The 55,671-nt window shown below is 69.3% G+C and carries 61 protein-coding genes, 1 tRNA gene and 1 other RNA gene (2 of these 63 running past the window's edge); 26 read left to right on the top strand and 37 right to left on the bottom strand.

The window, feature by feature from the left end; all coding sequences use genetic code 11:
- A protein-coding gene (locus HYU53_10920; protein MBI2221705.1) for an ABC transporter ATP-binding protein crosses the window boundary here: on the top strand, positions 1-596 show its 3' end. The gene continues 1,255 nt to the left of window position 1, outside the view; the window shows 596 of its 1,851 coding nt (coding positions 1,256-1,851); its start codon lies off the left edge, out of view; its stop codon occupies positions 594-596.
- On the opposite strand, the gene HYU53_10915 is transcribed toward HYU53_10920, so the two are convergent.
- From HYU53_10915 to HYU53_10835, 17 genes are all read right to left on the bottom strand, one after another.
- Positions 597-1,217, bottom strand: a complete 621-nt coding sequence (locus HYU53_10915; protein MBI2221704.1) for a hypothetical protein — start codon at positions 1,215-1,217, stop codon at positions 597-599. It abuts the gene before it with no gap.
- Positions 1,218-1,345: 128 nt separating this feature from the next.
- Positions 1,346-1,843, bottom strand: a complete 498-nt coding sequence (locus HYU53_10910; GenBank protein ID MBI2221703.1) for a DUF2062 domain-containing protein — start codon at positions 1,841-1,843, stop codon at positions 1,346-1,348.
- Positions 1,844-1,846: 3 nt separating this feature from the next.
- Positions 1,847-2,854, bottom strand: a complete 1,008-nt coding sequence (gene thiL / locus HYU53_10905; GenBank protein MBI2221702.1) for a thiamine-phosphate kinase — start codon at positions 2,852-2,854, stop codon at positions 1,847-1,849.
- A 6-nt stretch (positions 2,855-2,860) separates the two neighbouring features.
- The gene (gene rny, locus HYU53_10900) at positions 2,861-4,438 is read right to left on the bottom strand and encodes a ribonuclease Y (GenBank protein MBI2221701.1); all 1,578 of its coding nucleotides are present in this window, start codon (positions 4,436-4,438) and stop codon (positions 2,861-2,863) included.
- Between the two features lie 54 nt (positions 4,439-4,492).
- A non-coding RNA gene (gene ssrS / locus HYU53_10895) (6S RNA) lies at positions 4,493-4,679 on the bottom strand.
- 54 nt (positions 4,680-4,733) lie between these two features.
- Positions 4,734-5,042, bottom strand: a complete 309-nt coding sequence (locus HYU53_10890) for a cell division protein ZapA (protein MBI2221700.1) — start codon at positions 5,040-5,042, stop codon at positions 4,734-4,736.
- Position 5,043: 1 nt separating this feature from the next.
- A complete protein-coding gene (locus tag HYU53_10885; GenBank protein MBI2221699.1) occupies positions 5,044-5,328 on the bottom strand; it encodes a hypothetical protein in 285 nt (94 codons plus the stop codon).
- Positions 5,329-5,361: 33 nt separating this feature from the next.
- Positions 5,362-7,395 (bottom strand): phenylalanine--tRNA ligase subunit beta, encoded by a 2,034-nt coding sequence (locus HYU53_10880; GenBank protein MBI2221698.1) that lies wholly within the window; start codon positions 7,393-7,395, stop codon positions 5,362-5,364.
- Positions 7,392-8,483 carry a phenylalanine--tRNA ligase subunit alpha gene (pheS, locus tag HYU53_10875; protein ID MBI2221697.1) on the bottom strand — a complete coding sequence of 364 codons (1,092 nt, stop codon included), beginning with the start codon at positions 8,481-8,483 and terminating at the stop codon, positions 7,392-7,394. The genes HYU53_10880 and pheS overlap by 4 nt, the downstream gene beginning before the upstream one ends.
- Position 8,484: 1 nt before the next feature.
- Entirely contained in the window at positions 8,485-8,841 is a 357-nt protein-coding gene (rplT, locus tag HYU53_10870; protein ID MBI2221696.1) for a 50S ribosomal protein L20, read from the bottom strand.
- 87 nt (positions 8,842-8,928) lie between these two features.
- Entirely contained in the window at positions 8,929-9,126 is a 198-nt protein-coding gene (gene rpmI, locus HYU53_10865; GenBank protein ID MBI2221695.1) for a 50S ribosomal protein L35, read from the bottom strand.
- 29 nt (positions 9,127-9,155) lie between these two features.
- The gene (locus HYU53_10860; protein MBI2221694.1) at positions 9,156-9,674 is read right to left on the bottom strand and encodes a translation initiation factor IF-3; all 519 of its coding nucleotides are present in this window, start codon (positions 9,672-9,674) and stop codon (positions 9,156-9,158) included.
- Positions 9,675-9,750: 76 nt separating this feature from the next.
- On the bottom strand, positions 9,751-11,715 hold the full coding sequence (gene thrS / locus HYU53_10855) for a threonine--tRNA ligase (GenBank protein MBI2221693.1): 1,965 nt from the start codon (positions 11,713-11,715) through the stop codon (positions 9,751-9,753).
- A 127-nt stretch (positions 11,716-11,842) separates the two neighbouring features.
- Positions 11,843-11,918, bottom strand: a tRNA-Val gene (locus tag HYU53_10850).
- 142 nt (positions 11,919-12,060) lie between these two features.
- The gene (locus HYU53_10845) at positions 12,061-13,224 is read right to left on the bottom strand and encodes a PDZ domain-containing protein (protein MBI2221692.1); all 1,164 of its coding nucleotides are present in this window, start codon (positions 13,222-13,224) and stop codon (positions 12,061-12,063) included.
- A gap of 7 nt (positions 13,225-13,231) precedes the next feature.
- Complete coding sequence (locus HYU53_10840; protein MBI2221691.1) at positions 13,232-14,359, bottom strand: peptidoglycan DD-metalloendopeptidase family protein; 1,128 nt, start codon at positions 14,357-14,359, stop codon at positions 13,232-13,234.
- A 55-nt stretch (positions 14,360-14,414) separates the two neighbouring features.
- The gene (locus HYU53_10835; protein MBI2221690.1) at positions 14,415-16,490 is read right to left on the bottom strand and encodes an alkaline phosphatase family protein; all 2,076 of its coding nucleotides are present in this window, start codon (positions 16,488-16,490) and stop codon (positions 14,415-14,417) included.
- A gap of 26 nt (positions 16,491-16,516) precedes the next feature.
- Between HYU53_10835 and ruvX the strand changes: the two genes are divergently transcribed.
- Both ruvX and mltG read left to right on the top strand, forming a co-directional pair.
- Entirely contained in the window at positions 16,517-16,939 is a 423-nt protein-coding gene (ruvX, locus tag HYU53_10830; GenBank protein MBI2221689.1) for a Holliday junction resolvase RuvX, read from the top strand.
- A 75-nt stretch (positions 16,940-17,014) separates the two neighbouring features.
- On the top strand, positions 17,015-18,070 hold the full coding sequence (mltG, locus tag HYU53_10825; protein MBI2221688.1) for an endolytic transglycosylase MltG: 1,056 nt from the start codon (positions 17,015-17,017) through the stop codon (positions 18,068-18,070).
- Positions 18,071-18,098: 28 nt separating this feature from the next.
- On the opposite strand, the gene HYU53_10820 is transcribed toward mltG, so the two are convergent.
- Genes HYU53_10820 through HYU53_10790 form a run of 7 tightly spaced genes read right to left on the bottom strand, consistent with a single transcriptional unit; the run spans position 18,099 to position 23,542 of the window.
- Positions 18,099-18,974 (bottom strand): NAD(+)/NADH kinase, encoded by an 876-nt coding sequence (locus HYU53_10820; GenBank protein MBI2221687.1) that lies wholly within the window; start codon positions 18,972-18,974, stop codon positions 18,099-18,101.
- Positions 18,971-19,714, bottom strand: coding sequence for a TlyA family RNA methyltransferase (locus HYU53_10815; GenBank protein MBI2221686.1), 744 nt, complete (start codon positions 19,712-19,714; stop codon positions 18,971-18,973). Before HYU53_10815 ends, HYU53_10820 begins: the two co-directional genes overlap by 4 nt.
- On the bottom strand, positions 19,708-20,658 hold the full coding sequence (locus tag HYU53_10810; GenBank protein ID MBI2221685.1) for a polyprenyl synthetase family protein: 951 nt from the start codon (positions 20,656-20,658) through the stop codon (positions 19,708-19,710). Before HYU53_10810 ends, HYU53_10815 begins: the two co-directional genes overlap by 7 nt.
- Positions 20,655-20,903 carry an exodeoxyribonuclease VII small subunit gene (xseB, locus tag HYU53_10805; protein ID MBI2221684.1) on the bottom strand — a complete coding sequence of 83 codons (249 nt, stop codon included), beginning with the start codon at positions 20,901-20,903 and terminating at the stop codon, positions 20,655-20,657. The genes HYU53_10810 and xseB overlap by 4 nt, the downstream gene beginning before the upstream one ends.
- Positions 20,887-22,269 (bottom strand): exodeoxyribonuclease VII large subunit, encoded by a 1,383-nt coding sequence (locus HYU53_10800; GenBank protein MBI2221683.1) that lies wholly within the window; start codon positions 22,267-22,269, stop codon positions 20,887-20,889. Before HYU53_10800 ends, xseB begins: the two co-directional genes overlap by 17 nt.
- 56 nt (positions 22,270-22,325) lie before the next feature.
- Positions 22,326-23,120 (bottom strand): TIGR00282 family metallophosphoesterase, encoded by a 795-nt coding sequence (locus tag HYU53_10795; GenBank protein MBI2221682.1) that lies wholly within the window; start codon positions 23,118-23,120, stop codon positions 22,326-22,328.
- Entirely contained in the window at positions 23,117-23,542 is a 426-nt protein-coding gene (locus tag HYU53_10790) for an Hsp20/alpha crystallin family protein (protein MBI2221681.1), read from the bottom strand. Before HYU53_10790 ends, HYU53_10795 begins: the two co-directional genes overlap by 4 nt.
- Positions 23,543-23,574: 32 nt before the next feature.
- On the opposite strand from HYU53_10790, the gene HYU53_10785 reads away from it, so the two are divergent.
- The 4 genes from HYU53_10785 (at position 23,575) to surE (ending at position 25,911) form a co-directional block, all read left to right on the top strand.
- Complete coding sequence (locus HYU53_10785; GenBank protein MBI2221680.1) at positions 23,575-24,420, top strand: hypothetical protein; 846 nt, start codon at positions 23,575-23,577, stop codon at positions 24,418-24,420.
- 9 nt (positions 24,421-24,429) lie between these two features.
- Positions 24,430-24,690: a DNA-directed RNA polymerase subunit omega gene (locus tag HYU53_10780; GenBank protein MBI2221679.1), complete on the top strand. Its 261-nt coding sequence runs from the start codon at positions 24,430-24,432 to the stop codon at positions 24,688-24,690.
- Positions 24,687-24,944: a hypothetical protein gene (locus tag HYU53_10775; GenBank protein MBI2221678.1), complete on the top strand. Its 258-nt coding sequence runs from the start codon at positions 24,687-24,689 to the stop codon at positions 24,942-24,944. The genes HYU53_10780 and HYU53_10775 overlap by 4 nt, the downstream gene beginning before the upstream one ends.
- A gap of 127 nt (positions 24,945-25,071) precedes the next feature.
- Positions 25,072-25,911 (top strand): 5'/3'-nucleotidase SurE, encoded by an 840-nt coding sequence (surE, locus tag HYU53_10770; protein MBI2221677.1) that lies wholly within the window; start codon positions 25,072-25,074, stop codon positions 25,909-25,911.
- Here surE and gatA read toward each other — a convergent pair.
- Together gatA and gatC are read right to left on the bottom strand one after the other, a co-directional pair.
- Positions 25,872-27,374, bottom strand: a complete 1,503-nt coding sequence (gatA, locus tag HYU53_10765) for an Asp-tRNA(Asn)/Glu-tRNA(Gln) amidotransferase subunit GatA (protein MBI2221676.1) — start codon at positions 27,372-27,374, stop codon at positions 25,872-25,874. The two genes, surE and gatA, sit on opposite strands and share 40 nt — an antisense overlap.
- On the bottom strand, positions 27,371-27,673 hold the full coding sequence (gatC, locus tag HYU53_10760) for an Asp-tRNA(Asn)/Glu-tRNA(Gln) amidotransferase subunit GatC (protein ID MBI2221675.1): 303 nt from the start codon (positions 27,671-27,673) through the stop codon (positions 27,371-27,373). The genes gatA and gatC overlap by 4 nt, the downstream gene beginning before the upstream one ends.
- 30 nt (positions 27,674-27,703) lie before the next feature.
- Here gatC and amrB point away from each other — a divergent pair, with 30 nt between their 5' ends.
- The 3 genes from amrB (at position 27,704) to HYU53_10745 (ending at position 30,172) form a co-directional block, all read left to right on the top strand.
- Positions 27,704-28,549, top strand: coding sequence for an AmmeMemoRadiSam system protein B (amrB, locus tag HYU53_10755; protein ID MBI2221674.1), 846 nt, complete (start codon positions 27,704-27,706; stop codon positions 28,547-28,549).
- Positions 28,549-29,130, top strand: a complete 582-nt coding sequence (gene amrA, locus HYU53_10750) for an AmmeMemoRadiSam system protein A (protein MBI2221673.1) — start codon at positions 28,549-28,551, stop codon at positions 29,128-29,130. Before amrB ends, amrA begins: the two co-directional genes overlap by 1 nt.
- A gap of 169 nt (positions 29,131-29,299) precedes the next feature.
- Positions 29,300-30,172 carry a zinc dependent phospholipase C family protein gene (locus HYU53_10745; GenBank protein MBI2221672.1) on the top strand — a complete coding sequence of 291 codons (873 nt, stop codon included), beginning with the start codon at positions 29,300-29,302 and terminating at the stop codon, positions 30,170-30,172.
- Between the two features lie 25 nt (positions 30,173-30,197).
- Here the strand turns inward: HYU53_10745 and HYU53_10740 are convergent, their stop codons facing one another.
- Complete coding sequence (locus tag HYU53_10740) at positions 30,198-30,656, bottom strand: MgtC/SapB family protein (protein MBI2221671.1); 459 nt, start codon at positions 30,654-30,656, stop codon at positions 30,198-30,200.
- Positions 30,657-30,683: 27 nt separating this feature from the next.
- On the opposite strand from HYU53_10740, the gene HYU53_10735 reads away from it, so the two are divergent.
- From HYU53_10735 to HYU53_10680, 12 genes are all read left to right on the top strand, one after another.
- On the top strand, positions 30,684-31,361 hold the full coding sequence (locus HYU53_10735; GenBank protein ID MBI2221670.1) for a hypothetical protein: 678 nt from the start codon (positions 30,684-30,686) through the stop codon (positions 31,359-31,361).
- 20 nt (positions 31,362-31,381) lie between these two features.
- On the top strand, positions 31,382-32,425 hold the full coding sequence (gene lpxD / locus HYU53_10730) for a UDP-3-O-(3-hydroxymyristoyl)glucosamine N-acyltransferase (protein MBI2221669.1): 1,044 nt from the start codon (positions 31,382-31,384) through the stop codon (positions 32,423-32,425).
- Positions 32,425-33,228, top strand: coding sequence for a hypothetical protein (locus HYU53_10725; protein ID MBI2221668.1), 804 nt, complete (start codon positions 32,425-32,427; stop codon positions 33,226-33,228). The genes lpxD and HYU53_10725 overlap by 1 nt, the downstream gene beginning before the upstream one ends.
- A gap of 30 nt (positions 33,229-33,258) precedes the next feature.
- Entirely contained in the window at positions 33,259-34,614 is a 1,356-nt protein-coding gene (locus tag HYU53_10720) for an insulinase family protein (GenBank protein ID MBI2221667.1), read from the top strand.
- 56 nt (positions 34,615-34,670) lie between these two features.
- Positions 34,671-36,830: an insulinase family protein gene (locus HYU53_10715; GenBank protein MBI2221666.1), complete on the top strand. Its 2,160-nt coding sequence runs from the start codon at positions 34,671-34,673 to the stop codon at positions 36,828-36,830.
- Positions 36,817-37,998 (top strand): lipid-A-disaccharide synthase, encoded by a 1,182-nt coding sequence (gene lpxB / locus HYU53_10710; protein MBI2221665.1) that lies wholly within the window; start codon positions 36,817-36,819, stop codon positions 37,996-37,998. The genes HYU53_10715 and lpxB overlap by 14 nt, the downstream gene beginning before the upstream one ends.
- Before the next feature lie 9 nt (positions 37,999-38,007).
- Positions 38,008-38,562 (top strand): hypothetical protein, encoded by a 555-nt coding sequence (locus HYU53_10705; GenBank protein ID MBI2221664.1) that lies wholly within the window; start codon positions 38,008-38,010, stop codon positions 38,560-38,562.
- Positions 38,559-39,566, top strand: a complete 1,008-nt coding sequence (locus HYU53_10700; protein MBI2221663.1) for a matrixin family metalloprotease — start codon at positions 38,559-38,561, stop codon at positions 39,564-39,566. The genes HYU53_10705 and HYU53_10700 overlap by 4 nt, the downstream gene beginning before the upstream one ends.
- On the top strand, positions 39,563-40,219 hold the full coding sequence (locus HYU53_10695) for a hypothetical protein (protein MBI2221662.1): 657 nt from the start codon (positions 39,563-39,565) through the stop codon (positions 40,217-40,219). Before HYU53_10700 ends, HYU53_10695 begins: the two co-directional genes overlap by 4 nt.
- Positions 40,220-40,303: 84 nt before the next feature.
- The gene (gene acnA, locus HYU53_10690; protein MBI2221661.1) at positions 40,304-43,051 is read left to right on the top strand and encodes an aconitate hydratase AcnA; all 2,748 of its coding nucleotides are present in this window, start codon (positions 40,304-40,306) and stop codon (positions 43,049-43,051) included.
- Between the two features lie 62 nt (positions 43,052-43,113).
- A complete protein-coding gene (gene queG, locus HYU53_10685) occupies positions 43,114-44,169 on the top strand; it encodes a tRNA epoxyqueuosine(34) reductase QueG (protein ID MBI2221660.1) in 1,056 nt (351 codons plus the stop codon).
- 9 nt (positions 44,170-44,178) lie between these two features.
- The gene (locus tag HYU53_10680) at positions 44,179-44,724 is read left to right on the top strand and encodes a YqgE/AlgH family protein (GenBank protein MBI2221659.1); all 546 of its coding nucleotides are present in this window, start codon (positions 44,179-44,181) and stop codon (positions 44,722-44,724) included.
- Positions 44,725-44,811: 87 nt separating this feature from the next.
- Here HYU53_10680 and HYU53_10675 read toward each other — a convergent pair whose 3' ends face one another.
- The gene (locus HYU53_10675; protein MBI2221658.1) at positions 44,812-45,027 is read right to left on the bottom strand and encodes a hypothetical protein; all 216 of its coding nucleotides are present in this window, start codon (positions 45,025-45,027) and stop codon (positions 44,812-44,814) included.
- Positions 45,028-45,094: 67 nt separating this feature from the next.
- A complete protein-coding gene (locus HYU53_10670) occupies positions 45,095-46,045 on the bottom strand; it encodes an NAD-dependent epimerase/dehydratase family protein (protein ID MBI2221657.1) in 951 nt (316 codons plus the stop codon).
- Positions 46,046-46,134: 89 nt separating this feature from the next.
- Between HYU53_10670 and HYU53_10665 the strand changes: the two genes are divergently transcribed.
- A complete protein-coding gene (locus HYU53_10665) occupies positions 46,135-46,971 on the top strand; it encodes a rhomboid family intramembrane serine protease (protein MBI2221656.1) in 837 nt (278 codons plus the stop codon).
- 2 nt (positions 46,972-46,973) lie between these two features.
- Here the strand turns inward: HYU53_10665 and HYU53_10660 are convergent, their stop codons facing one another.
- Entirely contained in the window at positions 46,974-47,447 is a 474-nt protein-coding gene (locus HYU53_10660) for a hypothetical protein (GenBank protein MBI2221655.1), read from the bottom strand.
- 22 nt (positions 47,448-47,469) lie between these two features.
- On the opposite strand from HYU53_10660, the gene HYU53_10655 reads away from it, so the two are divergent.
- The 3 genes from HYU53_10655 to HYU53_10645 all read left to right on the top strand — a co-directional run bounded on the left by HYU53_10655 (position 47,470) and on the right by HYU53_10645 (position 49,768).
- Entirely contained in the window at positions 47,470-48,489 is a 1,020-nt protein-coding gene (locus HYU53_10655) for an NAD-dependent epimerase/dehydratase family protein (GenBank protein MBI2221654.1), read from the top strand.
- A gap of 264 nt (positions 48,490-48,753) precedes the next feature.
- On the top strand, positions 48,754-49,392 hold the full coding sequence (locus tag HYU53_10650) for a hypothetical protein (protein MBI2221653.1): 639 nt from the start codon (positions 48,754-48,756) through the stop codon (positions 49,390-49,392).
- Position 49,393: 1 nt separating this feature from the next.
- The gene (locus HYU53_10645) at positions 49,394-49,768 is read left to right on the top strand and encodes a hypothetical protein (GenBank protein ID MBI2221652.1); all 375 of its coding nucleotides are present in this window, start codon (positions 49,394-49,396) and stop codon (positions 49,766-49,768) included.
- Between the two features lie 229 nt (positions 49,769-49,997).
- Here the strand turns inward: HYU53_10645 and HYU53_10640 are convergent, their stop codons facing one another.
- The 7 genes from HYU53_10640 to hyfB form a co-directional block, all read right to left on the bottom strand.
- Positions 49,998-50,354 (bottom strand): (2Fe-2S)-binding protein, encoded by a 357-nt coding sequence (locus HYU53_10640; GenBank protein ID MBI2221651.1) that lies wholly within the window; start codon positions 50,352-50,354, stop codon positions 49,998-50,000.
- Positions 50,355-50,436: 82 nt separating this feature from the next.
- Positions 50,437-50,871 carry a hypothetical protein gene (locus HYU53_10635; GenBank protein MBI2221650.1) on the bottom strand — a complete coding sequence of 145 codons (435 nt, stop codon included), beginning with the start codon at positions 50,869-50,871 and terminating at the stop codon, positions 50,437-50,439.
- A 1-nt stretch (position 50,872) separates the two neighbouring features.
- Entirely contained in the window at positions 50,873-52,447 is a 1,575-nt protein-coding gene (locus HYU53_10630) for an NADH-quinone oxidoreductase subunit C (protein MBI2221649.1), read from the bottom strand.
- On the bottom strand, positions 52,444-53,907 hold the full coding sequence (locus HYU53_10625) for a hypothetical protein (GenBank protein ID MBI2221648.1): 1,464 nt from the start codon (positions 53,905-53,907) through the stop codon (positions 52,444-52,446). The genes HYU53_10630 and HYU53_10625 overlap by 4 nt, the downstream gene beginning before the upstream one ends.
- Positions 53,908-53,910: 3 nt before the next feature.
- Positions 53,911-54,567, bottom strand: a complete 657-nt coding sequence (locus tag HYU53_10620; protein ID MBI2221647.1) for a hypothetical protein — start codon at positions 54,565-54,567, stop codon at positions 53,911-53,913.
- 6 nt (positions 54,568-54,573) lie between these two features.
- Positions 54,574-55,512, bottom strand: a complete 939-nt coding sequence (locus HYU53_10615; protein ID MBI2221646.1) for an NADH-quinone oxidoreductase subunit H — start codon at positions 55,510-55,512, stop codon at positions 54,574-54,576.
- Positions 55,512-55,671, bottom strand: partial view of a hydrogenase 4 subunit B gene (gene hyfB / locus HYU53_10610; protein ID MBI2221645.1) — the end only. 1,877 nt of this gene lie beyond the right edge of the window; 160 of the gene's 2,037 nt are visible here — the last part of the coding sequence; its start codon lies beyond the right edge, outside the window — the gene reads right to left on this strand; it ends in the stop codon at positions 55,512-55,514. The genes HYU53_10615 and hyfB overlap by 1 nt, the downstream gene beginning before the upstream one ends.

Here is a 55,671-nt window from a genome sequence, read left to right as displayed (position 1 = left end):
GGGGACGGATCCTGGTGGGCGGCGAGGACATCCGCCGCATCGACCTCCGGGAACTTCGGTCCCTGTTCAGCCTGGTCCTCCAGGACGTGCACCTGTTCTCGGGCACGATCGGCGGCAACATCCGGCTGGGCAACGAGGCGATCACGGATGCGGCGGTGTGGAACGCCGCGCGCGCGGTGCACGCCGACAGCTTCATCGAGCGCCTGCCCGACGGCCTGGCGGCGAAGGTCGCCGAGCGCGGCGCGACGCTCTCGGTCGGGCAGAAGCAGCTCCTGTCGTTCGCTCGCGCGCTCGCCTTCGATCCGCGCATCCTCATCCTGGACGAGGCGACATCCAGCGTCGACACCGAGACCGAACTGCTGATCCGCGACGCCCTGCACGTGCTCATGGCCGGTCGCACCACGATCGCCATCGCACACCGCCTCTCGACCATCCAGGACATGAACACGATCCTGGTGCTGCACAAGGGAGAGCTCCGCGAGTCAGGCACGCACCAGGAACTGCTCGCCCATCGCGGCCTCTACTACAAGCTCTATCAGCTTCAGTACAAGGACCAGGAGCGGCGGCCGGCGGGCAGCGCCCGGACGGCGCCGTAACTACCGGCCAGGAACGATCGAGGGGGGCGCGGCCTGGGGCGGAGTGGCCGGGCGGACAGGCTGAGGTGACCCGCCTTGGGGAACCGGCTGGGTGGGGGTGCCCGCCGGGCCCGGCTCGGTCGAGGCGGGCGCGGTCCTCGCCGGGGGCAGCGGCTCGGGCTGCTTCGGCCCTTCGGGACGGGGCGTCCGGCGGAAGTTCAACAGGCGGTCCACCAGCTTCGGGCCGGTCGCCTTCGGGTTCCACCCGAGCCGGACGACGGTCAACTGGATCGGCCGGCGCCCGAAATCGAGGGCCTCGTAACAGCTCCACATGTACAGGTCCACGTGGCGTCCCTGGACGGCGGGGCCCGTATCCATCACGGTGTAAATGCCGTTGTATTGCTCCGGGAGCCCGTCAATCTGGACAACGGAGCCGACCGGCAGCAGTTCCGGGTCCGCCGCCGCGATCCCGCTCCTCACCTTCACGCCCGACTGCGTCGTCACGCCCTTGCAGTACGCCGTGGCGCTGAACCGCAGGCGCGCCCCCGGAGCGGGGGCGGCCGTCGCTTCGCGCAGCTCCGCCTGCCGCGCCGCGTAGCGCGAATCCAGGATCGTCACCTCGTAGAGGAAAACGAAACCCACTGCCACAGAGGCAGTTGCGATGAGCTTGCGCCGGATAGAGCGGGTCAAGAACATAGGCTCTCCGGCCGGAGAGAGGAGGATCATAACCCAACGGCCCATCCGGGCAAACTTTATATAGGTCTTATGACCTAATTATCGTGCCGGTGTTGGCTCACGTGGGCGCGGTAGCTCTCGATGAAGGCGAGCGAGACGCGGTAGGCAATCGCGGCCGCCAGAAGGGCGCCAATTGTCGATCCGACCACATAGCTCCAGAACAGCGGCTCGAGCAGCTTCAGCAGCTGGCCCAGTTCCCGGAGCGAAAAGCCGTCCAGCGCGGCCTTGAATTCGGCGAGGATTCCTGGCGGGACATCGGCGCCGAGCAGCGCGGCTCCTCCCAGGGTGGCGACGGTGTAGTAGGGCGCGAGGGTCCACGGCAGGTTTGAATAGATCCCGAGGAGGACAGCGACGCGGTTCAGTCCCAGGGCGAACCCGGTAATCAGCCCGAGGATTGTGTGGAGCCCCAGCACGGGTGAATATCCCCAGAACACACCGAGCGCGTAGGCGGCGGCGGTCCTCCGCGGGGTGTCGTGCGTGTGCAGCAGGCGCTCGAGGGCGCGGCGGATCGCCGCCTTGGTCAGGTGAATCACGGCTCAGAAGTGGGCGAACCCCACCGGAAGCGGCTCTTCGCCCGCCTGTCTGGCGAGGACGAGCGCCGGCGCCTTGGTCAGCTCGCCGATGCGGGTGATGGGCAGCCCCCGTGCGAGGCGCCGGACCGCGTCGAGCGCCCGGCGTCGTGAGCGGGGAACGGCGACGAGCAGCTCGTAGTCATCGCCGCCTTCGACGGCGGTCCGCACCGGGTCGTCGCCGCGGCGCGCGAACAGCGTGGCGGCCGCTTCCGGTATGGGGAGCAGGGTGCCGTCGATTCGCGCGCCTGTGCCCGAGGCCTGCGCCACCTGGCGGACCGCGTCTGCGAGCCCGTCGCTCAAGTCCATGCAGGCCGTGGCCACCCGGTTCGAGGCGAGCAGCCGGCCCGCCCGGACTCGTGCCTCGGGGCGCCGATACCGGCGCACGCACTCGGCGAGAGCGGAGGAGGTGTCGTGCCCGGCGTCGATGTCGCCCAGCGTCGGGTGCGCCTGCAACCATCGCAGTCCGGCGAGCGCGGCGCCGATCGAGCCCGTGACGTACAGCTCATCCCCGGCGCGCCCGCCGCTCCGGGTCAGCACGCGCCGGGGGCGCGCGGCCCCCGTCATCGTCACCGTGATGGCGATCGGGCCTGGCGTGGCGGCGACGTTCCCGCCGACAACCGCCACGCCGTGCGCGCGCGCTTCGTCCGCCAGCCCCTCGATGAATGCGTCCGCATCCCGTTCCGCCCACGCACGCGTCACCGAGAGGGAGAGGAGCGCGGTGCGCGGCTGCGCCCCCATCGCGGCGAGGTCGCTGAGATTAACCGCGAGCGCTTTGTGCCCGACATCCGACGGCGAGCAGAACCGCGGGTCCCAGTGCACGCCTTCGACCAGCGTATCGGTGGTCAGGACGTCGAGCGTGTTCCGCTCCGCCTCCACCACCGCCGCATCGTCGCCGATGCCGACGCGGACCCAGGACGGATCCGCGGGGAGGCGTGCACGGATTCGCGAGATGAGGTCGCGCTCGCCGGTCACGAGTGGTCAGCGCGCGTACTCCACCGCGCGTGTTTCCCGGATCACCGTGACCTTGATCTGACCGGGGTACTCGAGCTCGTTCTCGATCCGCTTGGCGATGTCCTTCGAAAGCCAGACGGTCTCCTCGTCCGAGACCTTCTCGCTTTCCACCATGATCCGGATCTCCCGGCCGGCCTGGAGCGCGAACGCCTTGGTGACGCCGGGAAACGAGTCGGCGATGCCTTCGAGCTTCTCGAGGCGCTTGACGTAGGACTCGAGGATGTCGCGCCGCGCGCCCGGCCGGGCCGCCGAGATCGCATCGGCCGACTGGACGATCATCGCTTCGAGCGACGGCCAGTCGATGTCCAGGTGGTGCGCCGCCACCGCCATCACGACAGGCTCGGCCTCCCCGTGCTTGCGGAGGAAGTCCACGCCAAGCTCGAGGTGCGTGCCCTGCAGGTCGCGGTCGATCGCTTTGCCGATGTCGTGGAGGAACGCGGCGCGGACGCACACGTGCGCGTTGACGCCGACCTCCTTGGCCATGATGCCGGCGAGGTAGGCGACCTCCTTCGAGTGATTGAGCACGTTCTGGCCGTACGAGGTGCGGAACTTCAGCCGTCCCATCAGCCGCAGGGCCTCCGGGTGCACGTCGTACAAGCCCAGCTCGAAGGCGGCCGCTTCGCCTTCCTTGAGCACGGCGGCATCCATTTCCGCTTTCACTTTTTCGACGACTTCCTCGATGCGCGCCGGGTGGATCCGGCCGTCGCCGATCAGGCGCTCGATCGCCTGCCGCGCGATCTCGCGGCGATACGGATCGAAGCTCGACAGGATGATCGCGCCCGGCGTGTCGTCCACGATGAGCTCGACGCCGGTGGCCTGCTCGAGCGCGCGGATGTTGCGCCCCTCGCGTCCGATGATGCGCCCCTTGAGATCGTCGCTCGGCAGATCGACGACCGACACGGTGGTTTCAATGGCGTGCTCGGCGGCGCTCCGCTGGATCGCGTCGGTGATGATTTGCTGCGCCTTCAGCCCGGCGGTCTCGCGCGCCTCCGCCTCGAGCCGCTTCACCAGGTTGGCGGCATCGCGCCGGGCGTCGCTTTCGATCTGCCGGATCAGCAGGTCCTTGGCTTCGTCGTGCGTCAGCCCGGCCACGCGCTGCAGTTCCCGCATGCGGTCGGCGGCGAGCTGCTCGGCGCGCGTGAGCGCTGATTCCACCGCGATCTCGCGGGCGGCGATCGAGCGCTCGCGCCCGCGCAGATCCTGCTCCAGCCTGTCGGTCGCGGTGATGCGCTCAGCCAGCGCGCGCGTCTTGTCGGCGAGGGTCTGCTCGAGCGCGCCGATTTCCTGCCGGCGGTCTCCGGCCTGGCGCTCGGCCGCCGCCATCGTCTCGTGCGCTTTTTCCTTCGCCTCGAGGATGGCCTCTTTCTTCAGGGCTTCGGCGTCGCGTTCGGCCTCACGCCGCAGCCGCTGCGCGTCTTCTTCGGCGCGCGCGATGGTCTGCGCCGCGATCCGGCGCCTTGTCGCGATCCAGTAGAGGTAGACGGCCGTGGCCGCAGAGACGGTCACCAGGCCGTTGATGAGGTACCCGACCGGGAGAGTGCCCATTGCGTGCTCCTGACGGGCCACGCACGCGCGGCTGCCTGTGGGGATGGATTTATGAAAGGCCCCGCTTTGCCGTGTGGGGAGGTCGCATGAACCTGCGAAAGCAGGTGGAACCGCTCTGGTCAGCCGCGCTTCAGGCTTCCTCGCACCGAGGCATGCACACCGCGCGGCGTCGCGATTCGCTTATTTAATGGAACATCGGCTCAAGCGAGCCTCCGAACCATCACGGGCAAAGCAGGGAACTCAATGTTCCGAAGCGATCTTACGCTGGTGGGGGGGCGGGATCAAGCCGCGCCGGTCAGGATGCCGACCGCGCCACGCCGATGACGTCGTCGACCAGGCGCTCCAATTCCTCGGCCTTGCGGCACCAATGCGTGTTGACGGTGCCCTCGGCCGACCGCGCGCGAAACAGCTCGTCGGCGATGTTGAGTGCCGCGAGCACCGCCACTTTCAGCGTGTCGCCCGTGGACGACTCGCGCGCGGCGAGCGCGAGCTTCTCGTCGACGTACGCGGCCAGCTCCGCCACGTACGCCGCATCGAGCGTGCTGCGAATCGGGTAGCGCTGTCCCCCGATTTCGACCGTCACGACGCGAGTGTTGGCACTCACCTCAGAGATTCAGGCTTTCGATCTGCTGCAGCATGTCGCTGACGCGCGCGCGGATGACGTCGCGCTCCTCGCGGAGTGCGGTCACTTCGGCGCCGGCCCCTTCCGCTTCGGCCACCCGGCTGCGCAGCGATTCAAGTTCGCGCATCAGCCGCACGTTCTCGTCGGCCGCGCGCGCCTGCTCGGCCTTCATCCGCTCCACGACGCCGATGAGCAGCCGGATCTTTTCATCGAGCCTGTCAATTGCATCAAGCTCCACCGCGCGGGGAGCCGTTGCCGCCTTCGCCATCCACATCCTCCGAAATGACTCGTGAATCCTGCTCTACCGGCGCTCCGCGCCGTGTGACTGTTGCAGCGCCGCGACGATGGCCGCCATCGCCTGGTCGACTTCCGCGTCGGTCAGCGTGCGATCCGCCGCGCGGAACGTCAGGTGGTACGACAGGCTGACGCGGCCTTCGGGAATGCCCTTGCCCTGGTAGCGATCGAACTCGCCGACCTCGACCAGCGTGGCGGGCGCCGCCGAGCGGATAGTGCCACGAACATCCGCGGCAGGCAAGCGGACATCGGCCAGGATCGAAAGGTCGCGAACGATGGAAGGGAAACGTGGCAGCGGCTCGATCCGTGCCGCGTGCATGCCGGCGCCGAGCGCATCGAGGTCCAGCTCGGCGACGTACACGTCGTCGCGCCCCGGCACGTCGCGCGCCTCGACGACGGCCGGATGCAGCTGGCCGACGATCCCGAGGAGGCGGCCGTCCGCTCCAAGAACGCGCGCCGCGCGCCCGGCGGCCAGGCACCGCTCTGACGCTTCGACGAACCGCGGCGGGACGCGGAAGGCGCCGCACAGGCGCTCGGCGACGCCGCGCGCGTCGAAGAAATCCACGGCGCGCGGCGGCGCGCTCCAGTGCTCTTCGTCCGCCCGGCCGATCCAGACGAGGCCCGCGCGGCGGTGTTCGCCGTCGTTCGTGTTGAAGCAGGCGCCGATCTCGAACAGGCGCACATCAGCCTGGCCGTGGCGGCGGTTGTGTGCCAGCGCGTCCAGCAGGCCGGGCAGCAGCGACGGGCGAAGGACCGTGAACTTCTCGGAGAGCGGGTTGGCGATGGCCGCGATCGAGCCCTCCGCGGCAAACGGCTCCGCGGCCTTGCGCTCGATGAACGTGAATGTCACCGCTTCGTCGAAACCTGCCGCCAGCATCACGCGGCGCGCGAGGTCGTCGCGCCCAATCCGCGGGTCCGGCGCGGGCGTCACCTCGCCAAGCGGCGGGAAGGAGGTTGGCAACCGATCGTACCCGTAGTGCCGGCCGATTTCCTCGATGAGGTCGACTTCTCGCGTCACGTCCACGCGCCACGCCGGCACTTCGATCTGCCAGGCCTCGCCGCGCGCGGCCGCCCCGAACCCCAGGCCCGCGAGAAGACGCTCCGTGTCGGCCGCGGGCACGTCTGCACCCAGGAGGTGCGCGATGCGCGCGCGCCGCAGTTCGAGCACGCGCCGATCGGCCCGCCGCGGATAGCTGTCCACCACCGGACCGACCGCCTGGCCGCCGCCGATCTTCTCCAGCAGTTCGATCGCGCGCGCCATCGCGGTGACCGGCGCCTCGATGTCCGCGCCCCGCTCGAACCGCGCGCTGGCCTCGGTCTTCAGGCCGAGGCGGCGGCTCGTGATCCTGACCGACCGCGGCAGGAACCACGCGCTCTCGAACGCCACCAGCGTCGTGCGATCGCTCACCTCGGAGTCCGCGCCCCCCATCACGCCCGCGATCGCGGCCACCCGCTCCGCGTCGGCAATCACGAGCATGTCCGGTTCGAGCGTCCGCTCGACGCCGTCGAGGGTCCGGAGCGTCTCACCCTTCCGCGCGGAGCGTACGACGATCCGGCGTCCGGCGAGCCGCTCCAGATCGAACGCGTGCATCGGGTGCCCGCGCTCGATCATCACGTAGTTGGTGACGTCCACGACGTTGTTGATGGGACGCACGCCGGCCGCGTGCAGCCGCTCGGCCAGCCAGGAGGGGGAGGGCCCAATCTGCACGCGCGCCACCTGCGCGGCGTATCGCGGGCAGAGCTCAGGCGCCGCGATCTCAACCTCCACCGCGGAAGACGCGGAAGCCGCAGAAATCCTGGAATCGGGAATGCGGAAATCCACCCCGAACGCCACCGCCGCTTCGCGCGCGAGCCCGACGACGCTCAGGCAGTCCGGGCGATTGGCCGTGACTTCGAAGTCAATCACCGGCCCGCCCGCCGCCGCTGCCAGGATCTCGGCCACTTCGAAGCCGCACGATGCCAGCCGCGACGCCACCGCGTCGGCTGATGCGTCGGCCGGCACCGCGGCGAATTCGCGCATCCACGGCAGCACGAGCTTCATAGCGGGAACTGCTCCAGGAAGCGCCGGTCGTTTTCGTAGAAGGACCGGATGTCGTCCACGCCGTAGCGCAGCATCGCGATCCGCTCGATGCCCATGCCGAACGCAAACCCGGTGTACCGCTCCGCGTCGTAGCCGACCGCCTCGAAGAGCGCCGGGTGCACCATGCCGCAGCCGAGCACCTCGAGCCACCCGGTGCGCTTGCAGACGCTGCAGCCGGATCCGTCCTCTTGCCGGCCGGCGCCGCCGCAGGCGAAGCAGCTGACGTCCATCTCGGCGCTGGGTTCCGTGTACGGGAAGAAACTCGGCCGGAATTTCACGCGCGTGTCACGACCGAAGATTTCGCGCGCCCACGCGAAGAGCGTCCCTTTGAGGTCGGCGAGCGAGATCCCCTCTCCGACGACGAGCCCCTCCACCTGCGAGAACATGGGCGTGTGGGTTGGGTCGAGGTTGTCGCGGCGGTACACGCGTCCGGGCGCGATGATCCGCACCGGCGGCTGGTGCGCTTCCATGTAGCGGATCTGCATGCCCGAGGTGTGCGTGCGGAGCAGCGTCGCGCGGCGCGGGGCGCCGCCGTCGCGGGCCGCTGGTGCTCCGGGGAGCGGCGTCGCCAGGTACAGCGTGTCCTGCATGTCGCGCGCCGGGTGCTCCGGCGGCATGTTCAACGCCTCGAAGTTGTGCCAGTCGTCCTCGACCTCGGGCCCCTCGACGATGGAAAAGCCCATGCGGACGAAGATCGCTTCCACCTCGTCGCGAACGACGGTGAGCGGATGGCGATGGCCAATCGCCGGCCGGCGTCCCGGAAGCGTGACGTCCACCGAGCCGGCCGGCGCGCGCGCGGCATCGAATGCGGCCTGGCGCTCCGCGATCGCGGCCTCGGCGGCCTGCTTGAACTCGTTGGCGAGCTTGCCGAGCGCCGGGCGCTCGGCCGCCGGCGCGGTTGCGACGGCCTTCAGCAGGCTCGAGACGAGCCCTCCCTTGCGCGCCAGGTAGCGGTCGCGCAGCGCACGCAGGTCGTCCTCGGCGGCTACCTGGGCGAGCTCGGCGTCGAACTGGCGGCGGAGGGTCTCGATGGAAGGGGAGTCAGGCAAGTCAGGATCTGGCTCCCTTGGCCGTTTCGGCGAGCCGCGCGAAGGCGGCGGCGTCGTTGATCGCCAGATCCGCGAGGATCTTGCGGTCGATCTCCACGCCGGCCTTCTTCAGGCCGCTGATCATCTGGTTGTAGCTGAGGCCGTTCTCGCGCGCGGCCGCGTTGATGCGGACGACCCACAGGCGGCGGAAGTCGCGTTTCTTGTTGCGGCGGCCGACAAAGGCGTAGCCGAGCGACTTGTCCACCGCCAGCTTGGCGGCGCGATACAGCTTGCTCTTGGTCTGGTAGAACCCCTTGGCGCGCGAGAGAAGCTTCTTGCGCTTCGCCCGGCGAACGTTGCCACGTTTGACTCTCGGCATCTTTGACTCCTTGTCAGGCGGCCGTGCTCAGGAGTGCCCGTCCTGACGGCCGCACATGAGTGTTCAGGGTTTCCTGCACCCTGAACCCTAGTCGTAAGGGAGCATGAGCCTCATCTTCTTCATGTCTCCCGCCGCGACCACCGTGTCGCCGCGCAGCCCGCGCTTGCGCGAGCGCGACTTGCTCGTCAGGATGTGGCGGCGGAACGCCTTGCCCCTCGTGATCTTTCCCGTCGCGGTCTTCTTGAACCGCTTGGCGGCGCCGCGGTGCGATTTCAGCTTCGGCATGAGATCCTCAAATCCTCAAACTTCAAATCTTATTTCTTCTTCTGCGCCAGAATCGTGTGCATCTGGTTCCCTTCCTGGCGCGGCATGTTCTCCGGCGTGGCGACCTCCGCCAGGTCCTCGATCAGCCGCTCGAGAATCCGCCGCCCGATTTCCGGGTGCGCCATCTCGCGTCCGCGGAAGAAGATCGTCGCCTTCACCTTGTCCCCGTCCTCGAGGAAGCGCTCGATGTGCTTCTTCTTGAACTGGTAGTCGTGCTCGTCGACCTTCGGCCGGAACTTGATTTCCTTGACCTCGATCACCTTCTGGTGCTTTTTCGCCTGCCGCTGGCGCTTCTGCTCGGTGTACTGGAACTTGCCGTAATCCATGATCCGGCACACCGGCGGGCTGGCGGTCGGCGAGATCTCGACCAGGTCGAGCCCCTTTTCGCGTGCGAGCGCGAGCGCCTGCGGCGGCGCCATGATGCCGATCTGAGCCCCGGAGTCGTCGATGACCCGGATCTCGCGCACCCGGATGCGCTCGTTCACGCGAAGCCGATCATCACGACGCATTGGACGACCACGATCGAAAGCGATAACGGTGCTCCTTGAATTTGAGGATTTGAGGATGTGAGCGTTGAGGATCTGCCTATGCAGACCTGCTCACAGCACCAAGCTCCTCGGCCTTTCCCCGGGTGGCGACTTCTTCCTTCGCCATCACGACGAACTCATCCAGCCCGCGGGCGCCCAGGTCGCCGCCGCTGCGGCTGCGCACGGACACGCTGCCGTCCGACACTTCCTTGTCCCCCGCTACCAGCATGTAGGGGATCTTCTGCAACTGGGCTTCCCGGATCTTATAGCCGATCTTTTCCTGGCGGTCGTCGAGCTCCACGCGAAGCCCGGCGGCCGCGAGCCGGTCGCGCACCCGGGCGGCGTACTCGGCGTGCCGGTCGGCGATGGGCAGCACGACGACCTGCACGGGCGCGAGCCACAGCGGGAAGGCGCCGGCGTAGTTCTCGATCAGCATCGCGATGAAGCGCTCGAAACTCCCGAAGATGGCGCGGTGGATGACCACCGGCCGGTGCTCGGCGTTGTCGGCGCCCACGTACTTCAGGTCGAACCGCTCCGGCATCTGGTAATCGAGCTGGATCGTGGCGCACTGCCACTTCCGCCCGATCGCATCGGTGATGTCGAAGTCGATCTTCGGCCCGTAGAACGCGCCGTCCCCCTCGTTGATCGTGTACTGCTCCCCGACGGCGTCGAGCGCGCGCTTCAGCTCGCTCTCCGCGTGGTTCCACGCCTCGATCGCACCCATGAACTCGGCCGGCCGGGTCGACAGCTTCATCTCCGGCTTGAATCCGAAGTCGCCGTACACGCGCTGCACGAGGCGGAGCAGCCGCGTGACCTCCTCGCCGATCTGCGACTCCATCACGAAGCAGTGCCCGTCGTCCTGGCTGAACTGCCGGACGCGCGTGAGCCCCGAGAGCACGCCGGACGCTTCGTTGCGGTGCAGCGGCGTCTGCTCGTGGAAGCGCAGCGGCAGGTCCTTGTAGCTGCGGACATCGCTGCGGTAGATGAGGAAGTGGCCGGGGCAGTTCATGGCCTTCAGCCCCATCTGCTCGTTCTCGCTCTCCACGAGGAACATGTTCTCGCGGTAATGCTGCCAGTGCCCGGACGCCTCCCAGAGCGCCTTGTTGAAGACGATCGGCGCCTTCACTTCCTGGTAACCCGCGGGGATCAGCACCTCGCGCATGTAGCTGGCGAGAATGTTGTAGAGCACCGTGCCCTTCGTCAGCCAGAACGCCGATCCGGGCGCCCACTGGTGGAACATGAACAGCCCGAGCTCGCGTCCGAGCTTCCTGTGGTCCCGCCTTTTTGCTTCCTCGAGACGCTGCAGGTACGCCTTCAGCTCCGCATCCTTGAAGAAGGCGGTGCCGTAGACGCGCTGCATGGGCTGATTGCGCGCGTCCCCCTTCCAGTACGCGTTGGACGTCGTCAGGAGCTTGAACGCCTTGAGCTTGCTCGTGGACGGCACGTGCGGGCCGACGCAGAAGTCGACGAAGAGATCGCGGTCCTTGATCGTGTAGCAGGAGACGAAGTCCTGCCCGGCCGTCTTCTCTTCGATCAACTGCACCTTGAGCGGCTCGCCGCGCCGCGCAAAGAAGTCGATCGCTTCCTGCCGCGGCCACAGCTGCCGCTCGTACGGCAGATCCTGCGAGGCCAGCTCGCGCATCCGGGCCTCGATCTTCTCGAGGTCCTCGGGCACGAAGGGACGCTCGACCACGAAGTCGTAGAAGAACCCCTCGTCGGTGGCCGGGCCGATGCCGCACTGCGTGCCGGGGAAGAGGTTCGTCACGGCGGCGGCCAGCAGGTGCGCCGTGCTGTGCCGGTAGAGCGTCAGCGCTTCCGGGCCGTTCGCCTCCGGCGTCACGATGCGCAGTCGGGCGTCCTTCTCCAGCGGAAAGGACAGGTCCACCAGGCGGTCGTCGACGCGCGCGGCGAGCGCCACCCGGGCGAGGCCGGAGGAGATCTGGGCCGCGACGTCGCGCACGGGAGTGCCGGCTGGCACGCGACGGGTCGAGCCGTCGGGCAGCGTCACAGTGAGCTGGCTCATTGGGCGGTGGTCAGTGGTCAGTGGTCAGTGGTCAGTGATCAGTGATCAGTGCCTGGATATCGCAACGGCCTGCCGTGCTGTCCACCAGTCACTGACCACCGGCCACTGACCACTGGCCACTGCAAGTTGGTAGGCGCGGGTGGAGTCGAACCACTGACCTCCTCGGTGTCAACGAGGCGCTCTAACCACTGAGCTACGCGCCTATCTATCAGGAACACGGGCCGTTACAGAAAGAATCAGAATACCACAGCGGGGTGGGAAAGTGGGACGGGGAAGTGGGACAGTCACACTTTCCCGGTGTTCCGGCAGGGAAAGTGTGACTGTCCCACTTCCCCGCCCGTCGCGCTACGCGCCAAGCGTGGCGAGGGCCTTCTCGATGACCGGATCCGCGGCCGCGGGGTCGGCCACCTTGCCGAACTCGACTTCGGCCTCTTCGACTTCGATCGCGGGCGTCAGCCCCTTTTCGTGGATCGCGTCGCCGCGTGAGGTGGTGTAGGTGGCGTACGTCAGCCAGAGGCCCGATCCCTGCGGCAGCTTCACCAGCTTCTGCAGGCCGGCGCGGCCGTTGGTGTGCTCGCCGATGGTCTTGGCGCGCTCGGCGCCCGAAAGCGCGGCCGCGAACAGCTCGGCGGCGCCCGACGTGCCCAGGTTGATGAGGACCACGGCGGGCATCGTGATCGGCGCGCCCCCTTCGCTGACGACCGGGGCCTTCTCCTGGCCGCGGCCGGCGCGCATGGCGATGGTCGTCCCGGGCGGCACGAAGAGGCCCGCCGCGGCGAGCCCGCTGTCCAGCGGCCCTTCGCTCGTCTGCCGCACGTCCAGGATCAACTTCGCGGCGCCGGCTGCCGCCAGCTCCGCGACCTGGCGGCGCAGCGCGTCCACCGTCGTCGCGTCGAACGCCGGGATGCGGACGTAGCCCACGTTTCCGTTCACCATTCGCCCGCTGACCGCCAGCGGCTTCGGCTTCTCGCGGACGAGGTCGATGACGTGCGGATCCGCGGCATTACCGCGGATCACCAGCACGGAGACCTTGCTGCCCGGCGCGCCGCGCAGCATCCGCATGCCTTCGTACACCGACAGGTCGCGCGTGGGCTTGCCGTCGATCGCGCGGACGAAATCGCCCGGGAGCAGCCCCGCGCGCGCGGCCGGCGACCCTTCGCGCGCCGCGATCACGCGCAGGTAGTACTGGCGCGTCAGGTCGAGTCCCACGTCTCCGTCCGGCAGCCGCTCGCCGGACTCCACCGCGCGCACCTGCGCCGGCTGGAGGTACGCGCTGTCGGCATCGAGCCCATCGGCGAGGCCCCGCATCGCGCCGTCCATCACCTTGTCCACGTTCGCGTCTTCGACGTAGTTGTGGACGATGAGCGAGACGACGTCCTCGAAGACGCGCAGCGACTGTTCGGTCGTGGGCTCGGGCTGGATGCGGGCGCCGAGCAGGCCGCCGACCAGCACGAAGAGCAGCAACGGCGTCGAGATCGAGAGAACGATCAGTCGGGTGCGCGGGCTCATGCGGTCATCACCGTTTCAGCCATTGTAAGGGATCGACCGGACGACCGTCGATGCGCAGCTCGAAATACAGTGCGGCCGCGCCGGTCGGCGTGCGCCCAACGGTGCCAACCTGCCTCTGTCGTTCGACGCCGTCTCCCTTTCTGACCGCCATCGTCTCGAGATGGCCGTAGAGCGAAAAGTCCTCGCGCCCTGCGTCCGACGAATGCTGGAGAATCACGAGGTTGCCGAAGCCCGGGAACGGGCCGGCGAACGCGACCGTGCCTTCGTGGATCGCGCCCACCGCGGCGCCCTCGGCCGCATCGATTTCCACGCCGTTGCGGACGATGCTCGTGCCGAAGCGCGAGGCGCGCCGGCGGCCGAACGCCGCGCGGACGCGGCCGCGCGCGGGCCAGGGCAGATCGCCGCGGAACGGCTCGATCGGCAGCGCGATCGTGTCCCCCGCGGAGCGGCCGGCGGCCAGCGCGGCGATGGCGGCCTGCAGCTTCCGCTGGGCGTCCTGCAGCTCGCCGGCGAGCTGCGCGTTGAGGTCGCGCTGGCGGTCGATGCTCTCCACGCGGGCGTTGCGCGCGTGGATCGCGCGGTCGGGCGCCGCGCGCGCGGCCGACGCGCCCGCCTGGACGCGGCGCGCCGTTTCGGCGCGGCGTTGCAGCGTGACGCGCGCGGCGCGCAGCTCGGCGAGCTGCCGCCGGTGGCTGTCGACGCGCTCGCGGTCGAGGCGCGCCATCGCGCTGACCGTCCGGTACGCGCGGCCGACGCTGCGCACGTCCTCGACGTCCAACAGCAGCCGCCAGTAACCGGGCCGCCCCATCCGGTAGAGCGACGACAGGCGCGCGGCGATGATCGGCGCGTCCTCGACGACCCGTCGCTCGAGCGCCGCCGCCCGCGCGCCGGTCGCCGCCAGCTCGCTCTGCACCGTGAGCAGCTCCGCGTCGAAGCGCGCGACCTCTTCCGCCTTGATCTGCCGATCCACTTCGAGCCGGCGCAGCTCGTTCAGGATCGTCCGCTCCTGGGTGGCGAGCTGCTCGGCCTCGGCGTGGAGCGCGCGGATGCGTTCGGTCGCGCGCCGCGCCAGCGCGTCGGCGCGCGCGCGCTCGTTCTGCGCGAAGAGCCTTTCACCGCAGAACGCGCCGAGCACGCAGACAACCAGGATCAGAAGGCGGACCTGGCCTCCGGCCTCTGGCCCCTGACCTCTAGAACAGGCTCTTGCCATCGATCTCCGCCGGCACCGCGAGCCCGAAGTACTTCAGCACCGTGGGCGCGATGTCCATGATGTGCGGCGTGCGTCCCGCCTCGAGCCGTCGCGTCGAGATGAGGACGCCCGAGGTCGCCTGGTAGTCGTAGCCGCCGTGGTCGGCGCTCCACTTGCGGTCGTTCGCGTAGACGACCTCCTTTGGCGCGCCGCCCAGCGTGGTCTGCCACGAGACCCGGTAGCCGTCGGCCATGCCCACCTGCAGGTCCGACGCGTTCTGCAGGTACTCGCCCTTGTACGTGTCGTCGCGCTTGTAGACCGCGCGGACGATCGGCGTGCCGTCCTCCGGATCCCGGAAGGTCAGGAGCTTCGCGCTCAGCTCCTCGGCGAGCTCGGTGTACTCGGCGCCGGCCGACACGATCCCCTCGGCTTCGCGCCCCTTGAGGTTGAAGTAGATCTGGCCGATGCCCATCGCGTACGCGCGCGTGCGGCTCCAATCCACGTCCTCCCAGAACTCTCCACCGCCGAAGAGATCGTCCAGGCGCTTCTCGCCCGCGCGCTGGCCGCGGAGCGTCATGTAGCCGTTCTGTACGAGCCACGTGTTCAGGTTCACCGCCTTGCGCCACGAGTGGAAGCCGTGGTCCGACACGATCAGGATCGGCGTGCCCGGCTCCAGGTGTTCCAGCATTTCGCCCACGAACTGGTCGGCGCGGCGGTACACACGCTCGATCGAGTCGCCCAGTTTGGCCGCCAGCGCCGCGTCGTACAGCGGGTGCTTCGGATCGATGAGCCGCCACATCATGTGCTGGACGCGGTCGGTCGACTCGATGACCCCGACCATCAGGTCCCAGTTTCTCGCGTCGATCCGGCTCAGGATCACCTGCGCGCGATCGTCGAATGCGCGATACAGGTCGTCCATGAACGTCCGGTCGTCCAGGCGTCCTTCGTTGAGCGGCCACGTGGCTTCGGCCCATCCGAGCGTGCGGTAGGGGCCGAGCCGCTCGTAGAGATCGCCGGCGAACGACTCGGGGTACGACATCGGCATCGGCGGGTTGTCCGCCTTCCAGTTCACCGGCGACACATACAGCTGCAGCTCGTCGTCCGCGTTGACGAGGTACATCTGCGCCATGCCGTGCACGCGCACGAGGAAGTTCACGCGGAACTCGAGGTCGATCCAGCGGCTCCAGCCGCCCGGCTTGAGCATGATGGACTGCCCCTGGACCTCGATCGTCGCCGAGCGCTCTCCCTCGCGCTTGTTCCAGTGGATCGTCATCGGGACCCGGACGTCTTCCTGCGCCTCGAGCTCGGCAATCCGCGCGCGGTCGGCGTCCGTGATGCCGCGCCCCTTCGCGCGGATCTGCTGCAGCTGCTGCCGCACGATCGGATTCGGCGGCCCGGCCAGCTCGGTGTGCGCGATGTCCCCGTCGAAGATCAGTCGCTTGAGGATGCCGCCCATCTCGGTGTTGCCCTCCTCGTAGCGGCTGAGATCGGTGGCGAAGTAGTAGAACGTGCCCATCGTGCCGCGGATGTCGGGAAGGGGAAGGCCGGCGAGCATCTCGCCGTTGGGCACCTCCTCGGGCGGGAACGTCACCGGCACGGTGAGGATCGACGAACGCACCCCGCTCCTGCCGGCGGTGACCCAGAACGACGTGCCGCCGCGGATCGACACCACCTTCGGCTTCCTGATCGGGATGTAGCTGAAGAGGAACCGCGCGGGCTCGCGCCGCACCATGCCCAGGTCCGGCATGTAGTTCGTGGTATCGCGGACGAGAAAATCGTAGATGTTGTGTTTCCCGGGGTTGACGCCGGTGGCGAACGACGCCCACGCGGTGGGTGATTCCGGGGACACGGTGGTTTCGAGCGGGTAGAGACCGCCTTCCTTGATGAGCCTCGCGAAATGGGGAAGGCGCCCCTGCGCGACCCACCGCTCCACCAGGTCCGGGTCGAGCCCGTCAAATCCGATGATGACCAGCTTCTGCGTGAACTTCTCGGGGCGGTTGCCGGCGCGGCACGCGACGAACAGCGCCAGCGAGGCGATCGACACGGAGGCGACCAGGACCCGGAATCGGTTGTGCATGGAAGCCCGAATTATACTCTCAGCCCGTGCGAGTCGTGGGAGTGGATGTCGGCCTTCGTCGGATTGGGCTCGCGCGTTCGGACGCGACGGCGGTGCTCGCTTCGCCGTGGCGGACGCTGGCGGCCACGGGCCGGCCCGAGACCGACGCCGACCTGATCGCCGCCGCCGTGGCGAGCCTGGACGATCCGCTGCAGGCCATCGTGCTCGGTCACCCGCGCAAGCTGGACGGATCCGCGACGCACCTGACGGCGCACGTCGAAGCCGTGGCGGCCGCGCTGCGCGCGCGCGTGGGCGTGCCCGTCGTCCTGCAGGATGAACGGCTGACGAGTCGCGAAGCAGAGATGCGGCTCGCCGAGCGCGAAAGGAGCTGGCGGAAGCGGAAAGACAAACTTGACGCGGCCGCGGCGGCCGTCATGCTACAGGACTACCTCGACGCGCTGTCTGACTGATCCACGTGTGTGATGTACTGATGTGGGGAGGGCCCTTCGGGCTCGCCGGGCGGACCTGAAAGGTCCGCCCCACAACTGACCATGAAACGTCTTCTCGGCGTTCTCGCTATTCTTCTGCTCGCTGTCGCCGGTGGCGCCTCTTACGTCCTCACCCGTGTCAACCAGCCGTACAAGGGCTACGAGGGGGCGGAGCAGTTCGTGGAGATCCCCCAGGGGAGCGGCGTGGCGGCCATGGCGCGCCGCCTCGCCGACGCCGGCGTCGTGCGCGATCGGCTGGCGTTCCGCTACGCCGTCTGGTTGACCGGCGAGTCGCGCTCGCTGAAGGCGGGCGAGTACCGCTTCGATCGCCCGATGACGGCCGAAGAGGTCGTGCGGAAGATCGCGCGCGGAGAGGTGTACCTGCGATCGATCACGTTCCGCGAGGGGCTGACGATTCGCGAGATGGCGTCGCACTTCGAGCAGCAGGGTTTCGGCGGCGCCGCGTCGTTCATCGAGGCGGCCAGGAACCCCGAGCGCATACGCGATCTCGATCCCGCCGCGACGGACCTGGAGGGCTACCTCTTTCCAGACACCTACGCGCTTCCGCGGAAGGCGACGGCCGCCCGGCTCGTGGATCTGATGGTCGCCCGCTTTCACCAGCAGGTGGGCGGCGATCTGCCCGCGCGCGCGCAGGCCGCCGGCAGGACGGTGCGCGCGGTGGTGACGCTCGCCTCGCTCGTCGAGAAGGAGACGGGCAAAGGGGAGGAACGGCCGCTCGTGGCCGCCGTGTACGCGAACCGCCTGAAGATTGGAATGGGATTGCAGTGCGATCCCACGGTGATCTACGCCATCCAGCGCGCGGGACGCGACGTGAAGAACATCACGCGCGAAGACCTGCAGTTCGACTCTCCCTACAATACGTACCGCTACGCGGGGCTCCCGCCTGGCCCGATTGCCTCGCCGGGCCGCGCGTCGCTCGACGCCGCCCTCGACCCGGCCGGCGTCCCGTACCTCTATTTCGTGTCCCGCAACGACGGCTCGCACGTCTTCGCGTCCACGCTCGACGAACACAACAGGAATGTCTTTCAGTGGCAGATCCTGTACTGGCGGGCGCAACGACGTCTGCAGCAGCAGGGGTCGATGGGACGCTGAACCCCTCGAACCCCTCGAACCTGTTCTTCTATCTCTGCCCCCACTTCAACTTCTGCCGCAGCACGTCGAAGTACGTCCGCGAGGACGCGCGCATCAGCTTCAGCCGCTGGGAGGCGCACTTGACGACGATCTCGTCACCGGCCTCGAGGGGCACGCCGTGCTGGCCGTCGAAGGTCGCGTACAGTTCGTCGCTGCTGCCGCCCACGCCCGGTTTGATCCGCACTTCCGACGAGCCGGGAATGACGATGGGGCGATACGTGAGCGTGTGCGGCGCGATGGGCGTCAGGACAACCGCGTCGACGTCCGGGTGCACGATCGGCCCGCCGGCCGCGAGGTTGTAGGCGGTCGATCCGGTCGGCGTCGTCACGATGAGGCCGTCAGCGCGGACGTGCGTCACCGGCTGGCCGTTGATCGTGATGGCCATGTCCACGATCCGCGACAGCGACCCGCGATTGACGACGATGTCGTTGAGTGCGAGCCGGTCGTCGGCGATCCGGCCGGCGCGCATCACCTGCCCGCGGATCAGCATCCGTTCCTCGATCGTCGCCTTGCCGTCCACCGCGGCGGCCAGCGCGGCCTGGATCTCCTCGAGGGTGACCTCTGTCAGGAACCCCAGGCTGCCGAAGTTGATGCCGAGGATGGCGACGTCCACGCCGAGCCGCGTGATGCGGTTGGCCATCCCGAGCAGCGTGCCGTCGCCGCCCAGGACGACGAGGAGGCCGACGTGCTTCGGCAGATCGTCGCGGGTGGCGATGGGGAAGTCCTTCGGCACCCCTGCCAGCACCGCCGTATCCGTGTCGAACATCGTCTGGATGCCGCGCGCCTGCAGCCACCCGGCGATCTCGGCGAGCACGCCGGCCGCTCCCTGCAGATCCCGCCGCGCGACGACACCCACCTTGCTCAACGGCATTTGAGATGAAGGAGAAACTCGCGATTGCCTTCGGCCCCTTCAATGGGCGAGGCCGCCAGGCCGCGACGCGTCAATCCTACTGCATCGGCCGCAGCGGCGACCTCCGCCACCACCCGGTCGTGCACGGCCGGGTCGCGCACGATCCCGCCCGCGCCCACCTCCGCCCGGCCCGCCTCGAACTGCGGCTTGACGAGGGCGACAATGTCGCCTCCCTCGCGGAGCAGCGGCGGAAGCTGCGGAAAGATGTAACGCAGGGAGATGAACGAGACGTCGATCGTGACGATATCGAACTGCCGCGCGGCATCCGGGAGCTGCCGGGCCGTCAGGGTGCGCGCGTTGACGCGCTCGATGACGATGACGCGCGGATCGGTGCGCAGCGTCCAGTCGATCTGCCCGTGTCCGACATCGAGCGCGACGACGCGCGCCGCACCGCGCCGCAGCAGGACGTCGGTAAAGCCGCCCGTGGAGGCGCCGATGTCCAGCGCCGTGCGCCCGCGCACGGCGACGCCAAACGTCTCGAGCGCGTGCGCGAGCTTCACGCCGCCGCGTCCGACGTAGGGGTGATCCGGTACGGCAAGCGCGATCGTGTCGTCCGCCCTGACCGCTTCGCCTGCCTTGCGCGCCGGCCGGCCGTTGACGAGCACCTGGCCGGCCAGGATGAGCGCCCGCGCGCGCTCGCGCGTCGGCGCGAGCCCGCGCTCGACCAGCGAGAGATCGAGGCGGTGTTTCACGATCTCCGCGTCAGCACCCAGCGCGCCAGGTCCGGCAGGATCCCTGCCACGCGGGCCTGGTCGAGCGCCACGAGCGCGCGCTCCACGCAATGGGCCGCCATGTGTCGCGACTCGTTCAGACCGAACAGCGCCGGGTAGGTCGGCTTGCCGGCGGCGGCGTCCTTGCCGGCGCTCTTGCCCAGCTCCGCGGCGCTTCCCTCGACGTCGAGAATGTCATCGACGATCTGGAAAGCGAGTCCAAGCTCCGCCGCGTACCGGTCCACGGCGCCGACCACGTGGGGGGGCGCGCCCGCCATGATCGCGCCGCTCGTCGCGGAGGCCCGGATGAGGGCCCCCGTCTTTCGTCCGTGCATGGCCCGCACCGCGTTCGCGTCGAGCGCGACCGCCGGCGTGGCGCCCGGCCGCCCCTTGCCCGCCGCGTCGAGATCGATCGCCTGCCCGCCGACCATGCCCTCGGCCCCCGCGGCTCTCGCGAGGAGCGCGACGACCTGCAGCTTGCGCGAGGTGAGCGATCCGTCGGGATCCGGCTGCGAGACGATCACCTCGAAGGCACGCGTCAGCAGCGCGTCACCCACCAGCACCGCCAGCCCGTCCCCGTACACCACGTGCGTCGTCGGCAGGCCGCGCCGCAGCGTGTCATCGTCCATGGCCGGGAGGTCGTCGTGCACGAGCGAGTAGGTGTGGACGAGTTCGAGGGCGCATGCCGCGTGCACCGCCTGCTTCACGGCGCGATCCTCGGCGATGCCCGACAGCGGCGCGACCGCTTCGGCGGCGGCAAGGCAGAGCACAGGGCGCAGTCGCTTGCCGCCGGCCTCGACGGGATATCGCAGCGCGTCGGTGAGCACCGGCGGCGTGTCGGGTGGCACGACGAGGCGGGCCAGGGCGCGGTCGGCGACTCGTCGCAGCCGGGCGAGCGAATCATCGAGCGGCTGCGCGGAGGGTGTCACCGCGGCTTGTCTCCCTCGTCCGCGCCGAGCGAGGGGGGCGCCGGCCGCAGCTCGCCCCGCTCGTTGAGCAGCTCGATCCGCTTTTCGGCTTCCTCGAGGCGCGCGTGGCAGAAGCGCGACAGCTGCACGCCGCGCTCGAAGAACTGGAGCGATTTCTCGAGGGGGAGATCTCCCTCCTCGAGCGCCTTCACGACCGTTTCGAGCTCCGCGATGGCGGACTCGAAGTCTTTAATGGTTTCGGGCATCGGACACCGTGCAGTCGATCTCGCCTTCGTGCAGCGTGACGTGAATGGCGTCGCCGGGGGCGACGCTCGACGCGCGCCGCAGGATCGCGGTGCGGTCCTCGTTCCACGCGACGGCGTAACCGCGCGCGAGCACGCCCAGCGGGCTGAGGCTCTCGAGCCGGCCGGCGAGCGTGCGCAGACGGCCGTCGAGCCCCTGGCGCCGGCGCGCGTCGGCCGCGCGCATGCGGCCGTCGGCGGACACGAGCCGGCCGCGCACGGTCGCCAGCCGCCGCCGGAGATCGAGCGTCTCGAGGCGGAGGCGCAGCCGCGTGAGGCGCCGTTCCCGGCGGGCGATCTGCTCCGCGGTATTTCGCCTGAGGGCGTGCGTCAACTCCGCCGCGTGGCGCCCCCGCATCGCGATGCGCGCGGTGAACGCGCCGAAACCGCGTCGCGCCAGCCACGCCTGGACGCCGGCCCGGCGGCGCTGCACGCCGTGCCGTGCGGCCGCGCGGAGACGATCGCTCAGGCGATCGATGCGCGTGCAGTACTCGTCTTTCGCCTTGACGACCAGCTCGGCGGCGGCCGAAGGGGTCGGCGCGCGGAGGTCCGCCACGAAATCCGCGATCGTGAAGTCCACCTCGTGGCCGACCGCCGAGATCACCGGGACGGGCGCGGCAGCGATCGCGCGCGCGACCGGCTCCTCGTTGAACGCCCACAGGTCCTCGACCGAGCCGCCGCCACGACCGACGATCAGGACGTCGACGCCGGCCACGCGGCCGATGTCGCGCACCGCGCGCGCGATGTCGGCCGCCGCCCCTTCTCCCTGCACCCGCGTGGGACGGATGACGAGATGCGCGTTGGGGTAGCGGCGCCGCAGCACGTTGATGATGTCGCGCAGCGCCGCGCCGTCGAGCGACGTGACGACGCCAATCTTGCGCGGCAGGGAGGGCAGCGCGCGCTTGCGCGCCGCGTCGAACAGCCCTTCGCCCTGCAGTGTCCTCTTCAGCTGCTCGAATGCGACCTGCCTCGCGCCAAATCCCTGCGGCTCGAGATATTCGCAGACAAACTGGTACTCCCCCTTCGGGCCATACACGCTCACGCGTCCGCGGGCGACGACGTGAAATCCATCTTCGGGCTTGAACTTCAGGTATCGGACGGCGGAGCGGTACATGATCGCCTTGATCTGCGCGCGGTCGTCCTTGAGCGAGAAGTACACGTGCCCCGTGTTCCACAGGCGGCAGTTCGACAGCTCTCCTTCGACCCATATGTCCACGAAGCGGGACTCGAGGGCGCCGCGGATCTCGCTCGTCAGCTCGCTGACGGAGAGCACGTGCCGCTCGGAGGGGCCCGATGGTTCGGGAGGGCCGGGCGCCTCGCGCACGTCCATGCCGGGATCCGGCTCGTCCTCGAAGGGCAGATCGAAGAGCGATGGCATGGCAGATCTCAGGATTTCAAATCGTGCGGCGTGATGCTGAGCCGCTCGATTCCGGTCGCTTTTCCTGTCGCCGCGTCGGCGGTGATCACGACCGCGTGCAGCCTGGGATCGCCCGACGCCGCCTCGAAGCGCGCCGGCATCCCCGTCAGGAACCGGCCGAGCGCGGCCTGCTTCTCGACGCCGATGATCGAGTCGTGCGGGCCGGTCATGCCGACGTCGGTGATGCACGCGGTGCCGCCGGGCATCACGCGCTCGTCGGCCGTCTGCACGTGCGTGTGCGTGCCGACGACCGCCGTCGCCTTGCCGTCGAGATGCCACGCCATGGCCACCTTTTCCGACGTCGCCTCCGCGTGGAAATCCACCAGGATCACCCGGGTCTTCGCGCGGAGCGCCTCGATCTCGCGCAGGACGACGGCGAACGGATCGTCGAGCGGCGTCATGAACACGCGCCCCATCACGTTGACGATGCCGACCGCCTGGCCGCTCGCGCCCTGGACGAGTGCGCGCCCGTTGCCCGGCACGCCCGCGGGAAAGTTGGCGGGGCGCAGCAGCCGCGGCTCCCGCGGGATGTAGTCGAGGACTTCCTTCTTGTCCCAGATGTGGTTTCCCGACGTCATCACGTCGATCCCGTAGCCGCGCAGCTCGTCGCCGATGTCCTTCGTGATGCCAAAGCCGGCCGCCGCGTTCTCCACGTTGGCGACGACCAGGTCGGCGTCGTGGCGCTCGACCAGCAGCGGGATCGCGCGGCGCGCCATGTCACGGCCCGGCCGCCCCATGATGTCGCCAATGAAGAGGATTTTCACTGCGCCTGGATCGGGATGACGATTTCCTTGCCGCGGCGATCTTCAAGGCGCGGGACGGTGATGCGCAGCTCGCCGCCGGCGAGCGTCGCCGCCGCACGCGCGGCGTCGAACGCGCCGTGAAGGCGGATGCCGCGGGCGAACCGCCCGAAGCTGCGCTCCGCGACGTGAAACTGCGCGTGGTCGCAGCCGCACGGGGCGCCCGGCTTCTCGCCAATCACAATGACGACGCCGTTCTTCATCACGGCGCGGACCGAGGCGGCCGGCACGCCCGGGACGTCGACGACGATGGTGACCCCGTCGGGTGTCTCGAAGACGTCCACCGGCGGCACGTACTCGCCGGCGCCGCGCCCGGCGAACTGCCGATCGAGATCGTCGAACGCGCGCCGGATATCCGAGGCGAAATCGCTGATGTCTGGAAACATCGGAGCCACAGCAGGTTATCTTACACCCGGCGATGGACGATTTTGACCGGCTGGCCGCCGACACTGCGTCGAGCGCGACCACGTTGCTGAGTTCTGTCGCGACGCTGCTCGCCGAGGCGCGCGCCCGGGGGGGCCGGGCGCGCCGCCTCGCCGCCGTGCGCGCCTGCCGCGCGCAACCGTCGATGGGCGCCGTGTGGAACCTCGCGGCGGCGGCGCTCGACGACAGCGACCTCTTCGATCGCCTGGCGCAGCGCGCCGGCCGCTCCGCCGCCGCCGCGGCACGCCACGCCGCGCCACTCCTGCGCGACGACACGCGGCGCGTCATCACGTGCTCGCGCAGCGCGGCCGTGGAGGCCTGCATCCGCGCGCTCGCGCGCCCGGCCGTCTGCGCCGAGTCGCGCCCCGCGCTCGAAGGGCGCGCGCTCGCCGAGAGCCTCGCGCGCGATGGCCTGGCCGTCACCGTCGTCGCCGACGCCGCGATCGCGTCGAATCTCTCGCCAGGTGACGTCGTGCTTGTCGGCGCGGACGCGATCGCCGCCGGCTGGTTCATCAACAAGACCGGCACCGGGCAACTCTGTGCGGCGGCGCTGCTCGCGGGCGTGCCCGCCTATGTCGTGTCGGGCCGGGAGAAATGCGTGTGCGAGCCGGTTGCGACCGCCTTGTCGCTGCGCCGCGACGCTCCGGCATCGCTCTGGCCCGCGCCGCCGCCGGGCGTGACCGTCGAGAACGTGCTGTTCGAGCGCGTGCCGCTCGATCGCGTGGCAGGCGCGATCACCGACGCGGGACTGCTCGCGGGCGACATGATCGCGGCGGCGTGCGAGGCTGCGGTGCCTGCGCCCGCCGCGCGCGCGCTTCTCGATCTGCTGAAAGAGGAGTAACCTGTAGGCATGCCCGACGTCGATACGACCGCTCCGCAGCCCGGAACCGAAACGGCTCCCGCCGAACGAGCGGCGCCGATCGACAGCCGGTTCCTGTTCGTCGACGTCGCCGCGCAGCGCGCCAAGCAGCTGCGACGGGGCGTCGTGCCCCGCGTGCCGCGCGAGGCCGGCGTGCCGCGCAAGCTCGAGCGGCTCGCGATGGACGAGGTCCGGCAGGGCTACATCCTCTATACCTTGCCGCCCGTGCCGGGGCGGCGCAGAGAGCTGTGACCGCAGACGTGCAACACCTCATCTTCGGATTCATCGAGGGGGTCGGCGCTGCCGTCGTCTTCCTCCTGGCGCTTTTCATCGGGTTTACCGTCCTGTTCAATTTGCCCAAGTTCCGGGCCACCAGCCGCAAGACGCTGGTCATCAAGAGCCTCGACGAACGCGTGGGGGAGCCGATCCGGTTTCTCCCGCCCGACGCCCCGCGCGGCCAGGTCGATCAGCTCGCGGCCGGAACCCGACGGGCGGCTCGGACGTAACGCAAAGTGGGACAGTCACACTTTCCAGTCGACCCGCTGAAAGTGTGACTGTCCCACTTTCCGCGGCCTTCCGTGTCCTGGTGAAGGCGGTCAAGCCGGCGCTCGCGTGAGGTGTATCATCGGCGCCATGATGATCCTGTGGCGCCGAACGTGGCCGGTTCTGGCCTTCCTCGCGGTGCTGGGCGCGGTGCTTCCCGCGCAACAGCCGGCGAAGCCCTATCGCATTCTCGTCACCAATGACGACGGTATCCGCGCGCCGGGCATCCTGGCCGTGGCGCAGGCCCTGGCCCGCCTTGGCGAGGTGACCGTCGTCGCCCCTGCCGAGAACCAGAGCGGCAAGGGGCACTCGATCACGATCGGCGACCCGATGTACGTGGACAAGGTTGCGCTCCCCGACGTGCCTACGGCCTGGCGCGTGGTGGCGACGCCCGCCAGCTGCGTGAAAGTGGCGCTTGGCGCGCTGATGACCGACAAACCCGACCTCGTCGTGTCCGGCATCAACCGTGGCTACAACCTGGGCGCGGTCTCGTACGTATCGGGCACGGTGGGAGCCGCCCGGGAGGCGGCGCTGCAGGGGATTCCCGCGATCGCCGTGTCGATGGCGGTGGAGGGGGACCCTCACTACCTCGCGGCGGCCGAGATGGTGCGCCGCATCGCGGAGCAGGTGAAGACGCGAGGGCTGCCCTCCGGCGCGTTCCTCAACGTGAACATCCCGGCGGGCAGCGCCGACGCGATCAAGGGGATCCGCGTGACGCGCCAGAGCCTGTTGACGGGCACAGAGCGCTTCGAGGAGCAGAAGAGCCCGAACGGCCGGCGCTACTTCTGGAGCATCTGGGAGGAACCCACGGCCGATCCGGAGGGCACCGACGTCTGGGCCACGGATCACGGCTACGTGTCGGTGGTGCCGATGCGGATCGGCGAGTTCGATCAGGCCACGTTCGACGCGTGGTCGGCGGCGTGGCGCTGATACGCGTCCGCAGCCCGAAGGACACCGGCTTCGTCGAACGCCCGGCCGATCAGCTGCAGGCCGATCGGCAGCCCGCCCCGTGACGTGCCGCACGGCACGCTGATGGCCGGCAGGCCCGCGAGGTTCACCGCGACGGTGAACACGTCGGCCAGATACATCTGCAGCGGATCATCCATCCGCTCGCCGAGGCGGAAGGCGGGCGTGGGCGTCGTGGGCATCGCGATCAGGTCGGCGCGCGCGAGCGCCTGCTCGTAGTCGCGCGCGACGAGCGTGCGGACCTGCTGCGCCTTCAAGTAGTACGCGTCGTAGTAACCGGCGCTCAGGACGTAGGTGCCGAGCATGATTCGGCGTTTCACCTCGGCGCCGAACCCCTCCGCGCGCGTTCGCTCGTACATGTCGGCCAGCCCCTCGCCGGGAGCGAGCGGCGCGCGGCGGCCGTAACGCACGCCGTCGTAGCGCGCGAGGTTGGAGCTGGCTTCCGCTGTGGCGATCAGGTAGTACACCGGCGTGGCGTACTTCGCGTGCGGCAATTCGATTTCCACGACCGTCGCACCGAGCGACACCAGCGCGCGCAGCGCTTCGTCGAACGACCGCCGCACGTCATCATCGATCCCCGCCTGCGCCTCTCGCGCGCCGGTGCCGTTCCCGTGTCGCCCCTCTTCCAGCACGCGCGTCGGGATGCCGATCCGGACACCGCGCAGGTCCGCGCCGTCGAGCGCCGCCGCGTAGTCCGGCACGTCGCGCCGCGAGCAGGTGGCGTCCATCGGATCGGCGCCCGCGATGGCGCCGAGCACAATCGCCGCATCGCGCGCGTCGAGCGACAACGGTCCAATCTGATCGAGCGACGAGGCAAAGGCCACCAGGCCGTACCGCGACACGCGGCCGTAGGTCGGCTTCAGGCCGACGACGCCGCAGAGCGCGGCGGGCTGGCGGATCGAGCCGCCGGTATCGGAGCCGAGCGCGAGCGGCACCATGCCGGCGGCGACGGCCGCCGCCGAGCCGCCGCTCGAACCGCCGGGGATGCGCGCGGGATCCCGCGGGTTCATCGTGGGCCCGAACGCGGAGTGCTCGGTTGAAGAGCCCATGGCGAACTCGTCGCAGTTGGCCTTACCGATCACGACGGCGCCCGCCTCTTCGAGCCGTGCGACCGCCGTCGCGTCATAGGGCGGCAGATAACCGGCGAGGATGCGCGACCCCGCGGTCGTTTCGACATCCACCGTGCAGAGGTTGTCCTTGATGGCCACGGGCACGCCGCTGAGGGGGCCCGTGCGGCCGCGGGCGCGCTCGGCGTCCACGGCCTTTGCGCGGGCGAGCGCGCGGTCGCCGGTCACGCGAAGGAAGGCGTGAATGCCGGCGTCGCGCGCCGCGATGTCGGCGAGGGCGCGCTCGCACACGTCGACGGCTGACAGGTCGCCGCTTCGGACGAGGCGGGCGATGGCAGCGGCGGTTCGGGGCGCGCTCATCCAAGCACCCGTGGCACTTTGAACAGCCCGGCGTCGCGATCGGCCTCGGGCGCGTTCCGGTGCGTGGCACCGGCGCCGAGCGACGGGCGTTCCTCGTCGTCCCGCAACGGCGCCTCGGGGTCGGGGAACGGATGGGACATGGGGGGCACGGCGGACGTGTCCACCTGCTGCACCTGCTCGGCGTAGGCCAGGATGCGGCGCAACTGCCCGGCGAAGCGTTCGGTTTCCTGCGGGGTCAGCCGGAGGCGTGCGAGCCTGGCGACTCGCTCGACATCGTCCGGTCCAAGCTCGGAGGCCATAGGTGTATCGTATGCGACGGAGGCATGCCCGTGCCGATGATTCGGCCGCCGGCGGTGGCGGGTTCGTGGTATCCGGGCTCACGCGGCGCGCTCGAGCAGGAGGTGGACTCGCTGCTCGCGGCCGCGCGCGTGCCGGCGCTTTCCGGAACGGTGGCGGTGATCGCGCCCCACGCCGGGATGATGTTTTCCGGCGGCGTCGCCGCCCATGCGTACCGCGCGGTGGCGTCAGAAGATTTCGATGTCATAGTCCTGGTGGGCCCGTCGCACTACGTCGCGTTCGACGGCGTCGCGATTCACGATCGCGGCGGCTTCGAGACCCCGTTGGGGGTCGCCGAGATCGACGAGGAGCTTGCCGCGACGATGATCGCCGCCTCCGCCATCATCCGGCCGCATCCCACGGCGCACGTGCGGGAGCACTCCCTGGAGATGCACCTGCCCTTCATCCAGCGCGTGCTGTCCGCGCGGATCGTGCCGCTCGTGATTGGATACCAGACCCGGTCGACGATCCTCGCGTTGGCCGACGCCCTGTCGCGCACGCTTGCGGGGCGGCGGGCGCTCATCGCGGCGAGCACCGACCTGTCGCACTACTTCGAGGCGGAGCGCGCGGAAAAACTCGACGGGCTCGTCGCGCGGTTTGTCGAGCGTTTCGACCCCGACGGGCTCCTGGACGAGTACGAGAGCTATCCCGAGCACGAGCGCGGCCGCTACGTGGCGTGCGGCGGCGGCGCGGCGATCGCCGCCATGATCGCGGCGCGCGATTTGGGCGCAGGGCGCGCGCACGTGCTGCGGTACGCGCATTCCGGAGACGTGTCGGGCGACCGCACCGCGGTCGTCGGGTACCTGGCCGCCGCGTTCAGCCGGCCGCGGGCACACTGATGCCGTTGTCGCCGGATGCACGGCGTGAGCTGCTGCAGATTGCCCGCGACGCGGTGGCCGCGGCGGTCCAGGGACGGCACTACGATCCCCGCGGCGAGGCGCTGGGCGCCGAATCTCCGGCGGGCGCATTCGTGACGCTGCGCCGCTTCGGCGAGCTGCGGGGATGCATCGGCCAGATCGAACCCCGGCAGCCGCTCGCCGCGACCGTGGCGCATTGCGCGATTGCGGCCGCCGTTCGCGACCCGCGCTTTCCCCCGCTCACCGCCCCCGAGCTCGACGCCGCGACCGATATCGAGATCTCCGTCCTGACCCCGATGGAGCGGGTCGCGTCGGTCGACGAGATCGAGATCGGGCGCGACGGCCTCCTTGTTCAACAGCGATCGCACAGCGGCCTCCTGCTCCCGCAGGTCGCCACCGAGTGGGGATGGGACCGCGACACCTTCCTGGCCCACGCGTGCCGCAAGGCCGGGCTGCCGGCAGACGCCTGGAAGCACGGCGCGGAGATCTTCAGGTTCCAGGCGGAGATCTTCGGGGAGAAGGAGCTCTTACCGCAGAACGCGCGGAACACGCAGGAATCCTAGGCGATCAGCGATCGCAGCGTCGCGAGGTTCATCGCGTCGTACGGATCGATCTCGAGCGGCGCCCGCGTCGATCGCCTTCGCTCCCGCTCATCGTCCTTCGGTGTTTCGAGTGGACAGGTGAGCGCCGAGCCGGGGCATCGGCTACCATGTTGGCATGCGACGATTCGTGATGGCTACCCTGGCGGCGGCGCTCGTGTGCGCACCGGCGCCGATGCGCGCGTGGGGGCTGGACGTGCACCGGCTCATCGCCGGCCGCGCCATCGCGCTCCTGCCCGTTGAGATCCGGCCGTTCTACGAGAAGCACCGGCAGATGATCGTCGAGCACTCGATCGACCCGGACCTGTGGCGCAACGCGGGGTTCGTCGAGGAGCCGCCGCGGCACTTCGTGGACATGGACGCGTACGGCCCGCATCCGTTCACCGCGCTGCCGCACGACTACGACGAGGCGGTGAAGAAATTCGGTGTCGAGTTCGTGACGAAGAACGGAACGCTGCCCTGGCGGACCGCGGAGATGTTCGACAAGCTCGTGAAGGGATTCGAGACCGCCGCGCGCCCCGACCCCGGTTACGGCCCCGAGGACGTGAAGTTCTTCTCGGCGGTGATCGCGCATTACGTGGCCGACGCGCACGTGCCGTTTCACGCCGCGCTCAACTATGACGGCCAGCTCACGAAGCAGTGGGGTATTCATTCGCGCTTCGAATCGCAGCTCGTGCTTCGCAATCTGCCGCGGCTCACGCCTGCGCCACGGGCGATGCCCCCGGTGACAGACCCGCGCGAGTTCATCTTCGATACGCTGACCGACGGGTTCCCCGCGGTCGAGCAGATCCTCGCGGTCGATCGGCGAGCGGTGCGGGGGCGCGACGAGTACGACGACGGGTACTTCGCGCAGATGTACGCCGGCACGCGTCCGATCCTGGAGAAGCAGCTGTCGGCCGCAATCAGCGGCGTGGCGGCCGTCATTGCCGGCGCGTGGGAGCGCGCAGGGAAGCCGGCCCTCCCGCTCGAGCCGCCCAGAGGCAACAGGAAGGTCCGGCGGCGGTAAGGCGCTTCCGCGGTTTCTGCGGCGTCTACTCCGTCCCCGGCGGCATCTCGCGCCGGTCGTGGTGGCGCTCGACGACGCGTTCGACGGGCAGCAGCAGGCGCAGCACGATGAGCGTGGTGAGGGCCGCGACGGCGGCGAGGCGGAAGCTGCCGGCGCCGGCGGCCACCCCGATCGCCGCGTTGACCCAGATCGTGGCGGCGGTCGTCAGGCCCTTGACCGATCCGCCGGTCCGCAGGATGGCCCCACCGCCGAGAAACCCGATGCCGGTGACGATCTGGGAGGCGATGCGGGTCGGGTCGGCCGCCCTGTCTGGCGGCGCCAGTTCGATCGACATCAGCGTGAACAGCGCCGAGCCGACGGCGATGAGCGTGTTGGTCCTGAGCCCGGCCGCTTTCTGGTTCCACTCCCGCTCGAGGCCGATGAGCGCGCCCAGCGAGGCGGCCAGCAGCAGCCGCTCGATAATCTGCGCGAGTCCAAGTTCCATCGCGCGAATGCTATCGTAAATCCCGGCATGGACGTCTTCCTGGTTCCGATCGGCGTCGGCACGCACGAGCTTTACTGCGAGGTGGCCGACGGGCCGCCCGAAACAGGAGCGCCGGCGGGCGGGGTTTTCCGGTCGCTGACGCACCGCTTCCGCGAGACGCTCGCCGCCGCCGAGCGCGATCGGCGCGCGCGGATGAGCGGCACGCCGGTCGAGGAGGCCGGGGGGTGGTGGGGCCGGATGAAGGCCCGGACGCTCCGGTGGGCCGCCGAAGCGATCGCCGAGCAGCGGCTCCTGTGGCACTTGCGCGGCTGCGACCGCGCGACGCTCGGCCATCCCGACGACCTGACCGAGACGACCGTGCGCGACGCGCTCCGCACGCAGCTCGCGAGCGACTACGACAAGCACCGGCGCTGGTTCATCATCGACCTGCTCGGCTTCATCGGCTCGGGTGTGTTCATGCTGGTGCCGGGCCCCAACGTCATCGCGTACTACTTCGCGTTCCGCTTCGTGGGGCACTATCTGTCGATGCGCGGCGCGCGGCAGGGGCTCGACGCGACCGCGTGGGAGCTGCGGCCGCGCGCGGAACTGCGGGAGGTGCGCGAGGCAATCGCCGCCGGCGGTCCCCAGCGCCGCGAGCGGCTTCGCGCCATCGAGGCGCGGTTGCACCTCGAACACCTGGCGGCCTTTGTCGAGCGGGTCTCGTGACCCGCGATATACTCGGCGCGTTGACCCTCAAGGACCTTGCCCAACGTCTTGGCTGCCGTCTCGAAGGGGACGGGGTCGTCGAGATCACCGGCGCCGCCGGCATCGAACAGGCGCAGCCGGGCGAGGTCAGCTTCATCGCCAACCCGAAGTACCTGCGCGCGCTGGCCGCGACGCGCGCCTCCGCGGTCATCCTCGACGAGAAGGCGCCGGCGCCGCCCTGCGCCGCCCTGCGCACCCCGGAGCCCTACGTGGCGTTCGCCCGCGCCCTCGAGCTGTTCGCGCACGTGCCGCATCCCCCGCCGGGCGTCGACGCGTGCAGCGCGATCGGGCGCGACGTGCAGTTCGGGAAGCACGTCGCCGTCGGGCCGTTTGTCGCCATCGGCGACGGCGCGGTCATCGGCGACCACACCGTCATCCACTCCCACACCGCGATTGGCGCGGGCACCCGCCTCGGGCGCGACTGCATCATCTACTCGCACGTGGCGATTCGCGAGCGCGTGACGATTGGCGACCGCGTGATCCTCCACGGCGGCGTCGTGATCGGCAGCGACGGCTACGGGTTCGCGCGGCGGAAGGACGGCACGCACTACAAGATCCCGCAGAACGGCACGGTCGTGATCGAAGACGACGTGGAGCTGGGCGCGGGGACGTGCGTGGACCGGCCGGCCGTCGGGGAGACCCGGATCGGCGCGGGCAGCAAGATCGACAACCTCGTGCAGATCGCCCACGGGGTGCGCGTGGGTGAACGCGTGCTGTTCGCGGCGCAGACCGGCATCGCGGGCAGCTCCACGGTGGAAGATGACGTCGTGCTCGCCGGGCAGGTCGGGGTCGCCGGGCACATCACGATCGGCAAGGGCACGATCGCCACCGCGCAGACGGGGATTCCCAATTCCACCGGACCGGGCAGCTTCGTGTCGGGCTATCCCGCGGTTCCCAACCGCGAGTGGCTGAAGTCGTCGGCCGTGATCAGGAAGCTGCCCGAGTTGAGAAAGCAGGTGCAGGATCTGGAGCGGCGCCTCGCGGGGCTCGAGTCGGAGCTGGCGCGCGTACGCGGCGAGGAGTGATGAGGCGCGCGTGTATCGCCATTTTACCTCTTGCCTTGCTCCTTTTACCTGTTTCCTTTCCCGTCTCAGCGCAGATCGCGTCCACCGCGCCCGGCCCTGCCCCCGCGGCACCGGGCCCGCTCTCGCGCTACCGTTTCCACCTGAACGCGGTTCGCGTCGCGACGGGCGATCCGCAGTTGCGGTGGGACGCGGATCTGGGCGGCGACCTGGACCTGTACGATTACCGTGCCGGGCGCATCACGTTCCTCGCCAACTACGAGGCGATCCTCGGAGACGAGCGCCGCGCGTTCGATCCGGTGCAGGGAAACTACACGCTCGACCTCTCGGCCTCGCATCGCACGCGCCACGGCGAAATTTCCGGCGTGTTCCACCACCTGTCCCGGCACCTCAGCGACCGCGAGAAGCCAGAGCCGGTGGACTGGAACATGATCGGCGTGCGGTTCGTCCGGCCGTACGCACGGGGACGCGTCGCCGCCACGATGGCGGGGCACGCGCTGTTCACGGTGCAGCGCTCGTCGGTGGATTACGACGCGGAGTACGGCGCGGAGGCGCGCGCCGACTATCGCGTCGACGCGCGGCGTGCGGCGTTCGCCGCCGCGACGCTGCACACGTTCAATACGGACGGCTCGATCGCCGGCCGCGGGTGGCAGAACGGGGGGCGCGTCGAGGGGGGCTTCCGCTTCGCCGGCGGCGCGGCCGCGCTCGAGCTCGTGGCGGCGCTCGAGCGCCGCGTGGACGACCATCCGATCAGGCGCGGCAACGCCACGTGGCTGTTTGCCGGCTTTCGGCTGCTGCACCCCTGAAGGGCTCGTCCGCCGTGCCATAATCCCGTGATGGGACTCTCGCAGGGGCGCCGCGCCGTTGCCGCGGGCGCCGTCGCCTTGACGCTGCTCTGGGGGACGCCGCCGGCCGCGGCGGCCACGCGCCCGCCGAAACTCGACTACAAGCTGGTCACCCTCGACAACGGGCTTCGCGTGGTGCTGCTCGAGGACCATTCGACGCCCATCGTCCACCTGCAGCTCTGGTATCACGTGGGCTCGCGCGACGAACGGAAGGGGCGGACGGGGTTCGCGCACCTGTTCGAGCACATGATGTTCAAGGGCTCCAAGAACGTGGAGTCCGAGGCGCACCCGTCGATGATCTCGAGCGTGGGAGGGCAGAGCAACGCCTACACGACGGAAGACACGACGGTCTACTGGGAAACCGTTCCGGCCCAGTACCTGCCGCTCATCCTCTGGCTCGAGGCCGACCGCATGGCGTCGCTGCGGATCAACGAGAAGACGTTCCGCACCGAGCGTGAAGTCGTGAAGGAAGAGCGGCGGATGCGCGTGGAAAACCAGCCGTACGGGCGCCTCCAGGAACTCATCTACGCCAACGCCTTCACCGTGCATCCGTACAAGCACCCGACGATTGGCAGCATGGAGGACCTCGAGGCCGCGTCGATCGAGGACGTTCGCGACTTCTACCGCACGTACTACGTCCCGAACAACGCGACGCTCGCCCTGGTCGGCGACTTTGACATGGCCGAGGCGCTGGCGCTCGTGCAGAAGTACCTCGGGCGCGTGCCGCAGGGAAAGGCCGTCCCGCGCGACATCCCGAAGGAGCCGGCGCCGGCCAGGCAGCGGCGCGTGCTGCTCGAGGAGCCCTGGCCGCTCCCCGCCGTCGTCGTGGCGCACCCGATCACCTACGACGGCGATCCCGATTCGTACCCCCTGCACATCGTGTCGAAGATCCTCTCGGACGGGCAGAGCTCGCGGATTTACCGGTCGCTCGTCTACAACAAGCAGGTCGCGGTTGCGGCCTTCGGGCAGGGGAACATCATCGAGGACCCCAACCTCTTCTTCGCGGTCGCGCTGGTGCAGCCGGGGCGCACGCCGTCCGAGGCCGAGCAGGCGCTGGTCGCCGAGCTGGAGCGGCTGAAGAACGAGCCGATCAGCGAGGCGGAACTGCAGCAGGCGAAGAACCAGTTCGCACGCGATTACATCATCGGCCGCGAGTCGAACCAGCAGAAGGCGACGCACCTCGCGCACGCGATCGTCCTGCACAAGGGGGACGTGACCACCGCGGACGGTGAGTTCGACATCTTCATGAACGTCACGACCGCCGACGTGCAGCGCGTCGCGCGCAAATACTTCACGCCGGAGAGCCGGCTGATCATGACCATCATGCCGAAGGGGGGGACGCGCTAGTGCGTGCATTCGACCTTCGGCATCCGGCCTGTGGCCTCTTGATGGCGCTCGTCACCGTGAGTTCCAGCAGCGCGCAGACGTCCTGGCCGTCCGAGCGCCCGCCGCGCCCGCTGGCCGCGCGCGACGTCAAGTTCCCGCCGTACGAAATCCGCACGCTGAAGAACGGCCTCCAGGTGGTCGTCGTGCTGCACCACGAGCAGCCGGCCGTGAGCCTGCGGCTGCTCGTGCGCGCGGGGGGCGCGCTGGACCCCGACCAGAAGCCGGGCGTCGCCTCGCTCGCCGCTACGCTGCTCGACCAGGGCACGACGACGATGAGCGCGGAAGAAATCGCGAACGCCGTGGACTCGGTGGGCGGCGGGCTCGGCACCGGCGCGGGGACCGACCTGTCCTTCGTCAACGCCGTGTTCATGAAGGACAGCTTCGACCTGGCGCTGCGGCTGGTGTCGGACGTCGCTCGAAACCCCGCGTTCGCGCAGGCGGAGATCGATCGCCAGCGGCAGCAGCGGCTGTCGGGGCTCCAGGTGAGCTATGACGACCCGGACTACGTGGCGGACGTCGTGTTCGACCGCCTCGTGTACGGGTTCCATCCGTACGGCAAACCGGACTCGGGCACGCCCGCCTCGCTCGCCGCGATCACGCGCGACGACCTGGTCGCGTTCCACAAGGCCAACTTCGCGCCGAACAACGCGATCCTCGCGATTGTCGGGGACCTTACCGCCGGCGAGGCGTTCGCGGGGGCGGAGCGGGTGTTCGGCGACTGGGCGCGCAACGATGCGATCAAGGTGGACCCGCCCACCGACGCGCCGCCGCCCACCCGCCGCGTCGTGGTGATCGACCGTCCGGGCGCTGTCCAGACGGAGATCCGCGTCGGGCACCTCGCGGTGCCGCGCAAGCACCCGGACTACATGGCGCTCGACATCGCGTCGAAGATTCTCGGCGGGGAGGGGAGCAACCGCCTTCATCGCGTGCTGCGCTCGGAGCGCGGCCTGACCTACGGCGCGTCGGCGGACCTCGAGACCCTGAAGTTCGCGGGGGACCTGGTGGCGGAGACCGACACGCGGTCGGACGCCACCGGCGAAGTGCTGCGGTTGATCGTCGACGAGTTCTGGCGCCTCCAGCGCGACCGCGTTGGCGCGGGCGAGCTGAAAGGCGCGCAGGACTACCTGGCGGGCAGCTTCCCGCTGACGATCGAAACGCCCAGCGCCATCGCCCTCCAGGTGCTCAACGCGGTGTTCTTCGGCCTGGATCTGAACGAGCTGGAAACGTATCGCGACCGCGTGAATGCGGTGACGGCCGACGACATCCAGCGCGTGGCACGGGGCTACCTGCGGCCCGATCGCCTCTCGATTGTGCTCGTCGGCGACGCCTCCACGTTCGCCTCGCAGCTCGCATCCGCCGGCTTCCCGCAGTTCGAGCGGGTGCCGATCGCCGAGCTCGATCTCTCATCGGCCGATTTCCGCCGCCGCGCGGCGGCGCCGGTCGGAGGGGCGCGCCTGATGCCGGCGGCCCTGAGCGAGCGCCGCGAGTCGCAGGAGCCGGCCCTGAGCGAGCGCCGCGAGTCGAACGGGCTCGTCGATCGTGCGATCGCCGCGAAGGGAGGCCTCGAACGGCTGCGCGCGCTTCGCACCGTCAAAGCCGAAGCCACGACCCGCATGGTGCTGCCGTCGGGGGCCTCCTCCACGATCGAGACCGCCAGCGTCATCGAATATCCGGAGCGGTTTCGCCTGGATCTGGTGACGCCCTCCGGCGTGCTGCGCCAGGTGTACGACGGCGGGCGCGCGTGGGTGCGCGGCGCGGGGCGGCAGGCGGCCGACCTCGTGGCGCATGAAATGAAGGCCAGCGTGGACCGTGACGTGCTGCGCCTGCTGCTGCGCGCGAGCGACCGCGAGCTGCGGCCCCGCCCGGTCGATGACGTGATGCTGGAGGACGGCACGCGCGGTCCCGCGCTCGAGTACCTCGTCGGCGGCCAGACCGTGCAGCTCGTGCTCGATCCTGCCTCGTCGCTGGTGGTTGCGGAACGGTATGTCGTGCCCGGCGCCGAAGGGGACCAGCGCGTCGAGGAGCGGTTCGCCGATTACCGGCCGGTCGAGGGCGTGATGGTGCCGTTCACGACGACGATCCGCCGCAACGGGCGGATCGTGCTCGAGCGGCGCCTGAAGTCCATCGCCTTCAACGTCGCCCTGCCCGCTGACGCCTTTGCCCGTGAAAGGGTCTGACCGCGTTCGCGTCCTGATCTCCTGCGGGGAGGCGTCGGGCGACCTGTACGCGGGTGCGCTCGCGCGCGAGCTTCGCGCGATGGATCCGGACGTGGCCATCACCGGCCTTGGCGGCGACCGCCTCCGCGACGCCGGCGCGACGCTCGTCGGCGACTATCGCGGGCTCACGGTGACGGGGCTGGCCGAGGCGCTCAAGGTCCTGCCCCGGTCGTACGCCATGTACCGCCGCCTCGTTGCGGCGGCGCGCGCCGCGCGCCCGGACGTGTTCGTCGCGATCGATTTTCCCGATTTCAATTTCCGGCTCGCCGGCGTGATGAAGCGCCTGGGCGTTCCGGTCGTGTACTACATCAGCCCGCAGCTCTGGGCGTGGCGATCCGGACGCATGAGGACGATGCAGCGGATCGCCTCGCACGTGCTGGTCATCTTTCCCTTCGAAGAGCCGCTCTATCGCGAGGCGGGCGTGCCGGTGAGCTTCGTCGGGCATCCGCTGCTCGAACTGACCGGCCCCGCGCCATCGCGCGGCGCGTTCCTGGCCGGGATCGGGTTGAACGCCGGGGCGCAGACGGTCGCCTTGCTCCCGGGCAGCAGGCCGAACGAGGTGCGCGCGCTTCTGCCGACGATGGTGCAGGCCGCGGCGCGCATCGTACGAGCGCGTGCCGGCACCCAGTTCGTGGTTGCCCGCGCGCCGCACCTCGAGGACGCGCTGTTCGAGCCGGCGACACGGGCCGCGGCCCCCATGGCGATTGTCGAAGGGCGCGCAGACGAGGTGCTCGCCTCGTCCGACATCACGATCACGGCGTCCGGGACCGCGACGGTGCAGGCCGCCATCCATGACTGCCCCATGGTGATCGTGTACCGGCTCTCGCCGCTCTCGTACCGCATGGGCAAGCCGTTCGTGAAGGTGGACACCTACGGGATGGTGAACCTGATCGCCGGCCGGCGCATCGCGCCCGAGCTGATCCAGGAGGATTGCACCGCCGAGCGCGTCACGGAGAGCGCGCTCGCGCTGCTCACCGACCCGGCCGAGTACGCCGCGGCGAAGCAGGGGCTCCGCGACGTCCGGGCCAGGCTTGGGACACCCGGGGCGAGCCGCCGGGCCGCCGAGGCCGTGCTGGGCATCGCGCGCGGGGCCACGGCCCCGCCGCGTCACGAGAACATCCTGAGGTAAACTGCCGTCATGCGATTCCGCTCGTGCGTCGCCGCGATCATCGCCATCCTGCTGGCCGGCGCGAGTGCGCGCGCCACCGTGCTCATCCCGATCGATCTGAACGAGCTGGCCGTCTCCGCCCACGCGGTCGTGTACGCCCGCATCGCCGAGGTGCGCGCCGTGGTCACCGACGATCGTCGCCGGGTCGAATCGATCGTGGTCGCCGAAGCCATGGGCTACATGAAAGGGGACATGGGGCGCACGATCGTGTTCCGCGTCCCGGGCGGGCAGGTCGGCGCCTATCGCACGGTGATGATCGGCGCTCCGTCGTTCGAGCGTGGTGACGAAGTGGTGCTGTTCTTCGGCGCGCGCGGTCCTTCTCTTCCGTATCTGGTCGGCTTCAGCCAGGGGGTCTACCGGGTGCGGATCGACGGGCGCACCGGGATACGGATGGTCGTGCCGCCGCCGGCGGTGAACACCGGCGAGACCGTCGCGTTGAAGCGAGGGGCGCGCCCCCCGATGGCGCTCGACGCGTTCGCCGCGCAGGTGCGCGCGCTGGCCGCCGCGCCGGGGCGTGTCGAGTGACCGCGCGCGTCCGGCTCGTTGCCGTCGCCGCGCTCGCGCTCGCCGCGCTGGCCCCTGCGCCTCTCCTCGCGTACCTGAAACTCGGGTTCCAGGTCGGCTCGCGGACCGTCACGCTGCACTGGGTCAACCAGCCGACGCGGTACTCGATCACCAACTCGGGTGTCCCCAGCGTGACACCGTCCCAGTTCCAGTCAGCCGTCGCGGCCGCGTTCTCCACGTGGGAGCAGGTCCCGTCCGCCAGGTTCAGCGGCACCTTCGCCGGCTTCACGGGTGCCCGGCCCTTCGAGGACGACGGGATTTCCGTGCTGGGGTACGCGAGCCGCCCGGATCTCGACCGCGTGCTGGCGGCGACCACGTTCATCATCAACACGACGACCGGCGAAATCGTGGAGTCCGACATCTTTTTCAATTCCGCCTTCGGATGGTCCACGGCGCAGGCGGGGGAGCCGAACCGCTTCGACGTCCAATCGATCGCGCTCCACGAGATCGGCCACCTGCTCGGGCTGGGGCACTCGGCGCTCGGCGAGACCGAGCTGCGCGCGGCCGGAGGGCGGCGCGTGATCGCCGCAGGCGCCGTGATGTTCCCGATCGCGTTTTCCGCGGGCAACGTGGAAGAACGCGTGCTGCAGGCCGATGACATCGCGGGGGTGTCGGATATCTACCCGGACGGCACCTTCCGCACCCACACCGGCTCGATCTCGGGCCGCGTGACGAAGAACGGCGCCGGCGTGTACGGCGCGCACGTGGTCGCATTCAACCTGCAGACCGGCCAGATGGTCGGCAACTTCGCGTTGAGCGACACGGGCGCATTCGCGATCGCCGGCCTGGAGCCGGGCGCGTACGCCGTGCGCGTCGAGCCGCTGGACGACGCCGACCTGGAGAGCTTCTTCGATTCCGCGTCGAAGGTGGACGCGGCGTTCGCGCCGAAATTCTACGAGCGCATCGTCGTGGCGCCGCGCGGCGGCGGGTCGGGCGAAATCGAGATCACGGTGAGCGCGCGATGACGGCCCGCGGCGCGCTGGCGACGCTGTTCGTGCTGGTGTGGCTGGCGCCTGCCTCCGCGCAGCCCCGCGAGCCCCGCTTCGAGCTGTCGGCCGGCGGCCTCTTCGCCGGCGGCTACGACCTGACCGGCGCCAGCGCGAACCTGGTGAGAAACCAGTCGGGCGGCGGCGACTTCGCGATCTTCAACACGGACACGCGCGCCGAGTCCGCGCCGGGCTTCGAGGTGCGCGCGGGCTGGCGTCTCACGCCGCGGTTCACCGTCGAAGGGGGACTGGTCGTGGGCCGGCCGCGCCTGGCGTCGCGGCTCTCGGGCGACGTGGAGGGAGCGCCCGACGTCACGATCTCCGAGGATCTCTCGCAGTACATCATCGACGCGTCGGTCACGGCCGCGCTCGGCTCGTTCAGCGGCGGCCGAATCGTGCCGTTCGTCCGGGCCGGAGCGGGACATCTGCGCGAGCTCCACGAGGACAACACCCTCCTGGAAACGGGGCAGGCGTACCACGCGGGCGGCGGCCTCACCGCGTGGCTCGGCGAGCGTCGCCGCCTCGGGTTGCGCATCGACGGCCGGATGTATTTCCTGCGGGGCGGCATCGACTTCGGGAAGTCTTCCCGCACCGTGACCACCGGCGCCGGGGCGCTGGTGTTCGCGTTCTGATCCGCCACGGCTTCCCGATCCAACACGGTCCAGTCCGCGAGCTCTGGCGTTGCAAGCCGCCCCGCAGTGAGCGATCATTCCGGGATGGCCTCAAACGATTCTTTCAACGTACGCCGCTCGCTGTCGGTCGGCGGCCAGCGGTTCTCTTTGTTCAGCCTGCCGGCGCTCGAACAGGCAGGTTTCTCGCAGGTCTCGCGCCTGCCGTACTCCCTCAAGATCCTTCTCGAGAACCTGCTGCGGCGGGAGGATGGCCGCTTCGTCGATCGAGATGACATCCGCGCGGTCGCGAGCTGGGATCCCACCGCCGATCTCGAGCAGGAGATTGCGTTCATGCCCGCGCGCGTCCTGCTCCAGGACTTCACCGGCGTCCCGGCCGTCGTCGATCTGGCGGCGATGCGCGACGGGATGGTGCGGCTCGGCGGCGATCCGTCGAAGGTCAACCCGCTGTGGCCCGTCGAGCTCGTCATCGACCACTCCGTGCAGGTCGATCACTTCGCGCGGCGCGATGCCGCAGAGCTGAACGCGCAGCTCGAGTTCTCCCGCAACCGCGAGCGCTACACGTTCCTGCGCTGGGGGCAGACCGCGTTCGACAACTTCCGCGTCGTCCCACCCGACACCGGCATCGTCCACCAGATCAACATCGAGTACCTCGCGCGCGTCGTGTTCCGGGAAAAGGGAGCCGAGCCGCTCGTCTATCCCGACACGCTGGTCGGCACCGACTCGCACACGACGATGGTCAACGGCCTCGGTGTCGTCGGTTGGGGCGTGGGCGGGATCGAGGCAGAGGCCGCCATGCTCGGGCAGCCCATTTCGATGCTGGTTCCCGAGGTCCTGGGCTTCCGTCTCGTCAATCGCCTGCCGGAAGGCACGACGGCCACCGACCTGGTGCTGACCGTCACCGAGCGGTTGCGCAAGCACGGCGTGGTGGGCAAGTTCGTCGAGTTCTTCGGGCCCGGCCTCGAGGACCTGACGATCGCCGATCGCGCCACGCTCGGCAACATGTCGCCTGAGTACGGCGCGACGATCGCCATCTGCCCGATTGACGACATGACGCTCGACTACCTGCGCCTCACGGGGCGCGACGCCGATCACGTGCGCCTCGTCGAGGCGTACGCGAAGGAGCAGGGGCTCTTCCGCCTGGCCGGTGGGATCGATCCGGCGTACGACGAGGTCATCGAGCTCGATTTGTCGACCGTCGAGCCAAGCCTCGCCGGCCCGAAGCGGCCGCAGGATCGCGTGTCGCTCGTGAACTCGAAGGTGCGCTTCGAGCAGGCGCTCGAGACGATGCTCGCGGACCAGAAGAAGCGGACCGCGGCCGCGACGCCGAAGCCCGGCGAGGCGACGTCGCCGCAGGCGAGCGCCGCGACGGCCGCGGCCGTGGCCGAGGCGCCTGGTGCCGGCCCTGGCTCGGAGCTTGGCCACGGCTCGGTGGTGGTTGCCGCGATCACGAGCTGCACCAACACGTCCAACCCGAGCGTGATGATCGGCGCCGGGCTGCTCGCAAAGAAGGCGGTCGAGCGCGGACTGAAAACCAAGCCGTGGGTGAAGACGAGCCTCGCGCCCGGATCGCTCGTGGTGACGGAGTACCTGAAGGCGTCGGGCCTGCTGCCGTACCTGGAACAGCTCGGCTTCAGCATCGTGGGGTACGGATGCACGACGTGCATCGGCAACAGCGGGCCGCTCCCCGAGCCGGTATCGCTGATGGTCAGGGACCGGAATCTCGTGGTCGCGTCGATCCTCAGCGGGAACCGGAACTTCGAAGGGCGCATCCAGTCGCAGGTGCGCGCGAACTACCTCGCCTCGCCTCCGCTGGTGGTCGCCTACGCGCTGGCGGGAACCATGCGAACGGATCTCACCTCCGAGCCGCTCGGGACCGACGCGGACGGGCACCCGGTCTATCTCAAGGACATCTGGCCCACCGAGCGGGAGATCCAGGACGCGATGCTCCAGTCCGTACGATCGGACATGTTCACGCACACGTATGCGGAAGTGTTCCAGGGAGACGGCCGGTGGCGCGCGCTGCCGACGCCGACCGGCGATCGCTTCGCGTGGGACGACATGTCGACCTACATTCGCAAGCCGACGTTCTTCGAGGACATCACCCCGAGCCCGAGGCCGCTCTCGGACATCACCGGCGCGCGCGTGCTCGCGCTGCTGGGCGACAGCGTCACGACCGACCACATCTCGCCGGCGGGCTCCATTCCACCCGACGGCCCGGCAGGCCGCTACCTGATCGCGAACGGGGTGGAGCCGCGCGATTTCAATTCATACGGCGCGCGGCGCGGAAACCACGAGGTGATGGTCCGCGGCACGTTCGCGAACATCCGCCTGCGGAACCAGGTGGCGCCCGGCACGGAGGGAGGCTGGACCACGCTGCTGCCCGACGGCGACGTGATGTCGATCTTCGACGCGTCGGAGAAATATCGCGAGCGCGGCGTGCCGCTGATGGTGCTGGCCGGCAAGGAGTACGGATCCGGCTCGTCGCGCGACTGGGCGGCGAAAGGTACCGTGCTGCTCGGCGTCCGCGCCGTCATCGCCGAGAGTTTCGAGCGCATCCACCGCAGCAACCTGGTGAACATGGGCGTGCTGCCGCTGCAGTTCAAGGCGGGCCAGAGCGTCTCGACGTGCAGGCTCACCGGGCGCGAGCGCTTCGACATCACCGGGCTCGCGCTGCTGAAACCGCGCGCGGAGACGACCGTGCGCGCGATCTGCGAGGACGGCACCACCAGAGACCTGGCCGTCACGGTGCGCATCGACACGCCGGAGGAGCTCGAAGCGTTCCGCCACGGCGGGATTCTGCCCTACGTGTTGCGACAGCTCGTCAAGCAGTAACAACAGGTTCTACCGGGTGGTTCTTCCGACTCGTTCTGACGGATGGTTCTGACGGATACCGCGTGGAATCCACCGACGTGAAGGCCCGCGCGCGCGCGCTGGGGTTCGAGCTGTGCGGCATCGCGACCGCCGATCCGCAGCCAGAGCTGAGGTTTCTCGCCGACTGGCTCGGCCGTGGGTACCACGGCGAGATGCACTACATGGCGCGCACCGCCGAGCGGCGGCTGGACCCGCGCGCCGTGCTGCCTTCCGCGCGGTCGATCGTCGTCCTCGGCGCCATCTACAACACCGGCGCACCGGCATCGCTTGAACGAGTCGATCCGCACGCGGCGCTGCTGTCGCGCTATGCGTGGGGCGACGACTACCATGACGTGCTCGGCTCGCGCCTGGAACAGCTCGAGGCGTGGATGCGGGCGCGCTGCGGCCCGTCGTTCGAGTCACGCCGCTACGTGGACACGGGTCCGGTCGTCGAGCGCGTCGCCGCCGGCGCCGCCGGCCTCGGGTGGATTGGCAAGAATGCCTGTCTCATCAATCCGGCGCTCGGCTCGTGGCTGTTCCTGTGCGAGATCCTCTGCAGTCTCCCGCTCGAGCCGGATCGGCCCGAACCGGATCGGTGCGGCACGTGCACGCTCTGCATCGAGGCGTGTCCCACGGAGGCCATCGTCGGCGACCGCGTGGTGGATGCCACGCGGTGCATCTCGTACCTGACGATTGAGTTGAAGGGCAGCATCCCGGAGGCGCTCCGCGGGCAGATGGGACGCCACGTGTACGGCTGCGACATCTGCCAGGAAGTGTGCCCCTGGAATGCGGACGCCGTGGCCGCGATCAGCCGCGACGCCGCGTGGCGACCCCGCGCCGCGTTTGCGGACGCGGACCTGCTGCGGCTCTGGCGCATGCGGGATGCCGAGCTGAGGCAGGCGATCACGGGCACGCCGATGACGCGCGCGCGAGTGAAGCGGCTGCGCCGCAACATCGCAGTCGCGATTGGCAACTGCGGCGACCCGTCGGCGGCGGCGGTCTTCGACGAGCCAATCGACGCCCCCTCGATCGGCGATCCGCTGGTTCAAGGGCACGTCACATGGGCAAGAGCAAAACTGGCGGCGACCCGGCACGCTTAGAATAGCAGCATGTCGGACTCGCTCGCGCCCTCGCTCCTCCTCTCGATGCCGCAGCTGCAGGATCCCAATTTCGCGAAATCGGTTGTGCTGCTCTGCGAGCACGCGCCGGAGGGGGCGTTTGGCCTCGTCCTCAATCGTCCGACCGACGTCGCGGCGGCCGACGCCGTCCGCCTCGAGCCCCAGGTGGTCGGCGGCAACGGGCTGCGCCTCTGGATCGGCGGACCTGTCGAGCCGGAACGCGGGTGGATCGTCATCGATCACGAGCCCGGTCCCGACGCGCGGCAGATCGTGGACGGTGTGTATCTATCGAGTTCGCCGCTCGTCTTGCGGCGCGTCCTGGAATCGCCGGCGGCGCCGCGCGCGCGGGTGCTCGCCGGCTACGCCGGGTGGGGGCCCGGCCAGCTCGACGAAGAGCTCGCCGAATCCTCGTGGCTCATCGCCAGCGTGGAGCCCGATTTGATCTTCGATGTGGATCCGAGCGTCATGTGGGAAACCGCGATCCGTCGTCTGGGTGCGGACCCGATGTCGCTGCAGATGAGTCGTGGCGTGCACTGAGCGGACGGTACCTTGATTGCCGTTCCATGAACGTGCAGGCGATCGCAGCGTAAAGTTCAGGCACGAGGCACGAGGACGTCTCGGCGCCTAGTGGCTCGTGCCTGCCTTGCCGCTGTCGCCGCCGGCAATCGCGGCCGCCTGCGCCAGACCGTGCGGGGGATCTTCGGGATCTCCCGGATGGCGCGTATGCTCGAGAACGTTGCGCAGTTCCGACACCTGCGAGCGCAACGCTTCGATACACGCGGCCTGTGTCTCGTGCGACGTCGGCAAGCCTGTTTCCAGCCCGCAAAATGAACAAATCATGGGGCCTCCCCCATGCCAGGATTGGGTTTGTAATCACCCTCGCAGGGCACCGACCTGGACTGCAAGTTCAGTGCCCCGACAGGCTTGCTACCACAGCGGCAAGACCGCGCGAGAGCGGCGTGATTCGATAGTCCAAGTCGCGCATCGCCGCGGAGGAATCGAGCGGCCAGTCGTGGCTGAGCACGTGCACCGTCCCCCGTGTCAACAACGGTGTCCGATTCAGGATCGCGGCGCGTAATTCTTCCCAGATGGCGACTATTCGCGCGGCGGCAACCGGGATCCGGCGCGGCAGGTCGCGTCCGGTGAGCTGGTGAAGAATCTCAAACAGCCTCATCTGGGGCGCGTTCTCGCCGCCCAACGCGTAAGCCGCGCCTGCAGCGCCACGCTCCAGCGACGAGACGTGTGCCTCCGCCACGTCGTCCACGAAGGCGAACGACCACGTGCGATCCGCGCCGACGATTCCGGGCAGCCGTCCGCCCAGATGGTCCGCCACGAGGCGGCCGACGAGGTTCCCTTCCGTACTTTCGCCCGGCCCGTACAAGCCACCGGGATACAACCGCACGAGCGGCGCGCCGCGCGCGAGTGCGTCGGCGGCTGCGCGCTCCGCGTCCCTCTTCGTGCGCTGGTAATCGTTGCCGGCCGGCGCCTGCTCCGCGGCGCCCGCCGGAGGCAGGGCCAGGAACGACGAGGTGTACACGATTCGGGTGATGCGATGATGCGCGGCGGCGTCGAGCGCGTTGAGCAACCCTCCGACGTTCACGTCGTGGAAGTCCTGCCGCCGCCGGCGCCAGACGCTGACGAGCGCCGCGGTATGGCAGAGCGCGTCGCAGCCCGCCGCCGCGCTCGCCAGCGCCGCCGCATCGCGGACGTCGCCGTCGACGGCGATACCCGGCAGGCCTCCGGCCACGGCGGCACGCGCCGACCGCGCGAAGATCACCGCGTGGTGGCCGCGGCGCGCCAGCGCCCGCGCAATCGCGCGCCCCAGGTAGCCCGTCCCCCCCGTCAGCAGCACCCTCATGCCGCTCTAGCTGACCACTCCGCGAACCCCTCTGTCCACTGACCACTGACCACTGACCACTGCTAGTGAGATATGCTTGAACTTCCTGCATGTTCGGTCGCCAGCGCACCGGTTCGGTTGTCTGTCCTTCCTGCGGAAATCTCGTCGGCGTCAACGATGAGCGCTGTTTCACGTGCGGCCGGTGGAACCCCGGACTGTGGGGGTTCACGCCGGCGTTGCGGCGTCTTGGCGCGGATTTCGGCTTCGCCGAGACGGTCACGGCCGCGTGCGCGGCGCTGTACCTCCTGATGCTGATCTACTCGGGATCCGGCATCCGCACGCGCGGGCTGCTCACGTTTCTGTCCCCCAGTCCCGAAGCGATGTTCTACTTCGGCGCGAGCGGCGCCGTGCCCGTCTTCCAAGCGGGGCGATGGTGGACCGTGCTGAGCGCGGGCTGGCTGCACGGCGGGGCGCTGCACATCGTGTTCAACATGATGTGGGTCCGGCAGCTCGGTCCCGCCGCGGAAGAGCTGTTTGGCACCGGCCGCACGGTCATCATCTACACCGTCGGGAGCGTCGTCGGCTTCGTGATGAGCAGTGTGATGGGCCTTCTGCTCGGGGGCGTCCCGATCGTAGGGGGGTCGTTCCTGACGCTCGGCGCGTCGGCGCCGATTTTCGGCCTGCTCGGCGCGATGGTGCACTACGGGCGCCAGTCGAGCAGCATCGTGAAGACGCAGGCGGCCGGCTACGCGATGACGCTGTTCCTGTTCGGGCTGCTCATGCCGGGCGTGGACAACTGGGCGCACGGCGGCGGCTTCCTCGGCGGCTACCTGGCGTCATTTCTCCTAGACCCCCGCCGGCCCGAGCGGGGCAACCACCTGCTGATCGCGTTCCTCTGCCTCGCGCTGACGGTCGCGTCGCTGCTGGCGTCGTTCTTCATCCGGTAAGTTCACCGCAGAATAGGCGGACTGCGTGTTCTGCGCCTTCTGCGGTGTAGCCGTCGCCGAGGATCACGAGGTCCACCTTGCCCGCGCGGGCGCCGCTTTCGAAAAGCGTCCACACGGCGCCGGCCGGCGCGAGCGGCGCGCGGTTGACGAGGCGCGACGCCGGATCGATCGCAACCGACCAGGCTTCGGCGAAGGAGTGATCGGGCTGCCGCTTCTGCAGGACCACGCGGACGGGCCTGTTCGGCCACGGAAAGCGCAGCGACTCGTGGAACGTGCGGTTGCCGCGTGCGGCTGCCCGCCCAGGGGCCGTCATCGACGATCCGATCGAGCGAGAACACCTCGAGGCCCTTCCCTCCCGTGTGGAAATAATCCACACGCATGATGCGTGGCGCGAACGTGCCGTCGAACGAGTCGGCCGTCTGGGCGGCGAGGGGCGATGCAGCAAGAAGCAGGATGAGCGCAGCGACCGCGCGCATTCGCAAAGTATAATCACAGCTCGTGCGCAGACCCGCTGTCCTCATCACGGGCGCCGGCGGCGAGATCGGACACGGCCTCATCGCGAGGCTGTCCGCGGATCGCTCCCGCGCCATCATCACGCTCGACGTCAATCCACTCGACTCCGCCCTCACGCCGCGTATCTCGCGCGAGTACACGGGGTCGATTCTCGATCGCGGCCTGCTCGAGCGCCTCCTGGCGGAGTACCAGGTCGAGCTGGTGTTTCACCTTGCCGCCCTTCTGTCCACGCGATCCGAGATCACCCCGGTGACGGCCCATCAGGTGAACGTCGAAGGCACGCTCAACCTGCTGGAGTTCGCGCAGAAGGAAGCCGAGTCGCACGGCAGGCCCGTGACGTTCCTGTACCCCTCATCCATCGCGGCGTACGGCCTGCCGAGCCTCGAGGCCAAGCGCGCGGCGGGCGCGGTGCGTGAAGATGAGTGGGCGCAGCCGACAACGATGTACGGGTGCAACAAGTTGTACTGCGAGCAGATCGGCCGCTACTACGCGCGGCACTACAAGCAGCTGGCGCCGAAGCCCACCAACGGCCACGTCGACTTTCGCAGCGTCCGCTTCCCGGGACTGATTTCGGCGGTCACCGTTCCGTCAGGCGGGACGTCGGATTACGGGCCGGAGATGCTGCACGCCGCAGCGCAAGGGGAGCCTTACGCCTGCTTCGTGCGGCCGGATACGCGCATTCCCTTCATGGCGATGCCTGACGGCGTGGACGCGCTCCTGGCGCTGGCTGCGGCGCCGCGCGAGCGCCTGACGCTCGCGGCTTACAACGTGCGCGCGTTCAACGCCTCGGCCGAAGAGATCCGCCAGATCGTGCTGCGGGAGTTTCCGTCGGCGGCGATCACCTTCGAGGTGGACCACCGGCGGCAGGGGATCGTCGACTCGTGGCCGGAAGACGTGGACGATGCGGCCGCGCGCCGCGATTGGAGCTTCGCGCCGGCCTACGATCTGGAGCGCGCGTTTGCCGAATATCTCATGCCGGCCATTCGCAAGCGCTACGCCCGATAAGAGCGCTCACCGCGGAACGCGCAGAAGGCGCGGACGCTCCACCAAGCGATCCGAAAGCGCACGGAGGGCTGGCGAGGATCGGCAAACAACATAGGACGGCGACTGCGCCAATTGTCGTGGTCCTAAATTTAGCGTTGAGGCTTGGCACAGATCATGGACGGGTGCCGAACGAGCGTAGCCGGAACTACGCGCTCCTGACGGGTGCCCGCGACGCCCAGCTTGTCTGCATTACGCGTTATGCGTAATAATTTACGCGTTGTGCGTATGGACAACGCGCTGAGGGCATTATTTCCGACAGTTCGCGGACAACTGCTCGCCGCGACGCTGACTCAGCCGGACAAATGGTGGTATCTGTCCGAGCTGGCCCACTTTCTCCGAACCACTCCTTCCAGCTTGCAGCGGGCGCTGAAGGCTCTTGTCGATGCCGGTATTCTGCAACAGCGCCGCGAGGGAACCAGGACGTACTTCAGGGCCGAAACCCGATCTCCTCTGTTCCCCGAGCTACGCGGTCTCCTCGAGAAGACCGCGGGGTTGTTGCCAACGCTTCGAGAGGCGCTCGAACCCTTTCAGGGGCGCATCAACTGTGCCTTTGTTTTCGGCTCAATGGCCCGCGCTCAGGAACATGCGCTCAGCGACGTGGACTTGCTGGTCGTCGGCACCGTTGGCCTGGCCGAACTCGCCCCGGCGCTTCGGAAAACCGAGGGCCGGCTCGGAAGAGACGTCAACGTGACCACTTATTCGGCGCGCGAGTTCCGAAAGAACGTGGCGGCCCAGGATCACTTCCTCTCTGAGGTTCTACGGGGCCCAAAGGAATTCGTGAAAGGATGCCAGCGTGACCTGGACGAAGTTATTGGCCAGCCGCGACGTTCAACGGCATCGAACCTCGAAAAGGGAACTCGATGACGTGCGGGCACTCATTGCGCGCGATCTGGCCGACGCAACGGTCGCCGGCCTCTCTGCGGACCGGCGATTCGCAACGGCGTACAACGCGGCACTCCTGGCCGCGACCATGGCGATCGCGTGCGCCGGCTACCGCGTGACGGCCAGGACCGGCCACCACAAGATTTCTTTCGAGAGCATCAAGCTGGCGCTCGGTGTCGCCGCGGATAATTACGCCGACTACTTCGAGACATGCCGCCGTAAACGCAACGTGATTGACTACACGCGGTCTCGCGTCGCCACGGGTACCGAGGCTGAGGAGATTCTGAAAAAGGCGACGAAGTTCTATGAAGCCGTCGAATCGTGGATCGAGTCGGAGTTCCCAGATCTGAAAAGTTGAACGGGCTCGGACGCCGGGGCCGTTCACCGGTTGCTGTACCCGCGCGGCATCCGCCAGAAAGAGGCCGCTGCTTCCACCAGCGGCGCGCGCACCGACGAGCGCGCGCGAAACTATTGGTCGCGTAAGCGCTTCGCGCTATCAACCGCTTTCGGTGGCAGGGCTTTTGGCACTCGCGTAATGATTATCGATCACGAAAGATCTGCGCCTTCTGCGCCCTCTGCGGTGATTTTTACGACCTCGGGACCCAGTCAGGCGGCGGAGTGATGTCCGCCGCAGGCGGCGGCCCCGCGTCCGGCCGGCCGCTGCCTTCCAGCCGGCTGATCGCGCGGACCGCCATGTCGTGGTCGCACGGGATTTGACACGAGAGACGCACGCCGGTCAGCCCACGCTGCGCCAGCCGATCGCGCTCGGCGAACGTCATCCGATCGGGCTCCCCCGAGATGAACTCCACCCGGCACGTGGTGCAGCGCGCATTTCCACCGCACGCGTGCAGGATGTCGATACCCTGTTCCTCGATGGCGAGCACCAACCGCCTGCCGGCTTCCACCTCGAACGTTCCGTAGCCGTCGACCGTCAGTTTGGGCATCCGATCATTCTATCGTGAGGCGTGTGTCAGCGGGCCTGCAGGCGGAGAAACGCGTAGAGCGTGCGCGCCACCCGCCGCCCCGTCAGCGCCCGGCCGCGGTGAGAGCAAAACCGGCCACCCGCTCCTCGTCATGGAGAGAAGGCGACGGCTCGAAGAGAACGGCGCGATTGGCCGGATCGCACGCGCAGTGGAGCAGGGCGTACAGTCCTTTCTCCGCCCCGACATCGAAGAGAAGGCCGCCTGGCCGCTCTTTCGTGGCGTGTAGGAAGGCCTCCAGTTCCTCCCGGCTTCCCGGGTTCCCGCGCAGGTGGTACTCGAGCCGAAATCCCCACGAGGGAGGCACGCGGAGGCGAGCCCCTTCGAGGCGGACCTTCAGCCATTCCCCTTCCCGCGTCCACGGCGCATCCGCGCGCCCCCGGGGAAGGACGTTTTGTCCGTATCGCCAGGCGGCAAGCCGCGATCGAAGGGGCGCGGGCATCCACGCCGCGGCGCGGCGCAAGTGGTCGATCACCGGCATGTCAGAGGTCGTTGCCAGAGTATGACTGGTTGAACGACTTGTTGCACAGGGGAAAGTCCGGGACGATGTTGTCCATCAGCGCGACAGACAAGGCCGGCCAGTTGAAGAACGACGGATCGACGACTTTGACCCGGTGCAGCGTCGTGTCGTCGGCAAACGCGACCATGTGGACGATGCGACCGCGCCATCCTTCGACGATCCCGAACGCGGGCTCGTACGGGTCGGCGGTTCCGGAGGGCGCGCGGAGCGGGCCGGCCGGCATCGCGCGGCACGCCTGCCGCACCAGCGACACCGCCTGGCGCGCCTCTTCGACCCTGACGAGCGCGCGCGCCTTCACGTCGCCCGTCGTGAAGACGGGCACGTCGAAGGCGAGGTGTCCATATGCCGCGAACGGCTGGTCGCGACGCGCGTCGATGTCGAGCCCGGACGCGCGCGCGACGTAGCCCAGCACGCCGAAGTCGGCCGCCGCCGCCGAGTCCAGCGCCCCGGTTCCCTCGAGGCGATCGACCAGCAGCGTGTTCTGGAGGCACAAGGACACGACCTCCTCGAAGTCTTTCAGCGCGGCTTCTACGGTTGACGCCACGTCGAGCGCGTCTGCCAGATCTTTCGCGACGCCGCCCGGCACGATCGATCCACGCAGCAGCCGCGAGCCGGTCACCTGCTTGTTGAGCCTGAGCAGGCCCTCGCGGATCCGGTAGCACTGCGCGTGCGCGACTGCGAACCCGGTGTCGTTCGCGATGGCGCCGAAATCGGTCACGTGGTTGTACAGCCGCTCGAGCTCCAGCAGGATCACGCGGAGGTACTGGGCGCGCGGCGGCGCCTCGATGAGGGTGGCGGCCTCGACCGCCTGCGCATACGCGAGTGCGTGGCCGACGCTCGTGTCACCCGAGATGCGTTCGGCGAGCTCGACACCATCGGCCGCACGCCGCCCCTCGAACAGCTTTTCGGTGCCCTTGTGCGTGAAGTACAGGCGGGACTTCATGTCGATGATCGTCTCGCCGAGGACGCTGAAGCGGAAGTGCCCGGGCTCGATCACGCCCGCGTGCACGGGCCCGACCGGTATTTCGTAGACCCCCTCCCCTCCGACCTCTGTAAACGGAAACGGCCGCCCGTCGTCGACGAAGTCGTGGCGGGCGGGTTCGTCCGTCCGCAGCGGGTGGTAATCCTCCGGCCAGAACGCGTGGCGCACCAGCGGCCGCGGATCGGGGTGACCGGCGAACTCGATGCCGAACTGATCGCGGATCTCCCGCTCGAAGCGCGATGCGGCGTAGTGAAAGGGCGCGAGTGACGGGACCGACGGCGATCCAGGCGTCACGGGCACCGCCACGCGCACGAGCCAGCCGTCCCGCGGGTGCGCGAACACGTAGTGCACGAGAAACTGATGGGTCGCCACCCGCCGGTCGTCGCCGGCCATGAGGATCAGGCGGCCGCCGGGCTCGCGTGAGATCTGTTCGGCCGCGCCGCGAATGGACGAGGCGTTCACGCGCCCGTGCACCTCGCCCGGCCGTGGGCGCGTCACGCGGGTCACGAGGTCGTCTTCGGTGAGCGTGCGGACAAGCCGATCGAGATCGTTCATGGCGTGAGCACCGCGACGGAACGGTCGAGGAGGGCGCTGACCGGCCAGGGCAGCACGAGGCCGAGCGCGAGCAGCACGGCGAGGCAGCCGGCCAGCGCGACGAGGCCCCAGCTTCGCGGCTCGCCCGTCTCGACTCCTTCGGGTACCGGCCCGTAGAGCATCGCATTCAGGTGCCGGAGCAGCGAGACGAACGTGGTCAGGATGAACACGGCGACCGCCGCGGCGATCCAGAAATGCCCCGACACGACGGCCGCGCGCACCAGCAGGAATTCCGAGACGAACAACCCGAAGGGAGGCAGGCCGATGAGCGCGAGGACGGCGGCGGCAAACAGGCCGCCGCTCCACGGCATGGCGCCGAGCAGCCCCGACACGCCGGCGATCTCGGTCGTCGCGTAGCGCCGCGAGACGCGGCCGGCGGCGAGGAAGGCCATCGACTTGGCGAACGCGTGGTTCACCAGGTGGAGCAGCGCCGCGAACGTGCCGGCCGGGCCCAGCGCGAGGCCGAGGCTCACCAGCCCCATGTGCTCGACGCTCGAGTACGCGAGCATGCGCTTGTAGTGCCGCTGGACCACGAGGCTGAAGGCGCCGATGGCCACCGAGAGCAGCCCCGCGCCCAACAGCAGCGCGTTGGTGAATGCCGGCGTGGCGGCGACATCCACCACCGCCTTCCAGCGTGCGATGGCGTACATCGCCACGGCGACGAGCACGCCCGACATCATGGCCGCGATGGGGGGCGGCGCCTCCGAGTACGCGTCGGGGAGCCACGTGTGCATCGGCGCGAGCCCGGCCTTCGTGCCGTACCCAACGAGGATGAACGCGAAGGCGAGCTGCATCAGTTCCCGATGCAGCACGGGCGCGGCCTGCTGGAGCACGGCGAAGGTCAGCGCACCCTGGCGCGCGCCGGCAGTCGAGATGAAGTCGAAGTACGCCAGCACCGTCCCGGTGAACGCCAGCGCGATCCCCACCGAGCAGATCAGCATGTACTTCCACGAGGCTTCCACCGACGCCTTCGTCCGCGCGAGGGGAATCACGAGCGCCGACGCGATGGTGGTCGCCTCGATCGCCACCCACATGATCGCGACGTTCTGCGTGGTGACCGCCAGGAGCATCGTGGGCGCGAACGCGCTCAACCCGACGCGGAAGCGCCGGGTGGCGCCCGCATCCGTTTCCGGACCGGCCAGCCCGGGGCCGAACGCGGCGGCGAGCAGCGACACGAGCGAGATGCAGACGCACAGGATCGCGGAGAGCGCGTCGGCGCCAAACGTGTCGCCCATCGCCGCGGCCGCCGGACGGCCCGCGAGAAGTCCCGCGGCCAACTGCAGGCTGGCGGCCACCGCCAGCGCGGCGGCGGCGACACCGGACCACCCGACCCAGCGCGGGGACCGCCGGACGAGGAGCGCCGCGGCGCCGGCGAGGGCCCACGGCGCGAAGAGCAGCACGAAGGGTGACAGGGCGCTCATCGGCTAGTGTTTGAGGCGCGCGAGCTGCTCGACATCAATCGTGTCGAACGTTTCGTGGATCTGGTAGACGAATATCTGCATGACGAGGAAGCCCATGAGCGCGTCGAGGAACACGCCGAACTCGACGAGGAGCGGCACGCCGTACGTGCCGACCACCGCGAGCAGCGCGATCGCGTTCTCGAGCATCAGGAAGCCGATGATCTGCGTGACGGCCTTCTTGCGGCTCACGATGATGAAGAGGCTCACGAAGAGCAGCGCCATGGCGATCGGCAGCCCGGCGCGCGTGGGCAGGCGGCTGACCGCCATCCACGGCCGCGCCAGCGCGTACGCGAAGACCACCAGCAGGCCGGAAATCAGGAGAGAGGTCTCGGTGTTCACGTAGGGCCGCAGCTCGCGCTGCGCGCCGAAGCGCCGCTCCATCGTGCGCAGCAGCCTCGGAATCGCCATCCCCTTCAGCAGCACGAGCGCGCCCGCCACGAGATACAGCTCCCGATCGCCCGAGAACGCGCCGACGATGGCGGTGACGGCGCCGAGCAGCCATGACTGCCAGCGGTAGGCGGTGATGTAGGCCGGCACGCCGCGCCGCCACAGCACGATCAGGGCGGTCAGCAGCATCGCGCTGCTGCCGAGCACCACCAGTTGGGAGAACAGTCCGTTCAATCGGCCCTACCTGACGAGGAACGTGGACATGACCGCGAGCAGCGCCATCACGAACGACGCACTCAGGAGCTCAGGCACGCGGAACAGCCGCAGCTTCGCCATCCGCGTCTCGATGATCGCCACCGTGGCCGCGAGCAGCGCGAGCTTGCCGGCCAGCGCGGCGACGGCGACGAGCAGGGGGAGCGGCGCGAGCGTGAACGCGATGCCCCACGGGAGAAAGATGTTGGCGGCCAGCGCGAAAAACACCAGGAGCTTGAGCGCGGCGCCCCATTCGACGAGCGCAAGGTACGGGCCGGAGTACTCCAGCACCATCGCCTCGTGAATCATCGTCAGCTCCAGGTGCGTCGACGGGTTGTCCACGGGCAGCCGCCCTGTCTCGGCGAGCGTCACGATGAACAGTGCCGCGAACGCCAGGAGATGGCCCGGGCCCAGCGCGCCCGCCGGATCGGCCACGGTCCGGGCGGCGATGGCGCCGAGGTTCGTGGATCCCGTCGTCAGCGCCAGCGCGAAGATCGAGAGCGCCACCGTCGGCTCGGTGAGCGCGACGACGGTCATCTCCCGGCTGGCGCCCATGCCGCCGAAGGGGGAGCCGGTGTCGAGGCCCGCGAGCGAGAGAAAGAACGTGCCGACCAGGAGCAGGTAGACGGCGGCAAACAGATCGCCGGTGCGGTCGAACGCGTGCGGGACGAACACAAGCGGCACGATCGCGGCGACGAGCACCGCGGTGCCGAAGACCACGAACGGCGCGGCGTGGAACACCCATGACGCGGTGTGCGACACCACGCGCTCCTTCGCGAACAGCTTCCGCAGCTCGAAGTAGGGCTGCCAGGGCGGCGCGCCGCGGCGCCCCTGCAGCCGCGCCTTCATCCAGCGGATGAAACCCGACAGCCCGGGCGCGAGCGCGGCGGCGGCGAGCGCCTGGAGGAATACGGCGACCAGTTCCATCATGCGAACCACCAGGCGGAGGTCAGCGCCGCGATGAGCGCGAGCATGACGTAGACGAGATACAGGTGCACCGAGCCCGCCTGGAGCCCTCGCACGCGCGATCCCGTCTTGCGCCACGCCTGGATCAGCGGGGTGTAGAGCGCCTGTTCGATCCACGGG

Source organism: Acidobacteriota bacterium (genome assembly GCA_016184105.1).
Classification (GTDB): Bacteria; Acidobacteriota; Vicinamibacteria; order Vicinamibacterales; family 2-12-FULL-66-21; genus JACPDI01.
Note: the sequence above shows the minus strand (reverse complement) of the source record. Positions and strands in the feature narration are given on the sequence as shown.

Excerpts from the sequence above, each read along its gene's own strand:
- HYU53_10635 (MBI2221650.1), bottom strand. The coding sequence starts at position 50,871 with ATGCCGGTGATCGACCACTTGCGCCGCGCCGCGGCGTGGATGCCCGCG.
- HYU53_10785 (MBI2221680.1), top strand. The coding sequence starts at position 23,575 with ATGGACGATTTTGACCGGCTGGCCGCCGACACTGCGTCGAGCGCGACC.
- acnA (MBI2221661.1), top strand. The coding sequence starts at position 40,304 with ATGGCCTCAAACGATTCTTTCAACGTACGCCGCTCGCTGTCGGTCGGC.
- HYU53_10675 (MBI2221658.1), bottom strand. The coding sequence starts at position 45,027 with ATGATTTGTTCATTTTGCGGGCTGGAAACAGGCTTGCCGACGTCGCAC.
- thrS (MBI2221693.1), bottom strand. The coding sequence starts at position 11,715 with ATGAGCCAGCTCACTGTGACGCTGCCCGACGGCTCGACCCGTCGCGTG.
- xseB (MBI2221684.1), bottom strand. The coding sequence starts at position 20,903 with ATGCCCGAAACCATTAAAGACTTCGAGTCCGCCATCGCGGAGCTCGAA.
- HYU53_10640 (MBI2221651.1), bottom strand. The coding sequence starts at position 50,354 with ATGCCCAAACTGACGGTCGACGGCTACGGAACGTTCGAGGTGGAAGCC.
- surE (MBI2221677.1), top strand. The coding sequence starts at position 25,072 with ATGATGATCCTGTGGCGCCGAACGTGGCCGGTTCTGGCCTTCCTCGCG.
- amrA (MBI2221673.1), top strand. The coding sequence starts at position 28,549 with ATGCCGTTGTCGCCGGATGCACGGCGTGAGCTGCTGCAGATTGCCCGC.
- HYU53_10680 (MBI2221659.1), top strand. The coding sequence starts at position 44,179 with ATGTCGGACTCGCTCGCGCCCTCGCTCCTCCTCTCGATGCCGCAGCTG.
- HYU53_10800 (MBI2221683.1), bottom strand. The coding sequence starts at position 22,269 with ATGGACGTGCGCGAGGCGCCCGGCCCTCCCGAACCATCGGGCCCCTCC.
- HYU53_10705 (MBI2221664.1), top strand. The coding sequence starts at position 38,008 with ATGCGATTCCGCTCGTGCGTCGCCGCGATCATCGCCATCCTGCTGGCC.
- HYU53_10740 (MBI2221671.1), bottom strand. The coding sequence starts at position 30,656 with ATGGAACTTGGACTCGCGCAGATTATCGAGCGGCTGCTGCTGGCCGCC.
- rpmI (MBI2221695.1), bottom strand. The coding sequence starts at position 9,126 with ATGCCGAAGCTGAAATCGCACCGCGGCGCCGCCAAGCGGTTCAAGAAG.
- rplT (MBI2221696.1), bottom strand. The coding sequence starts at position 8,841 with ATGCCGAGAGTCAAACGTGGCAACGTTCGCCGGGCGAAGCGCAAGAAG.
- HYU53_10695 (MBI2221662.1), top strand. The coding sequence starts at position 39,563 with ATGACGGCCCGCGGCGCGCTGGCGACGCTGTTCGTGCTGGTGTGGCTG.
- HYU53_10725 (MBI2221668.1), top strand. The coding sequence starts at position 32,425 with ATGAGGCGCGCGTGTATCGCCATTTTACCTCTTGCCTTGCTCCTTTTA.
- HYU53_10615 (MBI2221646.1), bottom strand. The coding sequence starts at position 55,512 with ATGGAACTGGTCGCCGTATTCCTCCAGGCGCTCGCCGCCGCCGCGCTC.
- HYU53_10665 (MBI2221656.1), top strand. The coding sequence starts at position 46,135 with ATGTTCGGTCGCCAGCGCACCGGTTCGGTTGTCTGTCCTTCCTGCGGA.
- HYU53_10835 (MBI2221690.1), bottom strand. The coding sequence starts at position 16,490 with ATGCACAACCGATTCCGGGTCCTGGTCGCCTCCGTGTCGATCGCCTCG.
- HYU53_10735 (MBI2221670.1), top strand. The coding sequence starts at position 30,684 with ATGGACGTCTTCCTGGTTCCGATCGGCGTCGGCACGCACGAGCTTTAC.
- rny (MBI2221701.1), bottom strand. The coding sequence starts at position 4,438 with ATGGGCACTCTCCCGGTCGGGTACCTCATCAACGGCCTGGTGACCGTC.
- HYU53_10720 (MBI2221667.1), top strand. The coding sequence starts at position 33,259 with ATGGGACTCTCGCAGGGGCGCCGCGCCGTTGCCGCGGGCGCCGTCGCC.
- HYU53_10650 (MBI2221653.1), top strand. The coding sequence starts at position 48,754 with ATGGACAACGCGCTGAGGGCATTATTTCCGACAGTTCGCGGACAACTG.
- HYU53_10780 (MBI2221679.1), top strand. The coding sequence starts at position 24,430 with ATGCCCGACGTCGATACGACCGCTCCGCAGCCCGGAACCGAAACGGCT.
- HYU53_10670 (MBI2221657.1), bottom strand. The coding sequence starts at position 46,045 with ATGAGGGTGCTGCTGACGGGGGGGACGGGCTACCTGGGGCGCGCGATT.
- HYU53_10885 (MBI2221699.1), bottom strand. The coding sequence starts at position 5,328 with ATGGCGAAGGCGGCAACGGCTCCCCGCGCGGTGGAGCTTGATGCAATT.
- HYU53_10630 (MBI2221649.1), bottom strand. The coding sequence starts at position 52,447 with ATGAACGATCTCGATCGGCTTGTCCGCACGCTCACCGAAGACGACCTC.
- gatA (MBI2221676.1), bottom strand. The coding sequence starts at position 27,374 with ATGAGCGCGCCCCGAACCGCCGCTGCCATCGCCCGCCTCGTCCGAAGC.
- HYU53_10660 (MBI2221655.1), bottom strand. The coding sequence starts at position 47,447 with ATGCGCGCGGTCGCTGCGCTCATCCTGCTTCTTGCTGCATCGCCCCTC.
- HYU53_10745 (MBI2221672.1), top strand. The coding sequence starts at position 29,300 with ATGGCTACCCTGGCGGCGGCGCTCGTGTGCGCACCGGCGCCGATGCGC.
- HYU53_10625 (MBI2221648.1), bottom strand. The coding sequence starts at position 53,907 with ATGAGCGCCCTGTCACCCTTCGTGCTGCTCTTCGCGCCGTGGGCCCTC.
- HYU53_10880 (MBI2221698.1), bottom strand. The coding sequence starts at position 7,395 with ATGAAGCTCGTGCTGCCGTGGATGCGCGAATTCGCCGCGGTGCCGGCC.
- HYU53_10860 (MBI2221694.1), bottom strand. The coding sequence starts at position 9,674 with ATGCGTCGTGATGATCGGCTTCGCGTGAACGAGCGCATCCGGGTGCGC.
- gatC (MBI2221675.1), bottom strand. The coding sequence starts at position 27,673 with ATGGCCTCCGAGCTTGGACCGGACGATGTCGAGCGAGTCGCCAGGCTC.
- HYU53_10845 (MBI2221692.1), bottom strand. The coding sequence starts at position 13,224 with ATGAGCCCGCGCACCCGACTGATCGTTCTCTCGATCTCGACGCCGTTG.
- HYU53_10790 (MBI2221681.1), bottom strand. The coding sequence starts at position 23,542 with ATGTTTCCAGACATCAGCGATTTCGCCTCGGATATCCGGCGCGCGTTC.